Origin of the sequence: Bacillus sp. JJ1609 (assembly GCF_036967045.1) — a bacterium.
GTDB lineage: Bacteria > Bacillota > Bacilli > Bacillales > Cytobacillaceae > Mesobacillus.
Map to the genome: position 1 here is coordinate 327,458 of NZ_JBALSS010000006.1, position 55,063 is coordinate 382,520.

Genomic DNA, 55,063 nt, shown 5'->3' on the forward strand with positions numbered 1-55,063 from the left:
GTAAAGCGGTGAAGCGGTGGGGGTCAGACCCCCAATGAAGCAATGCGGTGAAGTAGTGAGGGTCAGACCCCCAGTAAGGCAGCGCGGTAATGCAATGGGGTTTCATCTGTATGGCATTGACATGAAGTGCTCCTATAAGGAGTATTGGAGCACGAAATTAGTTTCTTTCTCAGTATTTTTGGAACGCGAGAACCGTCCCCATGTTCACATGTTTCATTTGAAAAACTGTTACCATCTTTTAAACGTTTGTTAACCATTTCGTAACTTGTTATGGCAGCTATGGAACTAAAATAAGGTCATAAGGAACAGATTACAGAAATGAAAGGTGGAAGAAGGATGGTTTCAACAGTGAGGATTTCGAGATGGATGGTTATTGGCTTGAGTTTGTTGGCATTACTGGCGGCCATGTTCGCGCCGATGACAAACAAAGCGGAAGCAAGTGTTTCATGGGGGCAAGAGGTGACCGAGGTTGCTAAAAGGTATATGGGTGTGAAGTACAAAACAGCCGGCACAACACCTAAGGGCTTCGATGCATCAGGATTCACCCAGTTCGTGTTCGATCAATCAGCCGCTGACATCAAATTGCCTCGCACGTCAAAAGAACAATATAAAGCAGGTAAAGCAGTCAATAAAAAAGACATCAAAGAAGGCGACCTGGTTTTCTTCAACACAAACGGCAAAGGCGTTTCCTTTGTAGGAATCGCACTCAGCAAAGACAAATTCATCGCCGTCACCCTGTCAAAAGGAGTATCCATCAACTCCATGAACACAACATATTGGAAAGACCGCTACGTCGGCGCCAGAAGAGTATTGAAATAATAAGAAAGGAAACATGGGGACGGTTCTCATGTTTCCTTTTTGTTTTTAGTGAAACGCAAGAACCGTCCCCATGTTTCATAGGTTAGATAGGATAAGGTGAAAACGAGAAATGCGTCGATGATGTTCAGCAATAGGTTATGGGAGCTTTGGTCGAGTCCTAATTTTTTGAACATAATGTCGTTCAGATCGATGAAGAAAACATGGATTGCATAGATTCCGAGGGCGTTGCCGCCGATTTTCGTGATGAATAATCCTTTTCCAAGCCGCGGGCTGCTTAATGCGAATGAAAACAGAAAAATGGTCAGGAAAATCGTTGATAAAAAGTATTCTCCATGCTTAGCTTCTAACGTTTTTTCCAGTGTATACCCCTCAACGAATTGCAGGGCAGAGAAGCAGCAAAACAAATAGAAGTATGTCCGCTTTTTCATAGGCCGGATGTTTGGCTTAGCAAAGGCAAACCAGAATCCTGCTGTTGTATAAAACAAGCTTATATATAAGGCGGCCCGGGTCGTGCTTACTGGCAAAGGATCGAAGATGGAATAAGATTGTCCAAACAGTCCCAAAAGATTTAGGCAGAATCCAATAACCAGCAGAAGCTTTATTTTTTTCAGCCTGTAAAAGAAGTATAAAATGACGGTACTCCATACCAGCGAAATCACAAACCACAATTGATAGCCGCTTGTTCCTTGCCCGTAATAAAAGAGGTTGAGAGGCGTCAATCCCTCCATATATCTGGCCAGTTTTTCCGAAACATTCCCCGGACTGAACAAAATCTTTATGACATCATAAGCCATATAAAAAACAAGCCAGGTCACATATATTTTCAGGATTTTAATGATGTATTTTTTAAAATAAGCCAACGATTTTGGATTATTGATCACTTTAAGCCCGAACAAATAACCGGAAGCAGCAAAGAAAAAAGGCACGGCAAACCTGGCGAAATTATCGAGAATGAAGTATCCAAGCTGATTGTCGCTTGGGAATGTGTGGATGACCACGACAGCAAGGATGGCAAAGAATTTAATAAAATCGATTGCGTAATTTCTTTCCATATATGTTTCCTCTAATCCCATTCATAGTTAGTGCTGATATTATCTCCTAAATGGGCAGGCATTATTTTCAGCGTGGAATATCAAATAGGATATTAGTCTGTGCTATACATATTAGGAGGTCATAAGGTGAAGTCAAATAAGCAGAAGCAAGACAATGCGAAAAACAGCAAGGAACAAACTCAAATGATAAAGCCATATGATTTACAAAACAAAGATCATCAGGCAGACTATGACGATTCTACAGATTTAAAATAAAAAGAGGAGAAACGCGTAAAAGCCGTTTTTCCTCTTTTATAACTAAATTGTTTTCCGTAAAACAAGCGCCTCTTTCCGCTCTCTCCCCCGATAAACAAACAATCCGCCATAAAGCAGCAATGTCCCCATCATCAAGATGATTCCAATATACACACTCATCATGCTCGGAACCAGGAATGCGCCGACGATGATAGTGGAGCGGGCAATCAGGTCTGCTCCGTTAAAGCTGATACCGGAGAATGCGGAATAAGAACCGCGTTTATCATCCGGCATCATGTTCGCTTTTTCAGCATTGGCGATCGGAGAGTATACGAGCTCGCCGATGGTTGCGACCAGGTTGAATAATAGCAATGCGTACCAGACATTCGCAGAAGTAACGACTGTGTATCCGATGCTGTATAGGATCAGCCCCATCAGCAGCATTTTTTTCTTATCGAACTTGTCCGTGATTTTCGTGACGATAAAAGTGAACAAGACAACGAGGAGCATGTTTTGTATGTTCAATATACTGAGCATCCTCACACCTGATACTTCAAACCCGCCTAAAAAAAGAGGGCGAAACTCATCGGCTAATCGAACACCGATATAACTGTTCAGTGAAAATTCGGCTGCGTAAATGCACATTCCGCCAACGACCGCCATGACGAATGGCTTATCCTGAAGTGCCACCTTATAGTTCGCCAGCAAATCGATAAAGATATTTTGATGCTTTTGCTGTAATTGCGGGACAACTGAATCCTGAAGCCAGATCGCATAGGCAAATGGCAGACCAGCAGATGCAATCGTCAGCGCCGTAAATAATGCGAGCTGATGGTAGGTGTAGAATAAACCCCCGAGCGCAGCCCCGATTGCCAATGATAAATTCGTGAACCAATAATCCAATGCGTAGATGGCTTTGCGGTTCTCAGCTGTAGTTGAATCGACAATGATTGCCTGCATTGCAGGGCGGCCTAGGCTGCTGGTGGCCATGAAAACGATATAAGCGGCAGCGAACAACAGGATCAATTTTTGCTCAGGAATTAAGCTTACCGCCATCAATCCAAACATGAGCGCACTGCATGCGGATGTGATGAGCAAAATTCCTTTTCGGCGGAAACGATCAGACAGATAGCCCCCGATAAAATTCCCCAGGAATCCGACGAAGACGTTAAATCCCAGGAATAGCCCAGCCCAGACAGCGCCTTTATGCTGGGCGAAAAATAGTGCCATGAACGGCATTACTGCACTTGAAATCGCGCGATTAAAAAATGATGTAATTAAACGAACTTTTAGGTTTTGTGGGTAATCTTTCCACTTCATATTGCCAGCCCCTTTCTATATTTGTATATTAAAGGAGACGCATGCTGTTAAAAATGTCCTTTTTATATAAAAATGTCCACTTTTAAGGAGACTGGCGATGGATCATGATTTATTAACCTTATGGAACAGGGTAGAATCCGGAAATGTAAAAGTAGATGAGCTGGCTGAGCGATTGTTCCTCAGTTCGAAGCAAACACGAAGGAAGCTGAAGCAATGGGAGGAGACGGGATGGCTTACCTTTCAATCAGGGCGGGGAAGAGGCAATACTTCTTCGCTAAAATGGCTTCGGAATGTGGAACAGGAATTTGAGCAGGATTTTTTCAAAGCACTGGAAAAAGAACCAATTGAACACGTCAGCAAGCTGTTGTTGCAGGACTGGTCGGTGGAGACAAAGCAACGTCTGATGACGGCCTTTCAGTCGAAGCTGGGTTTTCACCAGGAAGGGCAGGACAGCCTGATCATTCCGAGGTTTTATCGATTCTTGACAGCCCATCCGCTAGAGGCAGCAGATGTTCATAGCGCGAATATCGTTGCCAATCTTTATAACCGGCTTTTAACCGTGAACGCTGATAACACTCTAACACCAGAGCTGGCTCATACATGGGAATTTTCGGAGACTTCCTTGCTGCTGTATTTGCGAAAGGATGTCGCTTTTCATGATGGATCCATCATGAAAGCAGAGGATGTCGTCCATTCATTGCAGAGGATGAAGGAAGATATTCACTATAAAAAGCTATGGGAACCGGTAACGAAGATTTCAACCCCCGGGCCGCTTATTGTCAAATTGGACTTCCCGGCGGGATGCACGTATATTCTCCAAATGCTGGGAGTGCTGGCGGCCAGTATTTTTAAAGATGTGAACGGGAAATTGCTGGGCACAGGCGGCTTTTATCTTGCTGAAAATAGCGTTGAGAAAACAGTGTTTTGTGCCTTTAAGCAATTTTTTGGCCACCGGCCGCTCCTTGATCGGGTTGAGTTTATCCAGATGCCGAAGGAATTCCAGGTCGTCTATCATGGCGGACAGGAAACTCACCAGGTAGAAACTTTTAAAGTAGAAAGTGATTCAGGCTTTGGGATTGTCATCATGAATCCATATCGCGAATCTGATATGGCGCGAAAAGAAGTCCGGGATTACGTGCATATGGTCATTGCCCGTCATCGCCATGAATTGAAGGATGTGAATCCGCGGATCAAGGGCAATAATGAAGGATGCTTAATTGGTCAATCCAGAACCTATACCATGCCTGAAATTCCAAAGCCATTCATCAGCAAACCGTTAAAAATCGGCTGGGTCAACTATTCGAATGACACCGCCCATTGGGTAAAAGAAAAACTTGAGCAGGCGGGTTTCACCGTCGAGATGGAGGAAGTCCCATTTAAGGATTCCATTTATGATCCCGAACGACGTTTGAATAACGACTTGTTCATCCATGGAGAAATGTTTGAACTGAACCAGTGCTTTTCCTATTTCTTCTTCCTGGTAAATCGTTTCTCGCCGCTTAATTTCCTGGCTGAAAGAGATGAGTATCTAAAGGAGCGGCTTGAGACTTACGAAAATCTTCCATTTAAAAATTGGAACGAAAATCATCTGAAGATAGAGCAATATTTGCGCGACGAATCATTATGCATACCGCTGTACTATGTAAAAAGGCAGATCCCCTTTTCAATCAACCTCATGAACGTAGAAATCAAGCACTTTGGTTACGTCGATTTAACCAGGCTTTGGGTGAAACACGGGGACGGTTCTCACGTTCTTGAAACGTGAGAACCGTCCCCATGATCCAGAAGGTATTTTCTGTCATTACCTCGAAATATAGAAATGCAGTAAATTTGTATTTGGGGGATATATATATGTACTTAGAAACAAATAGGTTATTGATTCGCAAATTTGAATTGGGTGATTTACGAGCTGTTTTGGAATATACATCAGATATTCATGTAATGAGATATATACCAGAAGGTGTTTTTGCTGAAGAGGATGCGACAAAATTTCTAAATGAAAATATGGGGGATCACGCACAGAAATTTGCTGTTGCTTTAAAAGATGAAAATATTCTTATTGGACACATCGCATTTCATAAATATTTTGGCGAACATACTTATGAGATTGGCTGGGTTTTTAATCCTAAATATTATAATCGGGGATACGCTTCTGAAGCGGCACACTCTACATTGAAATACGGCTTTGAGGAATTAAAGCTTCATAGAATTATGGCAACCTGCCAGCCGGAAAATACAGCTTCTTATCGTGTGATGGAGAAGATCGGAATGAGGAGAGAAGGTTATTTTAAAAAGTGTATACCGCAGGGGAATGATTGGTGGGATGAGTATTATTACGCCATTTTAGAAGAAGAGTGGAATTTCCAGGAATGATGCGATGCTTCCGTGACGAAGGATCGCTTTTTTCATATTAAACAAAGGAGGACCCATGGTGACAAAAAAGAAGCTGGTTTTATCATCACTATTCGTCATTTTCTTCATCATTCTTTTCACGATCATTTGGGTATACAATGCCAAAATGATAGATGGTCCTTTTACGAGATTAACGATTGCAAAAATGGGAGAAACAACGGATGTAATAACCGATATCGCCGAGATTAACAAAATCGTACACCGCATAAATAATAGCCCGAGAACACTCAACCCTAACAATGGATTTCGGTATGATTATATGTCTCGCGGTACTTTAACTTTTGAAAATGATGAGGAAAAAGTTGAGGTGGAGTTCGTACTTCCAAAAGGAAACATCCTGACAAAATATTGGGAGATTGAAACAGAATTTGAGTTTGAAAAATGACCAGCAGTCATTTTACATTACAAAGCTTCGCTCCGCCTTCTTCTTGATCATCTTCAACAGCTTCACGACCAGGAGTCATTAGGTTGAACTTGCGGATCGCGAAACGGAATCGGATGAGTAACCGCCATTCATTGCCTATTCGAGCAGGTTCAAATAGGCACTGGACGCTTCTTCCAGTGCCTCACTCAACCCCAGCCATTGAAAAGAGGTAATCCTTACACATACAATCCCTTCGTATAAAGCTCCGTGACATTTTCAGCAATCTCCTCGATTTCAAAAGGATAATCCTCATTCTCTACCAGTTCCCACAAATACATTTCATTGATCGAAAACCAGCTCCTGGCCACCAGCTCGATGTTTAGATTGCTTTTTGCCAGGCCCTTGTCCTGAACATGTGAAATATCTTTTGAGATTCGTTCGATGAATTTCTTTTGGATCAGTTTCCATTTTTGCTTGGCTGTTTCTGATCGGCCCATTGCTTCATGGAACACTCGTAAAATGGAGCGCTCTTGTTCTGCGAGGCGTAAAAATTCACTTACCTGGTATTGAATCCGTGTTTGGGCATCCAGCAAATTCGCCGGCTCATACTCTAGTTCAGCAATTGTGAAAAATCGGTCCATTACATCTTCCATCAAGGCAATCAAAATTTCATCTTTGCCTTTGAAATGGGTGTAGGCAGAACCATAGCCGATCTCAGCTCGGGTAATGATTTGCTTGATAGTTGTTTTTTCAAAACCGTTCTCGATAAAAATATCGATTGCAGAAGAGAGGATTTTTTCTTTTGTTTCGATGGATCGTAAAAGTCTGCCGTCCAATTGTTCTGACATTAAATCACCTATTTTCAGAAAATTTATAATACTTTTATGAGATAATATTGACATGATGTCAATATTCCGGTTACTATATTGAGTATCCTAGCGGAAAGGATTTGAAACAATTTATGAAAACGGATACATCAGTTCTTTTATCAAAAGAGTACGCACAGCAATTGGATCAGGAAAATCCTCTCCAAAGATTTCGAGATGAATTTTACTTACAAGAAGGGACCCTCTATATGGACGGGAATTCCCTTGGAGTGCTTTCAAAGCGTGCGGAAAAATCGCTATTAAACTCTTTAGAAGATTGGAAGAATCATGGCATTGATGGATGGATGTCCGGCAATCAGCCCTGGTTCGATTTTTCCGAAAAACTTGGGGCACTTAGTGCTCCGCTAGTCGGTGCCAAAGCAGAAGAAGTGATTGTGACTGGCTCGATCACGACGAATATCCATCAGGTTCTGGCTACTTTTTACAAACCAAAAGGTAACAGAACGAAGATTCTCGCCGATGAGCTTAACTTTCCATCCGATATTTATGCGATAAAAGCACAATTGGAGCTGCATGGGCTCGAACCGGATGGGCACTTGATCCAAGTAAAGAGCAGGGATGGACGCACGATTTCTGAAGATGACGTCATTGCGGCCATGACGGAAGAGGTGGCGCTTGTCTGGCTCCCATCTGTATTATACCGCAGCGGCCAGCTGCTGGATATGAAGCGTTTAGCAGAAGAGGCGCATAAAAGAGGGATATTAATAGGTTTTGACCTTGCACATTCGATTGGCGCCATCCCTCATTACTTGCATGATTGGGAAGTGGATTTTGCTGTCTGGTGCAACTATAAATACTTGAATAGCGGACCTGGCGGAGTCGGCGGAATGTTTGTCCATGAAAAGAATCTCGGGATGGCTCCAGGTCTGGCAGGCTGGTTCAGCTCTAAAAAAGAAAAGCAGTTTGATATGGAGCATACGTTAGAGCACGCAGACACGGCCGGTGCCTACCAGATTGGCACCCCACATGTGATGAGCATTGCCCCGCTTTTAGGCTCGCTGGAAATGTTTCAGGAAGCAGGTATTGCTAGGGTCAGAGAAACGTCTTTGAAAATGACGGAATACATGATGAAGCTGATTGATCATGAAATTGCCGAATTTGGTTTTGAGCTTGGTAATCCTAGAGAGGATGAAGCTCGCGGCGGTCATATTTGCCTGGAGCATGATGAGGCGGCACGTATTTCCAAGGCGCTTAAAGAAAACAAGATCATCCCTGATTTCCGTGCGCCAAATGTGATCCGCCTGGCACCAATCGCCCTGTACACAACCTATGAAGAGATTTGGAATACAGTTCAAATTCTAAAGAAAATCATGGTGAATGAAGAATACAAGAAATTTGAGAATACTAGAAACGTAGTGGCTTAGGTTGGTAAAAATGGAGCGGCATCCTTCATCAAGACTCACATCATCCATCAAATTCCCCCCAATAGGGTGAAGATAAAATACATAGGAGGATGTATATGAAGCAAAAAGGAAGCTTTCAACAAATTGTTGATCGTGAAAAAGGTCTTAACAAAGGTTTGACCACCGGGCAGATCTCGATGATTGCCATCGGCGGCGCAATTGGTACCGGACTGTTTTTAGGCAGCGGCTTTGCGATTGGCCAGGCTGGCCCAAGTGTCATTATCAGCTATGCAATTGGTGCACTCATTTCTCTTTTACTCATGGGCTGCCTTGCTGAAATGACGGTCGCCCATCCTACATCCGGCTCCTTTGGTGCGTTTGCTGAACACTATATCAGTCCTTGGGCGGGATATGTTGTTCGATTTACGTATTGGGCCTGTGTTGTGGCAGCTGTGGGGACGGAAGTAACTGCTGTTGCTGTGTATATGTCCTACTGGTTCCCAGATGTGTCAGGTCTTGTCTGGATCCTTGTTTTTTCAGCAATTTTGATTTATGTAAATGCAACGAGCGTTAACATGTTCGGAACAGTAGAATACTGGTTCTCCATGATTAAAATTGTGGCGATTGTTGGGTTCCTTCTCATCGGAAGCTATGTCGTTTTTGGCGGCAGCAATCCGGAAATCGGCTTCCAAAACTTCACGAACGACGGCGGCTTTTTGCCGAATGGCTGGTCTGGAATGTGGGTTGCGGTCGTCATCGCACTCTTTAGTTACTTAAGCATTGAAATGATTGCCTTAACGGCTGGTGAAGCGAAAGATCCGCAAACCGCTGTTCCGAAGGCTTTAAAAGCAACTGTGTACCGTTTGATCCTTTTCTATATTTTGACGTTAACATTGATGCTGGCGATTGTCCCTTGGGCAAGTGCCGGTATCGAGAAGAGTCCATTCGTCGTCGTCATGGAAATGATGAACATCCCTGGAGCAGCTGGAATCATGAACTTTATCGTCCTTGTTGCTGCGTTATCGGCAATGAACAGCCAACTGTACGGTACAACAAGGATGATGTTCTCGCTTTCAAGAGCGGGCTATGCACCAGAAAGCTTCGGAAAGCTGAATAAAAAGAATGTTCCTGTGAACTCATTGTTGCTCTCAACGCTTGGTATTGCGCTGGCAACGATCATTCACATCATCGCTCCAAAATCATCCTACCTTTTGATGATGGGAATCGCGATGTTCGGCGCCATGTTCACATGGTTCATGATTTTCGTGACACACCTGTACTTCCGCAAAAAATACGACGGACCAAAATTGTCAGTCCGCATGTGGGGCTACCCATACTTAACGATTTTAGGAGCAGTCCTAATGGTCAGCCTGATCATCACAACATGGTTCGTGTCCTTCTTCAAAACAACCATGATGGTCGGAATCCCATGGCTCATCCTCCTATCAATTGCTTATTATATGCATCAAAAGAAAAACAACAAAATACCAGTAGATATTATTGATAGTAAAGCGTGAACATGGGGACGGTTCTTGTGTATCGATTTTTAAGGGAAAATGATATAAGGTTTTATTGAGTCAGCTAAACAAATACGAAATTTTCATTGAAATCACTCTGTCCGGGTGGTTTTTTTTGTTTGAAACTTTTATAGTTTGCTAAACGTTAATATATTCATCCGAGTTTAAAAGGAGAAAATACATGAAGAATTTTTTAAAGGTGATTGTAGCCGTAATTTTAGGTTTGCTGTTTTCGGGTGGGATAGACCTGGATGATCTGAAATTCAAAAGGAATATTCGTAAGCTGAAAAAGGAAAAGTGGTTTAAGGAACTTTGTGCTGATGGACGATATTTTGAGAGTATTTATCAGAATGAAGAATTAAAAGACTATTTAACGGGAGAACGGATTGTAGAAAAAATCTTACATAATAAAGAAGAAAAAGAGAGTTTTATAAGCTTTATTTCGATGAAGTATTAATTTTCTGGGTGGCCGGAACTGAGAAAATTTTCCTTTTAGGAAAAATAAAAACGATTTTCGGTATGTTTGGAGATTTAAGTGAAAAGTTTTTTAGAGAAACCTATATGGAATCTGGCACGGCGATCATCCTTGATTGGGAAATTTTCAAATTAAACAATTCTTAACATTCCGTCAACATTTGTGTGCTAATTTAGTTAGGAATACACCAATAAGGAGTGAAAGCATGATTCGTCGAAGATTTTCTATTTTTGCATTAGTAGCTATGCTTGTAGCATCGTCTTTGGACTTTTTTACACCTTTTGCTTCAGCTGAAAATGCGCTGGATCCGGCACCGCAGCTGCAACCGGTCGGGACTGCGAATGGAAAAAGGATTTTGTTTGATAATACTCACGGACAAACGGCTGGAGCCGCGGACTGGGTATTGGATGGGGGATTCTCTGATTTTGCCAACGCTTTAGCGAATGAGGGCTATTATGCAAAAGAACTGAGGAAAACTACACCGATTACGTTTCAAGATTTGCAGGACTACGATGTATTTGTAATTGGAGAAGCGAATGTGCCTTATAAGGTGACTGAACAGAATGCGATGCTACAATATGTTCAAAATGGCGGAAGTATCTTTTTCATTGGCGACCATTACAATGCTGACCGCAATAAGAATCGCTGGGATGCTTCGGAGGTATTTAACGGCTACCGCCGTGGTGCCTATTCTGATCCTGCCAAAGGGATGGGAACGGAGGAAGCTTCATCTGCAGCGATGCAGGGGGTAACTGGATCGGACTGGCTTTCAACTAACTTCGGAATCCGTTTCCGCTACAATGCGATTGGCGATGTCACAGCGAATGATATTTTGGCGCCAAGCCAGGCGTTCGGAATTACGAGCGGAGTATCCACAGTGGCCATGCATGCAGGATCCACATTAGCCATTACTGATCCAAACAAGGCAAAGGGGATTGTTTACCTGCCTCCAACAACGGCAGCCTGGGGTAATGCGGTCGACCAGGGTGTGTATAATGGTGGCGGAAGAGCGGAAGGCCCTTACGTAGCTGTTTCCAAAGTCGGTGCAGGGAAGGCGGCGTTTATTGGCGATTCGTCTCCAGTTGAAGATGCCACTCCTAAATATCTCCGTGAGGAAACGGGCGGCAAGAAGACTACTTATGATGGTTTTAAAGAGCAAAATGATGGCACGCTGCTCGTGAATCTTGTGGATTGGCTGGCACAGCAGGAAAGCTATACATCCCTTGCACAAGTAAGTGGCTTGCAGCTCGACCAGCAAACGGCTTTACTGTCTATGGAGAATCCGCAAACCTCTACAGAACCCCAAGCAGAACCTTGGTCTGCTCCTGCTGCAGGTTATAAATGGTACGACCCTTCAACGTTTAAGGCTGGGTCATACGGCTATGGAGCAGATGGGTCTGGTGGCGGGGGGACTGCCACGTTGAATGAGAAATTCGAATCGGGCACCAAAACAGCCTATACATCAGGGAATGTTACATTATCAAGCGGATCCTGGTATTTTGATAATGCGCTGATCGGAAATTTAAGCACTGATAAGAAAAATGGCACCCAGTCCGCGCGTGTTCGAGCGAGCGGTGCCCTTACGATGAATTTCAACGTGAACGGGGCAACAAGCATCCAAATTTCACACGCCAATTTTGGCACAGACGCTGGAGCCAGATGGCAGCTGCAAATGTCAACGAATAGCGGTTCCACATGGACCAACGTAGGCAGCTTGAATGCAAGCACATCCAGCTTGCAGGTAAAAACGTTCACGTTGAGCCAGTCAACATCAGCCCGCTTCCGGATTGTTGTGTCCGGTACTTCAGGACACAGGCTTAACTTTGATGATATTGTGGTTAGCAATTAAAGAAATATATAATAGTAGATTAAAACAAAAAAGCTTGCAGAGGTGGCAGCCTCCTCTGCAAGCTTTTTGTTGTAACAAATGAGCCAGATCAAGCGAAGAATCATTTCACATTTTTTCAATATGATATCGAGCCAGAAAAAACCAGAAAGGGATTAATCACTTTTCTATGGGATTATTAGAACTCTTCAGAACATAAATGATAAATGCTGTTTAAGATGAGAAGGTGAGTCAGGCTATTTTCCCATGAACCCGTTACAGGCGAGCCAAATTCCGGATGAAACGAGAAAAGAATAAGTTTTCCTTCCCCCGCAGTTGCTTCGACTGCAGCTGCTTTGTCATTGAGGAACGAATTAAAACGCTCTTGTGATAATGGGTTGCTCCATTCAAGCGAATCAACAGCACATTGGTTTTCTGAAACTGACCAGTTTGGCTTATCGCTTCCAGATGCAAGGAATTCTTTGTAGGTAGCAAGGATTGTTATGTTGTCTGCGTCAATTGTTTCAATACCAGGTCCTTCCCAATAGATAACATCCATCGTGCTAGGGTCACCATAAGAAATTCCGTACAAGCTGGGGTGATCATGTACGTTTAGATTAATGCGCACAAACCCGGTTCCTGTTCTCCAATAATCGAGCCCTGTTGAGTCAGTGGCATTAATAATATTTAACCACATCCTAGATTGTGGTGTGCCGGGTTTTGCGGTTAAAGGAAGGTAGGCACCTGCGCAGGAAGCCAGGTATTTCCCGCCATTTAAAACATACCGGCGAATTTCTTCCATTCCTTTTTTTCCTAGTCCAGCATAATAGGATTCCCCGGCATCTGGACCACCCGGAACAATAAATAAATCAATGTTCTCCAATGCGCCTTGTCTAATTTGTTCATCAGATAGTTCTTCAAATTCAAGTTCGAATAAGTCCAAGACTGATTTGTATGGATCAAAGCAAAAAGCTGCGCTGTTCAAACCATTGTAAATTCCAATACGATTTGGAAGTGTTAATCTTTTAACTGAATGTAAATATTCTTCTTTCCAATCAGTAAAATCAACAGAGATATCTGTTGAAGGAGTAATATCAGTGTCCGCCAGAATGGTTCCGGCAGGGTAGATATGACCTTCAGGGAAATGGTTTGTTACTACTTCCAATTCATGTTTTGTTTGGTACACGTTGCAGCCATTTTTCAATAAACTATGAATCCATCTATAGGCTTTTATATGATTGGCTTGTCTGTTCGCGATTCCTAATCGTTCGAAGGAAAGTAGAAGCATATCCTAACCTCGTTTCTATGCAGAAATATCGTTTTGTGATTCTTCATCAGACATAAGGCGCTCTGCAATCCGTGAAACTAATGCAGGGTTTAAAGCGGTAATAATCACACCTAGAAGGATCCAGCCGATCACGATGTACGGGAAATAATTAAATGGAGCTGCTGGAATTGGGAAGACGTTGGAATACAAACTATAGCCTAAACCAATTACTGCTAGTGCAGGAAGAATAAGAATAGGGCCCTTCCAAATTTTATTCTTAACAAAATAACGCATGCCGCCTATTGTTGTGACTAAATAGGTTAACAAGAGAGATAGTACTCCGATGGTGCCTAAATATCCAAAAATCAATCCCCCATCAAGGCCAATACCTTTTAAAGGAAATAATGCGATTAGAGAAATGACCATGATCACACTTAATGCAATATAGGGGGAATGATATTTCTTATGGGTTGCCCCAACTTTTTGATGAATAAAACCGTCACGACCCATTGAAAAAAGCATTCTTGACCCTGCCGTGGCACTTGCCAACGCACAAGAGAAAGCAGATAAAAAAGCACCAAACATAATAGCAGCTGCGAATCCTCTCGACATATACATGTCAGCAAGATCAGCAAGTGGTGCAGATGATTTTGCGAAATTCCCGTTGCCTTCACTATCTAGACCAAATCCAATTGTAGTCGCGAAACTCACTACAATATAAAATAATCCTGTTAAAAATACAGCAGAGATAATGGCGATTGGGATGGCCTTTTTAGGATTTTTTGTTTCTTCACCTAAACTGGAAGCACCTTCAAACCCCGCGAAAGAAAGGAAGGCGAAGACAGTTGCTAATGCAATGGCAGGTATGGTGTTTTGGCCTGGTGAGAAAGGTTTTACAAAAGCTTCACTGCTGAAATCAGCCTTGCCAAAGATAACAAAAACAAGGATTAAAATAAATATGACTGAAATCCCTTCTAAAATTAAAAGTGCTCTTGTTCCGATTTTTACATCAGCAAATGCAAAGATCCAAATAAGGACTGAGCTGACAAGGGCGATAGGGAACCAGTCAATTTCTATATTTAAGAGAGAGAAAAAGCTTTCGGCGAATGCACCTACTTCAGCAATGGAAGCAATTGTAAACATAACGTAGGTTAGCAGCAGCGCCCAGCCTGATAAGAAACCCAATTTGGGTCCTAAGGATATTCCGGTAAAATAATATACAGAACCGCTATGTGAAAACTGTCTGTTAAATTGGATGAATGTGACTGCAACCAATCCGATCGTTATCATTGCTACCAGGAAAATAAGTGGGACCGATACTCCTGCTATACTTGCTGTCAGCGAGGTGTTCAAAGCCATCGCAGCCGTAGGAGCCATTATAGCAACTGATATTGCCATAGCTTCTACATAGGAGAGTTGATTTTTTTTGAGCTGACTCATAAAATTACACTTCCTTTCAATGTATTGAATTCGAAATTTTAAGAAAAATAAATCAGTCATAATAAAAAGCTTGCAGAAAGAAGGGGAGTCCTTCCTCTGCAGCTTTGTGTTTTTAAGCCATGGAGTCACCTTTAAAGACGATTGTTAATCCAAATCAAGCGAAGTATCTTTTCTAAATACTTTCAAGACAATCAGATAAACAATTCCAATTCCGAGCCATACGAATCCCAGCTGTTTTGATAGTGGGTCAAGAGAAATCCACACATAGCCGATGATGATGAACCCGATTAATGGGAGCACAAGGTGCTTGAAATAATCTTTACTCTTTTGCTTTTTAATAAAATAGATGACAACTGATGCATGCAGGAACAAAAATGCTGATAATGCACCGAAGTTTACGACGGATGCCAAGGCACCGATGTGTGAAGCAAATAATGCTGTTACAAGCAATGAGATTCCTGCAACTAGCAGGGTGCTCACATATGGCGTTTTAAATTTAGGGTGTACCTTTGACAGTACCTTTGGAAGCTTCCGATCGCGGGCCATACTGTAAAGAATGCGGGAGATCGCTGCCTGGGCTACTAAAGCATTTGCTATACCCCATGATATGGCAGTTGCTAATATCGTTGTCCATTTCAACCATGTACCACCAGCTATTTCGGCAATTTGATAGAAGGCAACATCAGCGTTTTCAAAGGATGTGAAATCAGGCCAGATCAATGCAGCTACCCAGGTTTGGATTATGAAGAGCAAGCCTACTACAAGCAATGAGAAGACAATTGCCTTACCAATTGCTTTGCTCCCGGCCTTTGATTCTTCTGCCAGTGTTGAAATGGCATCGAATCCTAAAAAGCTCAATACAGCAATCGAAACTGCACCCATTACCGTGCCCATACTAAATTGATCAGAATCATATAATGGCTTAAAAGTAAATTCTGCTCCGTTTACGCCTTTGGTGATCGCAAAAATTCCAACTGCTACAAATAAGACAAGTACAATGAGTTCCGCTACGACAATGATCTTATTTGCTTTAGCGGTAAACTCTATTCCCAGTACGTTTACTACTGTGTTGATTGCGATAAAAATTACAAGCCAAACGAAAAGGGGAATTTCAGGAACGATATCGTGCAATGCAGCAGCACTGACTAGGTAAAGAAGTGCAGGAACAAAAATATAATCCAAAAGAATGAGCCAGCCGGCGATAAACCCTACTGAATCATTGATACCGCGCTGAGCATACGCATATACCGAACCTGCAATTGGGAAAGCCTCCGACATCCTGGCATAGCTTAACGCGGTGAAAATCATACCAATCATCCCAATTAGGTAGGCTAATGCCACCATCCCATTCGATCCCTGAGCAACGGCCCCATAGATACCAAATGGAGCGATAGGAACCATAAAAATAAGCCCGTAAATGAGAAGATCCCAAAAGGTTAACGAACGCTTTAATTCTTGTTTATAACCCATATTGGTATGGGTTTGAGTTGCTTTTGAAAGTTCAGCCACAGATTATTCCACCCCTTTTCTAAAAAGTTCAATGTTGTAAGCTTCCAGGATAGATTTAGGAACAAAAAATCTTGCTGTCTTGAGTGGATCGACAATCTGGCTGATCTGGGCTTGGCCAGCTGCACTCATTAGCATCGTAAACTCTGCTAAAGATAAATCTGTCTGCGGCTGTAATAAATCGATCATCTCTTCTACAGCTACATTCGCTGCTTCATCCAATAATTCTTTCGAAACAAGAGTGGCCACGCCTTCTTCATTTTCTAAAACTGGATAATTCAAGCTGTATCCTTTGATCACTTCCAAAGTCACTTTTACTTTCGCGGGAATTTCAATACCAGAAACGCTGATTTCTCCGTCACCCATAGCCGCATGCAGGTCACCTAATGCGAAGAGTGCACCTTCCTGGAAGACAGGGAAATAGAGGGTAGCACCTGTTGTAATTAGTTTTGTGTCCATGTTCCCGCCGTGTGGCCCAGGGGTACCGTTGTTTACCGCGTCTCCTTTAGGAGCAACTCCGATTACACCAATCATTGGGTTAAGGGGCAAGGAGATTTTTTCATTAAAAACGGCTTTCCCATCTTTTACAGGTATGATCTTCACTTCGAAATCTTTCAAACGATGTCCCATAACGCCAAGCTCAGGACCTACTACCATGACACCTTGAGTTCCTAATTTGATGTCATCAATCGTCACTTTTAAAATATCTCCTGGTTGAGCACCCTCAACAAATACTGGCCCTGTTGCAGGATTGATTTGATTCCAGTCAATTGCATTAAAGGTCGTATCTTCAGATGTAATCTGATCCTGGAAACAATCAAACGTTTCGATTTCGACTTGAGTGCCAGACTTCACTGTAAGAGCAGGCTGATTGTTTTTATCCATAGCATAAATATATGTTTGGGTTGATAACTGTGCAGTCATAGATGTGCCTCCTTAATCTTTTGTATTTTCTGAATACTTAAAATTCTAACTGTTATTGATTCGATATGTTTGCATAATTTCAATCTCTTTTTACAGGATTTCAACTATTTCTGAAAGATTTTGAACCTCGTGATGATCATCTGCACGACAAAAGAAAGGAGGGCAGATATCGGTGCAATCACCCATATATTATGAATGATGGCACTTAGCCATAAGCCGGTGATCCCCATCAGCCCGACACTAAGATTGTATTGCTTTTGGTGAAAGCTCCCTTTGAAGTAAGCAAAAATAAAGGGGACGCCCGCAGACGAAAAGAAAGATACAAAGTAGGGGAGCCATCCTCCGATATTAGGAGATAGCCAGACTGCAGCGAATCCGGTGATGATAGATAAAATGATTCCAACTAAATAGGCTTGTTTTAATAATTGATGTGAACTCAGCTGTGTTTGTTGTGTTGATCTGGCATACAAAAACAGGCTTACAAGCGAATAGAGAGCATGACCGGTTCCTATAGCCAACATGGCAATCACAATATAGATGATAATATGGGACAATAAGCCGTTCATTTGCATCATTTGGGACAATGGCAATGCCTTGGTTTGCACAAGAATGTAAATCGTTAAAACGGCAAATGCCAACAATAAAGCGGCCCATGAAAATAAAGAAAATCTTAGTGCTGACAAACGATGATTTGTTTTTACATCATTAAAAGAAGACCAAAAGGAAAAACTCGTAATGGTATGACCAAGCATGATAAAAAGAAAAGTCAAAAAAGATAATCCATTCTCCGTAAAACTTCCGCTGAAGATCCCGTTAAAATAATAGTTGAATTGCTCATAAACCAGCCCGATACCTGTGCGTAAATAGATTGTAAGCGCAGTAAAAGAAACGACGAAAAATATCGCAAATGAAAGCAGGGTGCCAATTTTGCTGACTCCATAATTTCCACCTAAGCCAAATAAAATAAATCCAAAGCTGAGGAAAAGAAAAACGCCCAGAACGGGGGAATGATGAAACAAATCGCGAAAAATAATGGCAATCAGGGAGGTGTGAATCAAAATGCTTCCAATACTTGAAAAAGCGAAAATCAAAAGGTAAAAAGGTGTTGCTTTCATTGAAGTGTCTAGCTGAAACGGGAAGACTTGATTCATCCGTTCCTGGCTGGACGTCAATTTCACTAGCAAGAAATAAAGAAGGAAAGGGATTATGCTCAAAATAAAGAAGCTGGACAACCCTCCTTTTTCAGTCAGGATAAATGGAAATAGGAAGGTTGCTCCAGATATAAATTGATTGATCAATGAGTAGGTCCCTTCACTAAGCCCCATTTCTTTCCCTGGGTTCATGTAATCATAAATCCTTCGATGGCTGCCAATCTTTTCGAGAAAGAGAATAACGAGAGTAAAAGCAATGAATATCAGTAAGTACCAATCAATCATGAATGTTTCTCCTTAAATTGGCTTGGGGTGATTCCTTCGATTTTTTTAAATAAATTACTAAAGTGATGCTGGCTTGAAAACCCTACTTCTTCAGCAACCTGTAACAGACTCCATTCAGGTTTATCAGTCATAAGCTGCTTGGCCCTTTGTATTCTATAATTGGTAATATAATCGGTGAACTTGATTCCTGTCACTTCGGTGAATTTTTTACTCAAATAGGTTGGTGTGACGAACACCTTTCTCGCGAGGTCAGTCAGCTGAAGTTTTTGACCATAATCCTCATGCACAATGTCCAGTACCTTGTTGATCAGGACTGATTTTGTTTCCATATAAGCATTTTTCGCTAAAAAATCCTCCATCACCTTGAGCAATTCTTTTTCAATAACGGGTTTGACCAAGTAATCGAGCACGTCCAGACGAATAGCTTGCTTGGCATAGCTGAAATCCTGATAGGCTGTAATGAGTACGACCTCTGTATCGTAATCATTTGTCCTTAGATATTCACAAAAATCCAATCCAGTATCACCTGGCAGCTGAATATCGACAAAAGCAAGCGGGAAAGAGTGGGTTCTTAATAATTGCCTTGCTTCAAACGCATCCTCTGCTGTAAAGATGTCCCAGTTAGGGTATTGTTTTTTTACCAAATACGAAAGCTGTTCAAGCTCTAATGGTTCATCATCGATCATTAATAGTTTCATATTGTCATTCCCCCGGAGTATAAGGCCAGACTGCTTTTACTTCTGTCCAGTCCTGCTTGCGTTTCATTGAGACATCCGTATATAAATCAAAAAGCAATTCCATCCGTTTGCGGATATTTTCCATTCCTGTCCCATCCCCATGTGTGCTGATTCGTTCCAAATCATTCTCACCATTATCCGTTACCTTTAAAATGACCCAATTTCCATCCCGGCGGAGGTCTATAATCAAACGTTTTTCACCACGTTTGTTTTCCAGTCCGTGCTTGAAGGCATTTTCAACGAATGTCTGCAGAGTATAGGGAGGGAGTATGGCAGGAAGTGCGTTTTCATCAATCGAAAAGGTTATTTCAAGCTTCTGGCCAAAACGTAATTGCTGGATGGCTAGGTAGTTTTTCGTATGTTCCAATTCACTTTCAAAAGGAACAAGCGAGGTCTTGTCTTTATTTTGATATCTTAAAAATAATGAAAACTTCTCCATCGAATGAATGAGATCTTCATTGCGATTTAAACGGGCCAATGACATCATCGCATTCAAACTATTAAATAAAAAATGAGGACGAATCTGCTGGCTAAGCTGCAAGTATTCCATCTGGTGCAGTTGTGTTTCTAGCTGGATCTGCTTATTCTCCATCTGCAAATAATCGAACTCCTTTTCCAATAGCTTCAGAATGCTTAGCATGACTAATGCAATAATAGGAAGAAGTAAGCATAGGAAGATAATAACCGAGAATATAGATGCGGCGCTAATCATAATTGATTCATCCTTTTGGAATTGATTTTGAAGGTTCATAACAGCATGAATAAGGTTCAATTTGCGGCAGACTCGTTCATGATGTACTGCTTTTATTTTAATCTATATTACTCTTTTTTCTGGATGTGGTACAACCTATCATATAGGCGCAGATGTTTGATAAATTCTGAAACTATTTATAAATTTTTCCAGAATCATTGTATAATACAAACTATCCACGTTGTACATAGAAAGAGAAATGAAGATAGATAGGGGGAAAGCACATATGGAATTATGGAATGTCTATGATCAATACAGGCAGATCACGGATCGGATTCATGAACGCGGAGGAGAATTCCTCAGGTGAACATGGGGACGGTTCTCGTGTTTTAATTTTAAGGAGCAATAAGCTCGGGCTTGATGCTCTTTTTTATGTGTATGGTCCTTAAAAACCACCGACAATGAAAAGATGGTCCTAAAAGTTTTCTTCATTTGACAGTGGGGGTTTGGGCTTTCTTTAAGAAAATGGTCGGAGTTATGGATATATCGAACTGAGAAATTTATTATTTACGCAGGAAATCGCGAATTAAAAATGAATACATAAAGGAAAGAGAGGTTCTTCATATTTACAAACGGGGGTACGAAGAATGATTGGCGAAATGAAGGATAGTTATGTTTTTGTAGCTGGATTTGCGCAGCTTCCAAAGGGGACTCCGGTATTTGAAGAGCGGAAATCGATTGGCTGCTTGCTTATTGTCGACAAAGAGCTGGATATAATCGTAGAGTGTGATTTTACTTTTATAAAAGATATCACCAATAATTTTCTTTCATCATTGCTTAGAGGGCAATTTTTAGGAAATGGTGTTGATCATCTTACGAGATTGATTGAATCGAGATTCCTTGTTCCGCCTCAAAAAGCAATCGTGCAGGCAGTTGTTTCGGCATATAATCGTTATATTGAAAGTAAAGAGAATTAATAATTTTTTAAATAAAACGCTTGCAATATTCTGAATATTTATTTTATAATTCATTTATAACATAATCACATTGTTTAACTGGCTAGTCTATGAGGTGCGGGAGTTAAACCCAATCCTGGAAAAGTAGATTACAAACCAGTAGTGAAAAAAGGTCTGGAACCTGAACTTGTTCAGTTTCTTGATGCTTTCTTTGCTGCTGGTTTTTTGTTGCTCAATTTTGAAAAAATGGAGGAGATCTTAATGCAATTTGGATTGTTTACTGTATTTGATAACTACAAGGAAAAGTTTAATCGTTCTCATGAACAGTTAATGAAGGAAGTTTTGGAACAGACCATTCATGCAGACTGTTTAGGATATGATTCAGTATGGTTTGCTGAGCATCACTTCAGTGAATACGGGATTTTAACAACCCCACAGATGCTGCTGGCAGTTGCTGCACAACATACTAAAAACATCCGCTTGGGAGTATCGATAGTGACACTTCCTTTTAAAAACCCTATACAAGTCGCAGAGGATTACGCGTTACTCGATGTTTTAAGTAATGGCCGTTTAAACCTTGGTTTAGGAAGTGGCTATCTTCCGCATGAGTTTGCTGGGTTTAATGTAGATGGAAAAGATAAAGCCTTCCGGTTTAATGATGCACTTGCAGTGATTGAGAAAGCATGGACTGGCGAGAAGTTCTCGCATGAGGGTGATTACTATCAATTTACCGATATTCAATTAGAAGTGATCCCGAAACAAGAGAAAGTTCCAACTTGGATTGGGGCATTGAGTCCTGTAGGTTCTACCTTTGTTGGCAAAATGGGCTACAACATTATGGGAGTGCCATATGTTGCTAGCCGATCAATTGAAGAATTAAAGCAGATTCTTGATGATTATAAAAAAGCCTACCGGGAAGCAGGCCATGATGAAACAAAACTTAACATTCCTTTAGCTCTTCATACATTTGTTGCGGAAACTCGTGAAGAGGCTGAGCAAGTTGCTAAAGAACACTTGAACCTGTATTTGGATACTCGCCAATATGGAAGGAATGCACAATTTGAAGATTTGGAAGAGCGTGAGCAAGTGTTAATCGGAACTCCAGAGGATGTAATTGCACGGCTCCACAAGTATGAAGAAGCCGGCTGTGACCACGTGATGATGCTCATGAATTTTGGTGGGTTGCCGCATGAAAAGGTCCTTCGATCAATGGAGCTGGTGGCTGAAAAAGTAATGCCTGCCTTTACGAATAATGTAAAAGTATCTTCCTAAGGATTACTGTGATGTCAGATTAAGCAATGAAGTTCAGAAAAGGATGGTGAAAGACAGATGAAAGTATTAGGAATATCCGGTACGATCTTGGGTGCTAAGACAGCTATATTAGTTGAAGCTGTCCTGAATGAAATAAAGAAATTAACTCCTGATATCGAAATGAGGCTTTTGGATTTAAGAGACTATGATATGCAATTTTGCGATGGACGAAAGCCGGAATCTTACAATGAGGATACAAAGGAAATTATTAAAGCAGTATCAGAAGCAGATGTCTATTTAGTTGGTTTTCCAATCTTTAATGGTTCGATGCCTGCACCATTGAAAAATGTTTTCGATTTAGTCCCGCCAGATGTTTTTCGCCATAAGGTTATGGGGTTTGTTGCAAATGGCGGGACTTATCAACACTACCTTGTGATTGAGAATCAGTTAAAACCGATTGCTGGCTATTTCCGTTCCTATGTAGCCCCAAGTTATGTTTACGTTAATGTAAATCATTTCAATCCTTTAAATGAATTGGTCGATGAGGATGTGTTGAATCGTATTCAAGCACTGGCCAACGAATTAGTGATGATGCAGTCAGGGATAAAAAAAGGGTTCCTAAGTACAAATAAGTAGGTTGAAGGTGGAGGAGCAGGTGAAAGAGGAAATCATTAAGGTTGAGAATGAAAGTATTGAGTTTTTTTTAAAAAGCTTAATCGATTATGCCGGACTATTTCCACCAGCACGTTTACCGCTTGATGAGGCGATCAATAATTATATCTCATATAAAGAAAGTGCAGACTCTTGGATGCTTGGCACCTTTATTATTCCCGCAGGCTCATTAGAGGAGCTTGAGTTAGCGCTAACTAAATTACCTTCTGAAGTACCCCTGTTTTTATCCGTTACGGGAATGAAGCATGATCAATTTCATGATTGTGAAATTGGTTTTGATGCCGAACTAAAGAAGATTGCTTGTTTCCGTGATAGGTATGGACAAAAGGTACAAATAGAGGCATTTGAACTTCCAATGCCTCTTGCCGTACCAAAATTAGAGGAACTAGAGCTTCTATCGGATATGGCCAAAACTGAAAATCTAAAGCTTTTCACTGAAGTGACAATTCCGGATAGTCATGATTGGGAAGCAAAGCTTTTAGAAACCCTGGATGTATTTGCGGCTCACAATGCAGCCGCCGATCATCCGTTGGGAGTAAAGCTTAGAACAGGCGGGCTAGAGGCCAAGATGTTTCCATCACCTGAGAAGGTGGCTGTTTTTATTAAAGGCTGTGCAGAACGTAAGATGCCACTGAAGTTTACTGCTGGTTTGCACCACCCTATCAGGATGTATAGGGAGGAAGTGCAAACAAAAATGCATGGCTTTCTAAATGTATTTACAGCTGGCATATTAGCATATGCCCATAATCTAGAAAAGGCTACTTTAGTGGAAATTCTAGAAGATGAACAGCCTGTCCACTTCAAATTCAACAATCAAGAATTATCATGGAAAAATGTAAAAGTAAATGCAGCTGAAATTAGCCGATACAGAAGATTGCTATTCTCATATGGTTCCTGCAGCTTTGATGAACCTTGTGAAGAATTGAGAGAATTGAATTTTTTAAAGGAGGCATACCGTTGTTAACATCATTTATAAAAGTAGATCCCAACTCCCATTTCCCAATTCAGAATTTGCCGTATGGAGTTTTTCAGCCGAAAGGAACGCAGGAAGAACCTCGAGTGGGGGTGGCGATTGGTGAGTATGTTTTGGATCTTTCGATCATCGATGAGGCAGGTCATTTTAACAACACAGCCTTGAGCGGCCATAAGGTTTTCCATCAAGCTAACCTAAACCGATTCATGGAAATGGGACAGCAAGCCTGGAAGGACGTTCGTGGGATTATTCAACATCTTTTGACAGAGAATGTGCCGACTCTTAGGGATGATTCATCCTTAAGAATGAAGGCACTAAGGCTTCAAAGCGTGGTGGATATGCTGCTGCCTGTTAAAATCGGGGACTATACCGATTTTTATGCTTCAAAGGAGCATGCTGCTAACGTTGGGACGATGTTCCGTGGCAAGGAGAATGCATTAATGCCGAACTGGACGCACTTACCCGTTGGTTATCACGGACGTGCCAGTTCTGTTGTATTAAGTGGCACGGAAATTCTACGGCCACAAGGTCAAATTAAACTACCTGACTCAAACGAACCTATCTTCTCACCATGCCGGCAATTCGATTTTGAATTAGAGGTTGGCTGCTTCATTGGCTCAGGAAATAAGCTAGGTGACTCAATCCCAGTGGAGCAAGCAGAAGAGCACGTATTCGGCTTAGTATTGGTAAACGACTGGAGCGCCCGTGATATTCAAGCCTGGGAGTACCAGCCACTTGGACCTTTCTTAGCAAAAAACTTTGCAACATCCATCTCTCCATGGGTGATTCCGATGGAAGCCATTGAGCCATTCCGGACCTACGGACCAATACAGGAACCAGAGCCTCTACCTTATTTGAAAACGAATAGGGCTGGCTCTTTTGACATTGAATTAGAGGTTTACCTTAAAGGTGAAAACATGGAAACACCGCAAAGGCTGACAACAAGCAACTATCGCTATCTTTATTGGAGCATGGCTCAACAAATCGCCCATCACACGATTACTGGCTGTAATCTCAACCCTGGTGATTTGTTGGCATCTGGCACCATCAGCGGCCCTGAAAAAGAAACAAGGGGAAGTATGCTAGAGTTGGCATGGCGCGGGGCAGAACCGATTCAATTGGACAATGGGGAAAAGCGCGTATGGCTTGAGGATGGTGATGAATTAATCATGACCGGATGGTGCCAGGGAGACGGATTCCGGGTGGGATTCGGAGAAGTAACTGGACGTGTTTTGCCTGCTAAGGAGTTAGAAGGACAGTCTAGTGAATATACGACTATAAAAAGCTAATTTACTTTTACAATGAATGCAAAGGAGGAATCAACTCATGCCTTACTATAAAAGTATGGGGGAAATACCAAGGAAAAGGCATACCGTTTTTAAAAAGGAGGACGGGTCGCTTTTTAGGGAACAAGTAATGGGGACAAAAGGATTTTCCGGGCTTCAATCGATTTTGTACCATCATAACCCGCCTACACAAATGGTCGAAGCAACGCTATTAGGAAAAGTAAAACTGGAATACGAAGAACAGGAGGCCCTAAGTCACCGGCATTTTAAAACTAGTAAACTCACAAAGAAAAATGATGCTGTATCCGGTAGGGAGTACGTTCTTGGGAATGATGACCTTATCATTGGAATTGTCAGTCCCAATGAAGAAATGGATTATTTCTATCGGAATAGCGATGGTGATGAAGTACTGTTTGTTCATTATGGCACTGGTAATGTGGAAACGATGTTTGGGACGCTTCCGTATCGCCCTGGTGATTATATAGTCATTCCGGTAGGCACTATTTACAAGCTAACACCTGACTTAGGTGAAACGAAATTGTTAGTGATTGAAACTACCAGTTGGGTTACCACTCCGAAACGGTACCGTAATGGATTTGGACAGCTACTAGAGCACAGCCCTTTTTGTGAAAGAGACATTCATGGCCCTGAAGCATTAGCGACTTATACCGAAACAGGGGAATATGATGTCAGGACGAAATCAAGGGGTTACATGCATTCACATATCTACCATCATCATCCATTGGATGTCGTAGGCTGGGATGGGTATCTATTTCCTTATACCTTCAATGTGGAAGATTTTGAACCGATTACTGGCCGCATCCATCAGCCGCCACCCGTCCACCAGACATTTGAAGGACATAACTTTGTGATTTGCTCGTTTGTGCCTCGACTCTATGATTATCATCCAGAGGCAATTCCGGCACCATATTATCATAGCAATGTAGATAGTGATGAGGTACTTTACTATGTTGAAGGCAATTTCATGAGCCGAAAGGGCGTTGAAGAAGGTTCAATCACATTACATCCTTTAGGAATCCCGCATGGACCGCATCCGGGGAAAATCGAAGCTAGTATTGGCAAGAAAGAAACACTTGAATTAGCTGTAATGATTGATACCTTCAAGCCACTGAAAGTTTTAAAAACTGCCCATGAGATCGAGGATCGAGACTATAAATACAGCTGGAATATTAAGTAAAATTTTTATATCATTTAGAAATGTAAGCCTTTACAATAAAAGGGCGTATTGTTACAATTTTCTATAAATTCTAAAAAAGGTTGAAACCCAGAAGAATATTGGGGGGCATACAAAAAAAGCCGAGCACATAGGTAGTAACAAATATAAATTGGGGGAGAAAAAAATGAAAAAATGGTTGATCTTAATGATCAGTATGCTATTAGTATTTAGTCTTGCGGCCTGTAATGAAAAAACGAGTGGCAAAGGTGATGCCATAAAAATTGGTGTCAATCTTGAGTTATCTGGTGCTGCAGCTGTTTGGGGAGTGCCGCAAAAAGACGCGATTGAATTGCTAGTAAAAGAGATTAATGATGATGGCGGCATCAATGGCAAAAAAATCGAGCTTGTTGTATATGACAATGAATCTAGCGAAACGCAATCTCTAGTCGTTACGAAAAAGCTAGTGGAACAGGATAAAGTTGTCGCAATTATTGGAGGCGGTACAACGCCAACCACTATGCCTCTACTTCCTTATATTGAAAAAAGTAAGGTACCAGTTGTTTCTGTAGGTTCAGGAGATGCGATTTCTTCTCCGGCAGAGGAACGCCACTGGGTGTTTAAAACACCTGTTGATAATGAAGATATCTCAGTTAGTATTATCGAACTTTTAAAGAAAGAAAATAAAAAGAATATCGCATTCATGGCATTGAACAATGCTTATGGAGAGAGCGGATTAAAAACCTTTGAAAAAGTAGCAAAGGACAACGGAATCAACATCGTTGCTGTTGAAAAGTTTGGGATGGGCGATAAAGACATGAAGCCACAATTAACGAAAATTAAAGGCATGAACCCAGATGCGATTGTCGTATGGTCAATCCCGCCGGCTGCATCAATCGTCAACCGTAACTACTGGGAGTTGAAAATGGATAATATGCTTATCTATCCAGCAGGAGCCGGATCGAATGCATTTGTTGAACTTGCAGGAAAAGAGGCAGCAGAAGGAACATATGTAGCTGCAGGTAAGGTGTGGGTCTCTGATCAAATAGAAGCTGACGATGTTCAAAAAGACATCATCTCTAAATATGTTAAGGAATTTGAAGCGAATACTAAACATGGGGCAAGCCCAATTGATGGCATGGCATACGATGCAATGCTGCTAATCTCTAAAGCTATCGAAAAATCTGGAGATGAAGTGACAAGGAATTCTATCAGAGACAATTTAGAGAAATTAGAGAATGTTATTGGCGTTACAGGTGTGTTCAATCTTAGTAAAAAGGATCACCAGGGATTAAAAGCAGAAGATGCCATCATGGTTCAAGTTGAAAATGGCGAGTGGGTAATTCCTGAATAGAAGGGAATGAAGCTGGATTGGAAATTGTACAGTTATTGTTATCAGGTTTAGCGGTGGGTGGAATTTATGCCCTCATCGCTGTAGGCTTTGTCACAATTTATAACGTGAATGGGGTTATCAACTTTGCCCAGGGTGAATTTGTCATGGTTGGGGGGGTTACGGCAGCGGCTATGGTCTCTGGCGGTGCACCCCTTTGGGTAGCTGCAATTGCCGCAGTCATAGTTGCTACTGTTGTTGGAGCGCTGGTTCAGAGGCTGGCGCTTCAGCCAGCCCGTTTTAACAGCGAAGTTGTTTTAATCATTATTACAATAGGGGTATCCACAGTGCTTCGCGGCCTGGCATTAATGATATTCGGAAGCTCACCGAAGGTGCTTCCTCCATTTTTAGCAGGGGAACCAGTCAGTTTTCTTAATGCAGCGATTCCGAGACAGGATTTCTTCGTTATAGGCATTACTGTCATTACGATGTTAGCATTGTATATCTTTTTTGAAAAAACGATGCTTGGTTCTGCCCTAAGAGCCAGCATGATGAATCGAGAGGTTAGCCGTTTAATGGGAATCTCTCCTAAGTTGATGGGCTTGCTTTCTTTTATGCTTGGTGCGTGTTTAGCTGGAATTGTAGGGATAGCGGTGACTCCTATTTCACTGGCAACCTACGATATGGGCCTTATGATCGGATTAAAGGGATTCGTTGCAGCTGTGTTAGGTGGGCTTATCAGTATTCCAGGAGCAGTTGTTGGAGGTATTATTTTAGGGGTGCTGGAATCACTAGGGGCAGGCTTGATTTCATCAGGTTACAAGGATGCTATCGCCTTTTTCATCTTATTGATCGTATTGGTGTTTATGCCGCAGGGACTTATAAAAACAAAGAGCGGAAAGCGTGTATAGGGGAGGAGGTTGCGTATGGAAAAAACTATCGTAGGGAATGAAGCATCTGTAACGATGAACACCTTTTCTAAGAGAAGGATGATACTCATTCCTCTTATTCTTGCAGCTCTTGTTGCTTTCCCTTATGTAGCGGGAACCTATATTACAGGAATCTTTGTATTGATCGGTTTATATTTTATCTCCACAATTGGGATTTCACTGCTAATGGGGCATGCGGGCCTTGTATCGCTGGCGCAAGCTGCCTTCTGGGGAATCGGTGCCTATGGGTCAGGGATTTTGGCAATCAAATTTTCAATTTCTCCTTTGCTTGCAATCCCGATTGGCATGATATTGGCAGGGTTAATAGCGTATATTCTTGGCTACTTGACAAGGAATCTGCAGGGGCATTATTTTTCATTAGCAACACTAGGGTTCGGTATCGTCATTAACATTGTTCTAATTGAGGAATCACAGATGACTGGCGGACCATCTGGGTTGATCGGTGTCCCCTCACTGACAATTGGATCTTTTTCAATTGCCTCAGATATCGCGTGGTTTTATGTAATAGCGTTTATTGATCTTATCGTTTTTATATTAACCAAAAACCTTGTTCAGTCTTCCTGGGGAAGAAATCTCCGCTCTATACAAGATAGCGCTGTCGCTTCACAATCCATGGGAATTAATATCGGGCAGTACAAATTAACAGCCTTTGTTGTCAGTGCCGTCTTTGCTGGCCTGAGTGGAGGACTTTATGCTTCTTATATGAGTTTTATCAGTCCAGCCATCTTTAGCTTTGAAATGTCCATCAAGTTTGTGGTGATGGCGGTACTCGGCGGACTTTTCAGTATCTATGGTTCCCTTATTGGCGTTATTGTCGTAACTCTTCTGGTAGAGGTCCTTCGTGAAGTTGTTCCGTTCGTTTTTGGTGAAAGTGCTGGTGGAGCCGTTGAAGTGATCTTCTTTGGTTTTCTGCTAGTCGTTATGATGATTTATATGCCAAAAGGGATCATGGGAATCTTCGAGAAATTAAGTCAGCGGTTTAGGAGGGAGACATAAATGGCTTCAACACTGCTTGAGTTGAATCGAGTGACAAAGAGATTTGGCGGGGTCATTGCTGTTAATGAAAACACCTTCGATATTAAAGAAGGAGAAATAGTCTCCCTTATTGGTCCAAATGGAGCGGGTAAAACATCTACATTTAACTGCATTACTGGCATGTACTCACCTGAGGAAGGTGAAGTCAGGTTTGCAGGGAAGAAAATCAATTCATTAAAGCCAAACGAAATAGCCGAACTGGGAATTGCCCGTACTTTTCAAAACCTCCAAATCTTTGACAATATGACCTTATTAGAAAATGTAATGGTCTCGGTTAAGGATACGAGAAAAACAAATATCATCAGCTCGATGCTCCGGCTGCCGCATTTAAAGCACAAGGAAAATCGGGCAGTAGAATTAGGACAAGAAAGCTTAAATTTAGTAGGTTTAGGTGAGAAGAATTCATTATTAGCCGGTGATTTATCTTTTGGCGAACAGCGATTACTGGAAATCGCCCGCGCGCTTGCCCTAGAACCAAAGCTTCTTTTATTGGATGAACCAATGTCCGGATTGAGTGCAGAAGAAAGAAGAACAATGATTCAATTAATTAAGAAGCTGAAGCAGCAGGGATTGACCATTTTTCTGATTGAACATGATTTATCAACAGTCATGGAAATCTCTGATCGCATTATTGTTCTCGACTTCGGCAGCAAGATCGCTGAAGGAATCCCATCGGAAATTCAAGAGAATGAAAAAGTAATTGAAGCCTATCTCGGAAGGGATATGGAAAAATCCTATAAGGAACGTGAATTTTCTGAAGAGGCAAAGCTAATCCTTAAGATCAAAGACCTGCATGTATATCGGGAAAGCATACATGCATTAAAGGGTATTGATCTTGAAATTAGAGAAGGTCAATTAAGTACGATTATTGGCGCTAATGGCGCTGGTAAGACAACATTATTAAATACGATTGCTGGCTTATTGGAACCCGAATCTGGGCAAATAATATTGGAAGAAAAAGATATTACAGGTGTTCCTGCAGAAAAGCTTGCTTACATAGGAGTTAATCTTGTCCCTGAGCGCAGAGGCATGTTTTCTGAGTTAATGGTTGAAGAAAGTCTGAGACTGGGGGCCTACAACCGTTACCGGGGTTATGGAGCATCTAAGACCATACGGCAGGGGATCGAAGAGGATATGGAGAAGTTGTATCAGCTCTTCCCGAGATTGAAAGAAAGACGAAAGCAGCTTTCTGGAACACTCAGTGGGGGAGAACAGCAAATGCTGGCAATAGCGAGAGGCCTGATGGCTCGCCCTAAAGTGCTGATGCTTGATGAACCATCATTAGGCCTAGCGCCATTAATCGTAGAAGAGATCTTTGAAACCTTATTCCAGCTCAAACAAACCGAAACAACAATCATATTGGTAGAGCAAAACGCAAAAGCAGCACTGCAAATTGCCGATTGGGGTTACTTGCTGGAAAATGGGAAAATAAAAGTCGAAGGCAAGCCAAGTGAACTGGCCGACAATCCGCTGGTTCAGGAAGCTTACTTGAGCATTCATTAACATTAATAATGATGAGAAATAGCCGGATTCCATATGGGGTTCGGCTATTTTATTTGTTACGGCCTAGTCCATAGAGAATGGGATTTTAATACCTTACTCACTCCCAGGAATATTAATGATTAGACCAGCGTACATCATATTCGGATTAACAATCTGAGGGTTTATTTGAAGAATCTTTCCACGGTCACACCAAACCAAGCAGCGATGAGAGTGGTTTGGATTCTGCTAACTGCAGCCGCGATCACCAAGCTATACGATATAATTCATCCCAGCCACCTTCCAAATTGTTAATAAATACTATAGGTTCGGTGGTGGAGGGCGGTTCGAGTGAATGACTGGGGAGAAAAATGGACAATCACTTGGTATGTGAAATGAGAAGGTTATAGAAAAGAAAGGGGAAAAACTTTATCAAATTTTCCCATTATCATTGTATAATACTTACTATCCACTTTTTTACATAGACAGAAAAGTAAAGAACGATTGGGGGCAGGAGCACGTGGAATTATGGAATGTATACGATCAGTACCGGCAAATAACAGACCGCATCCATGAACGTGGACAGGAGATGAAGGATGGGGATTATCACATCGTTGTCCATGTCTGGATCATGAATGACAAAGGAGAATTCCTGATCCAGAAGCGGCAGCCTTGGAAAAAGGGCTGGTCGAATATGTGGGATTGCTCGGCAGCAGGCTCCGCAATTCTAGGGGACAACAGTGAGATGGCAGCGGTCCGGGAAGCAAAGGAAGAGCTCGGAATTGATTTGGACATCGCTAGCGGGGAAAGGCTGTTTACCGTAAAATTCTCTTGCGGCTTCGATGATATCTGGCTGGTAAGACAAAATATCGCGATTGAAGATTTGAGCCTCCAGGAAGAGGAAGTTGCGGACGCGAAATGGGCAAGTGAAGTAGAAATAAAGGAAATGTTCAACAATGGCGAATTCATTCCATTTGCCTACCTGGATTTATTTTTCGAAATGGCTAAATCACCAATATCACTTTGGAAAGCTTCGATAGATGATGCAGAAGAATTGCTGGAGCTGCAAAAAGAAGTGTTCAAGCCGCTTTATCAAAAGTACAATGACCACGAAACAAGTCCTGTGACGCAAACCATGGAGAGGTTTTTAACAAGGTTTGAGCGCGGGGATTATTACAAAATCACCTATGAGGGCCAATTGGCAGGAAGTGTGAATGTCTATCAGAAAACTCCAGGTCTAATGAGGCTCCATATCATCAATATCCGCGAAGAATATCATAACAGAGGAATCGCTCAGAAGGTCATGGCGCGCCTTGAACTCATGTATCCTGAGGCAGAAGCATGGGAGCTCGGCACCATTCTATCCGAAGAACGGAACTGCTATCTCTATGAAAAAATGGGTTACGAACAACAAGGAGATCGGAAGGTTATTAACGATAAAATGACACTCGTCAGCTACCGAAAAGAGAAAAATATTGGAAGACTAAAGAGTCTTTAACACATTAAAACGCNNGCGTTTTAATGTGTTAAAGTGATGTTTCTTATTATTTTACGCCTCTCATGTAGCCCTGAATTTTTGGAGCTAGGATGAAGAGGATGATACCTAGTACGATGGATGCTCCACCGATTGTTCCGAAGTAAGTCATTTCGGTTTCAGGTGTGTAGAACTTAACGATTTGCGCGTTGATTGCTTGTGCTGCGGCACTTGCAAGGAACCAAAGGCTCATTGTTTGTGCTGAGAATGCTGCAGGCGCAAGTTTTGTTGTTGCTGATAGACCAACAGGGGAGATCAGCAACTCACCGAATACAACGATCAGATAGCTCAGGACTAGCCAGATTGGGCTAACCAATGCATCTGTGCCTGTTAAATAACCAGGGATTAAGATGACTAGGAATGATAGACCAGCGAAAATCAATGAGAATGAGAATTTCTTCGGAATTGATGGCTGGCGATCGCCTAGCTTCACCCAGAATCCTGCGAAAATCGGTGCAAAGATAATGATGAATAATGGGTTCAATGATTGGAAGAATGCAGGTGAAATAGTAAAGCCTGCGAATTCCAATTGCGTACGCTTGTCCGCATAGTTAGCAAGGATAGTTGAACCTTGCTCCTGGATTGCCCAGAACATTACAGCCGCAAGGAATAGCGGAATGTAAGCAAGTACCCTTGAACGCTCCACTTCAGTTGTCTTAGGGCTGCGGTACATAACGATAAAGTACAAAGTAGGAATAACAATACCAAGAATCGTAACAATGTTGATAAAGCTTTCGAATGTTAAAAGTCCAGCTGGAACTAATACTGCTACAAGGATTGCTAGAACAACTATTCCAATACCAATCCAAGTGAATGTTTTCTTCTTTTCTTCTGGTGACAATGGATTTGCAACCATTGTACCTGCAAGGCCAAGGTTCTTTTTCTTTGTCATCATGAAGACAACAAGTCCCAAGAACATACCGATTGCAGCGATTGCGAAACCAAAGTGGAAGTTATACTTATCAGATACTGCTCCGACGATTAGCGGCGCAAGGAATGCACCAGCGTTGATACCCATGTAGAAAATCGTGAAACCAGCATCGCGGCGTTCGTCTTTTTCGCTGTACATTTCACCAACAACGGTAGAAACGTTCGGCTTCAGCATACCTGTACCGATGACAATCAAGACCATCGAAACAAAGAACATTGAAACACTGCCAGGGATTGCTAGCGCAATATGACCAAGCATGATCAATATTCCACCGTAGAATACGGCTCTGGATGTACCAAAAATCCGGTCAGCAAGCCATCCGCCAATAATACCGGACATATAAACAAGGGATCCATAGATAGACATGATAGAAAGCGCTAACGTTTCATCAATCCCTAATCCACCCTTAGATACTTCATAGTACATGTAATAAACGAGGATCGCTCTCATTCCATAATAAGAAAAGCGCTCCCAGAACTCTGTGAAGAAAAGTGTGAATAATCCCTTTGGATGTCCAAAGAAACCTTTTTGAGGAACACTATCCACAATTTTCTGTTTATTAAGGTTTGACATGTTTTTCCCTCCCTATTTTCTTATACTAGAATACTGATTATAGTATGAATTGTCAAAAACAATATTAGGAAATCCCTCATATAACCTTTGATAAATCTAGATTTATCATACATTTTCAAATTAAAGAAAGTTTATTTGAAATTATTCAATTAATAAGAAAAGAATGAAAAGTCAGTAAAATCATGGTATGTATTTCCATACGGCCGGCCCAATAGTGTTTACCCAATTATTAAGAAAGCAAACCATGATTATTCATTAGTGGGTGGGGTATACAAAGAATATAGGTTAAATTAACTATTTAGGAGGTAAGTCAAGTAAAGAACAATTATGGAAGATTCGGGCTGATGGTTTTGACCTCGACGATCATTATGCTGATTCTAATGTATTTTAATACGTATAGTATTGATCATGTTTTCTTTAGTGAAACGAATTTTTACATGGCCCTTCTCATGGGAGCTGTAATGGCAATCGTCATGCTTGCTTTTATGCAAAAAATGTATACCAATAAGAAGGTGAACCTGGGCATTTATTTGGGCAGTGCATTAGTCATTGTCGTTTCCTTATTCCTTGTTCGCAGCCAGACGACCGTTGATGACGAGTCATGGATGAAGGCGATGATTCCGCACCATTCGATTGCCATCCTGACTAGTGAACGAGCGAATATCGAGGATCCGCGTGTCAGAAAGCTAGCTGACGGGATAATCAAAACACAGCGAAAAGAAATTGCAGAAATGAAGGCATTGATTAAAGAACTTGAAGAGAAGGAAGATTAATTGTTTATGAAAAGAGCCTGATCCTTTGGTGGATTGGGCTCTTTTTGCGGCTAGGAAGGAAATCTTGAGCATGATGAAGAATATCGATAGGGAGAAAAATTATTGGAGAGAAATAGATGAATACAAAATTAATTTTAGTAGAGGGTCTTCCTGGTTCAGGGAAGTCCACAACAGCCAAACTGATTCAGGAAATTCTTATTGAGCAGAATGTGAAGGCTGAATTATATATGGAAGGAAATCTTGATCATCCAGCAGACTATGAGGGCGTAGCTTATTTTACCGAAGAGGAATTCGCGAATCTTCTTGAAGTGAACGAGAGTCTCGGTCAGATTTTGCAGGATAAAGTGATGGTTAAAAGAGGGCGCAGGCTACTTCCATATATGAAAATAAAAACGGAACTAGGTGACGAGTTTCCTGACAAACTTCTGGAGGAGATTTCTAAAAAGGATGTGTACGAGCTTCCGTTGGAGGAGAACATCGCTGTGATTGCGGAAAGCTGGGAGGAGTTTGCGAAACAAGCCGAGGCTAATGACTTGGTCTATGTTTTCGAGTGCTGTTTCATTCAGAACCCGGTTACGATCGGGATGATCAAATATGGAGCTCCGGATGATACGTCAATTCATTATGTAAAAAAGCTGGCTGACGCCGTGGGAAATCTCAATCCATTGCTTGTGTATGTCAAACAGGAGGACATTGATAAGTCATTCCGCAAGGCAGTCATCGAACGATCTGAGGATTGGTTCAGCGGGTTTGTCCACTATTACACTACTCAAGGCTACGGTTTGGAAAATGAACTGAATGGGCTTGATGGCACAATCGAAGTGCTAAAGGCGAGACAGGAATTGGAGTTCGAAATCCTAAAGCATTTGAATCTGCCGAAGGTGATCGTTGATAACTCTAGATTCGAGCTGGATCAGCATAGGGAGAAGCTTAAGCAAATATTGAAAAACGAATGTTAATTTGAAAGACCTTGATTTTGGTGGAAGGTCTTTCTTGGTTTTTATCGCTGATGTACACAGAACTGGAAAAAATGAACCGAATTTCCAGTTCGCTCATATATTCTTTTTTCGCTTATAGGTGATGGCTTTTTGCTTATATATTCGTTTATTCGCTTATAAGTCACCGGTTTTCGCTGATATCAGTTCTCCGGGGATCTATCTTTAACATTTTTGACTCTTAAAGGAAGGGCTACTCTTTTAATAGAAGGAAATTAACGATCTTTAGAGAACAATAGATAGTAAAAAGAGACGGTGGTGAGGCGGATGAAGGGGTTTGATTATAAAGCTTATGATGGGCTGGGGCTAGCGGAGCTAGTAAAGAAGAAAGAAGTGCAGCCGAAGGAATTGGTGGAAGAGGCAATCAAGTTGACGGATTCACTTAATCCGAAACTGAATGCAGTCATTAACAAGATGTATGACAAGGCGCACAAGGCGGCGGATGCTCAGCTATCTGGCGCTTTTGCCGGTGTGCCAATGCTGCTGAAGGATATCTCGCAGGAGATTGAAGGGGAACCCATCACACTTGGATCGAAGGCGTTTTTAAATTACCGGGCAAAAACGGATTCTGAATATGCACGTAGATTGAGAAAGGCAGGAGTAGTGTTTCTTGGCCAGACGAACGTCCCTGAATTTGCGCTGGTGGCTTACACCGAGCCTGCCCATTATGGCCCGACCCGAAATCCGTGGAATCTTGATCATACACCAGGTGGCTCAAGTGGCGGATCGGCTGCTGCGGTGGCATCGGGAATGGTCCCAATTGCAGGTGCCAATGATGGCGGAGGCTCGATTCGGATTCCTGCGGCCTATTGCGGCTTGTTCGGTTTAAAGCCAACGCGGGGAAGGACGCCGGTTGGCCCTAATTATGGACGAGCGTGGCAAGGTGCATCTGCTGAACATGTGTTAACCCGAACTGTCCGTGATAGCGCGGCGATGCTGGACCAGCTGCATGGCCATGAAAAAGCAGGTGCTTTCCATGCCACACCATTTGAAGGGAGCTATCTCGAGACTCTCAGCACTCCTCTGGGTAAAAAGCTAAGGATCGCTTACTCGGTGACTTCACCGATCGGGACGGAGGTTGATCCTGATTGCCGGGAAGCCGTCTTAAAGACTGCCAGATTGCTAGAATCGATGGGACACCAGGTTGAGGAGAAGGATGCGCCGGTCGATGGCAAAAAAATCGCGCAGAGCTATTTGACGATGTACTTTGGTGAAACGGCTGCCCTTTTAGCATCATTGGAGGAAGTGCTCGGAAGGAAAGCCACTCCCGCTGATGTTGAGCCAACAACCTGGCTGTTAGGGCTGCTTGGTAAAGCAACATCAGCGGAGGAATTTGTACTGAGCATCAGGGAATGGGACAGGGCGGCACATCAGATGGAAACCTTCCATGAAACGTATGATTTTTACCTGACACCGACTACTGCCTTTCCACCAGCTCGAATAGGTGAACTGCAGCCATCTGCATCGGAGAAATTCCTCATAAATACGGTCGGTAAAATGGGGCTCGGCGGAATGCTGAAGAAGGCAGGTATCGTTGACCAGATTGCCCAGAAGAACCTTGCCAGAACGCCATTCACTCAGCTTGCCAACCTGACAGGACAGCCTGCCATGTCCATGCCGCTGCACCATACAGCAGATGGCCTGCCGGTCGGAGTTCAGGTCATGGCCGCAAGAGGACGGGAGGACTTGCTGCTGCAATTAGCTGGTGAGCTAGAACAGTCCGAACACTGGGTGGATGTGCGGAAGAATCCTTTGTTTTAGAAGTGATACTTATTTAGCTAAAGGGGAGTTTAAGAGAGATTTTTGTACAAAAGAGCGTAATAAAAAGGAGGCAGCTTGGATACGCTGCCTCCTTTTGTAATTGGGAGAAAGGGGTTACCTTTGTAATTCTTATAGTTTGAAATAGCTGATCGCGTTCTTTAAGTCGGTAATTTCATCATTTAATGCTGTAGCTGACTGTGTGACGACTTGGATTGCGTTTTGTTGTTCTTCCACTGATGCTGTAACCTCTTCTGTAGAAGCTGCAGTTTCTTCGCTGATGGCTGCAATGTGCTCAATGGAAGTGGTGAATTGCTCTTTAACTGCAGTAAGGCCCTGCATTTCTTCATTGACTTCCTCGATTGCTTCATAAATTTTATCAATCGAGCGTGCAATCATGTTAAATGCAGCTTCGGTACCTGCTACGGCATCGCTTTGTTCTCTGACCGTCTCAGCTGTCTTTTCCATCTCTTTGTTAACGATACTTGTTTCATTTTCTATTCCTGTCAGTGTTGATCGGACTTTGTCTGTTGCGGAAGATGTTTGTTCAGCCAGCTTTCTCACTTCTTCGGCTACGACGGCAAACCCTTTTCCATGTTCACCAGCTCTAGCAGCTTCGATACTTGCATTTAATGCAAGTAAATTGGTCTGGGATGAAATTTCATTGATCGTTCCAAGGATGGTTTCGATTTCCTTCACTTTATTTAAAAGCCCGGTGATAACTTCCTGAACCCCATTGATCAATAGTTGACTGTGCTCGGAAGTCGTTTTAAGCTGTTCAACAGAATCAAGGCCAGTTGTATTTGAATTCTGCACATCTTTCGAAGCATACAACATATTCTTGTTTTTTGATTGTAAGCTTTCAATTTGTGAAGCTAATAAAAGGGTGACTTGGTGTGTTTCTTCTGTTTCGGTTGCTTGTTGAATGGAACCTCTGGATATTTCTTCGATCGCCCGGCTGATTTCTTCACCGGATGCGGTTGTTTCTTCGGAAATGGCGCTTAGGTTCTCAGAGGTGAGGCCGATTTCGGATATGGATCCATCTACCTTACCGATTAACTGCTTTAAACTGTTCACCATCAGAGAAAATCCGGTTACTAAGTGGCCAATCTCATCGCTGCGTTTTAACTCTTTTAATTCGATAGCGAGATTACCATGTGCTACTTCTTTCACCTGATTTGTAATCGCAATGATCGGGTCTGCAAGGTGCTTTGAAAATAGATACGTGATAATGCTGCCAATCAATAGTGCCCCGCCAAGTGTTATGGCCAGCAAAGTCAGCAAATGGGTAGCGGCAGCGTTGAAATCATTCTTATAGGTTCCAGCACTGACGATCCAGCCCCAATTTGGTTCTAGCTCATTATAGGTTATCTTCTCAGCGACTTTATTCGGATCATCAGGTAGAGCCCATTTATATGAATAGAATCCACCACCGGATTTTCCAATTTTGATTTGTTCTTGGACGATAAGGTTTCCATCAATATCCTTTGTTTCCCAAACATTTTTCCCTTCAATCGTCGGGTGGGCGACTTCAAGTCCTTGTTCATCGTACACAAGGAAATACCCGTTTTCACCCAAGTCTACAGGACTGTCAATCTTCCGTTTCCCATCTCCGGTTTTTTTGCCGATCAGATACGTTTTGACTCTTTCCTGTGCTTCTTCTAATGATAAATTTCCTGCTTTTACTTCCTGATCAAGTGAATCGATCATTTGAATTGCCATCTCTACACCGTTTTTGAGATTGGTCTGGCCTAATTCATTAAGACTGTCTTTGGCCGTGACGTATCCAACGATCCCAATAATAAGACTAGGAACGGCGAGCAATAACAACGACATACTAATTAACTTGAGTTTAAGCGATTGCATCTTGTTGATTCTCCTTTGAGGCTGAAATATACCGATCATACTTACGTAAAGTCGATGGTAAATATATCGACAGGTTTCTGGGAATTGTTATAGCCACCACTAGAAAGTAACAAATATAAATAGATATACTCAAGTCTGCATTCGCGACGTTGAGGCTCACCGGACGCCCCGCGGAAAGCGAGTACCTAGAGCGGAAATCAACAGTCTAATTTAACTCAGACATCCATGCTAATGAAAATTCGTAAACAAATCATATGTATAGTAGTGTGGGTGACAATCCAGGATAGGAGGATTTTTAATGGTGAACTCAATAGGCCATCGTAAAACTAAGCAAGGGAAGAATCCCTTGCTTAGTTTTTTAATCAAACGTTTGATTGAATTGCGATGAACCCTTGGTGTTAATGCATTTTCTTGGAATTCCGCTGAACGTTTGCCTTTCGTCTCAGCACCAGATAATCACCCGATAAGGAGTCGTTTGCGCCGGAATGCTGAATGTCGATGGACCGTAAATCACGATAAGATTGCGGTTTGCGGGATTGCCGGTGAACTGCTGGCCATTTTTTAATCTTAATCTTGTCGTTGGTGCCAGGTTCAGCTTTAGCATGCCATCACTGCTGACCAGCTGGCGGTTGAAAAAATCGACTTTTACATTTTGATTTTGGGTTTCTTTTACCATGACAAGCGCTCGATATTGCGGCGGATAAATGAGAGGGACCGGAGCATTCGCATCATAGTATCCGGTCACCCGGTCGCCAACTCTCACCATCGCTTGATCGACAAAGTAAGTATCTGGTTCTATCACGAAATTTACGCTGCTGCCCGTACCGTTATCTACAGACATCAGCTTGTAACAGCCCGATTGATCATTGGCCGTTGTAAAAAAATCATCGATATTGGTCACGATTCCGCTGAAAAACTGAAACTTTACCATTCTTGTACCACCTTCACCATTAGACTCATGCCTATACAGCTTATTCATTTGAGGTTTTCATTGTGACACATCGGCTTGTTAGAATTTCTTTCAGTCGGGTAAAACAATGGAAAAAGGACTGGTAGTATGGCATTTGATTATGACCTTAATTTTGAAAAAATTGATTTTCGGAAGCAGCCGGAACTGTACAGGGTCGGCCGCGGCGAACAGGGTGTGTTGCTTGTTGAGCCATATAAAAGCGAGATTCTGCCACACTGGCGTTTCAAGTCTCCGGATATCGCCACGGTGTCATCTGAAAAAATCTATCAGATGTTTCTCGATTATAAAGATAAGGAGGATTTCGTCGGCATGGATATGGCGCGGAAGTTCCTGCAAATGGGCTATACACGAGCCCGGCGTTACACGAATTATAAGGGCGGCAGGAAGTATGCTGAAGACGGCAAGGTGAAGGAACGCCAAATTGACCCGGTGAAAGCGAAGTCCGCAGCGATTTTCATGGATAAATGGAAGCTGGCTAGGACGGATGAAGAGTATCTTAGGATGAAAAAAGAACACCAGAAAAACTTTGGATAAAAAATAGCCAAATCCGCAGAAGGGATTAGGCTATTTTTCTTTTAGGGATGGAGTCGCAAAAATGAAGCGGATCAGGCTCCTTTTCCAGGGTTAATCTGCAGCCACTTAGTAGCGGTAATGACTGTACCTTCTTCCGGAGAGGATTGGACGGTGAAATCATCCATCAGCCTTTTCGCACCCGGGAGGCCGGACCCTAAACCGCCCGAAGTCGTGTATCCATCGATCATAACTTTTGAAATGTCCATGCCTGGTCCTTGATCGGCTGCGGTAATCTGCAAGCCTATTTTGTCACCAGTGTGGATAGAGGAGATGTAGATCTGGCCTTTTCCGGCATATTTGTATATATTCCTGGCCAATTCACTTATTGTAACGGCTATTTTAGCCTGGTTTGATGAATTGAAACCGAGTTCCTTTGCTGCGTTTTTTCCCTGGGAGCGCGCTTCGATAATGTCCCATTCATTCAGGATCCAGACGCAGTCCTGTCTATTCATGTATCCACATCACATCCTCCTGATATGTTCATTATAGTTTAATCTGGAAGGATAAGAGCAGTTTTCTAGAAGTTTTGGATTATTATTTAAAATATCCATAGTTGTAAATGTGTAATCTTTTATAAAAAAAGCCTGACCATGCTGCTGGATCAGGCTTACTTTTGATGACTAAAATAGGATTTAATGATGGGTTTATTGATCATGATGACAATAAGGATTACAGCTGCTAAAGAATAGGCAAAATAGCTGACCGAATGATGGCTTTCGGCGTTTTTAACACCAATCCCCACCAGCGCCCAAATGAAAACGAGCGGGTAAATAGGGTCTTCATTTTTTCGTAAAAATGCAGTCGCCAGAATGGCTGCAACAATCAGCATAATAATGGTCCAGACTATATCTGATATGCCCAACCCATCCCAGCCAATAGATTTTAGGTAGTAGCTGATGTTAGCAATGATTGCGACGCTAATCCAGCCAAGGTAAACGGAAAAAGGCACAATCTCCCAAAACGAGGGCTGTTCCTTTTTAATCGTATGGTAAAGGGCAATCAGGGTGAGGAGCAAGCCAAGCATCACCATCACGGTTAATAGGAAGTATTCATAATGCCATAAAAGTATCCATGAGATGTTAAGGACAGAACTCAATACATATAATGGTGTGGCCTTTTTATAAATCGGCAAATCACGTCTGGAAGCGGGAAACTGCATGAAAGTCCAGATGAACAACAGAAAATAAATCAAGCCCCAGATGCCAAACACGTATCCAGCAGGAGTGAACAGCACTTCCAGCTTGTTCGAAATCTCTCCGGTCGTCTGCCCATTGATCGGTAAAATGTTGGCAAGCACGTTGACGGCTACCACTACAGTGGTGGCGATTAAATTTAAAATGAAACGTCCCAACTTTCATGCACCTTCTCTCTAAAAATCCCTTTTAAATAGTTATTCCATAAAAGGGAAATCGATAACATCTATAGGTCCTATTTAGCCTTTAGAATTGGCTGGTAAACAATTCAATGTGCAGGATTAAAGAAGAGGATGTTCAATAGAAGGCGGGTGCGGAAAACGGTTTTTCTTTTTGAAAGGGAATAGGAGGTTGGTTCAATATGAAAAAGTGAGGCTGCCTTATTTTGGTCAGCCTCATCGCAATTTAAAAGTGTTTTAGTATATGGTTTACAAGTTCTTCAGCTGATTCTATAACCTGATCTTCGTTAAGCATCCGTACTCCTTGAATTGTGAAGGATGGAAGAAAACGCATGCCTGTTAGATTGGACATCGCCTGGAACGGCTTTGTCAGTTCACTCATGCTGTATTGGTTATAGCCGCCGGCCTGGTAGGCTGCTTCTGGACCGCCTGTGGAAATGGCCAGCATAAACTCTTTCCCATGTAAGTTTGTTCCTTGTGAACCATATGCCCAGCCATACGCGAGGACAACATCCTGCCATTCTTTTAATAATGAAGGGCTGCTGTACCAGTAGAACGGAAATTGGAAGACAATCCGGTCATGTTGAAGAAGCAGCTGTTGTTCACGTTCTGCGTCAATCTTGCCATCTGGATATGCTGCGTACAATTCATGTACCGTTATTTCGCCTTCTTCTTTGCGAAGCCTTTTTACCCAGGTACTATTGATTGTTGAACCTTCTATGTTTGGATGTGCTGCGATTACTAAAGTTTTCATTTGTGATTACTCCTTTTTGTTTTATTATTTGTACATACAAATGATAGGGTAAAAAAATAACGAATCAATTGTACATATAAATGGGTGAATGGAAAAACAGTTGTACATGCAAATGAGAGGTTAAAAAAAAGAACTATAGTTCTTTTTCCAATTTGACACTCGCTTCGTGAAGCATTTTACTTAAATCCAGGCTGAATTCTCGTCCTAATATCTCTGAATAACTATGGAAAAGCTCTTTTAATGAGAGACGGAACTGTGTGTACACTTTTTCCCCATCTTCAGTCAAAGAGATAAACGTTTGTTTGCCATGGACCTTCCGATTGACAAGCTTTAACTTTTCAAGCTTATCAATGAATCTCGTGCTTGTGGAAGGTGCGATCGATAGTTTGTGGCACAGCTCTTTTTGTGTGATTTCCGGATGGAATTTCACGACCATGATCATATAGAGATATGAAGGCGCAAGATCACCAAAATCGAAGCTCTGTTCAGCCATTTTTGTCATATTTCGCGCAAATCGGCTGGCCGTAAAGTATAAACAATGAATGAGAACTTCTTCTTCTTGGTTCATGATCTTCAATCCCTCGCCTTTTATCATTTGCATATACAAATTAACACAGGTTAAAATGAAATGCAACTATCATTCATAATGATCCTCAATAAAATCATAATGGAACTCGGAATCATCGTGAATAACGCTATTGGTAACGTGTATATTCAATAAAAAGGAGGGCACTTAGGATTTCATAAAATCGATGGAGGTCCAGCATTTGTTCATGCTGATTCCATTCTGTTGAGCATATTGGTCGCCCCATTTGCACATCTCAAATAAGGTGGTCTGTAATTTTTTTCCGAGGTCAATCGTGGCGTATTCCACGCGATGATCTTCATATGAAGTCCATTCGACTAGACCGTGATATTCCAGTTCTCTCAGCTGCTGGGTCAGCATTTTTTGTGTAATGCCAGGCAGTGAGGTTTTAAACTCATTGAAGCGTTTGGTTCCTTCATTCAAGTTCCATAAGATAAGAACCTTCCATTTGCCGCCGATCAGGTCGATGACCAGATCAATCGCGCAATCGTATTGTTCGTATAACAGTTTCATGATTGAATCTTCCAGGTTTCCATATGGTGCCTTGTTATGATGTGGTTCAGTATATATTATAAACCTTGTTAGGTAGAACTAGTTTTCGAAGGAGATGACAAATAGATGAAAGCATTGCTTTTACATGAAAAAGGCCTTTGGAAAGAAATGAAGGTCGAAGAAATTCAAACACCACAGCCAGGTAAAGGTGAATTATTGATTGAGGTTCATGCAGTCGGCTTGAACCCTGTTGATTATAAAACTGCCACCAACGGCAATCCGAATTGGACGTACCCTCATGTCCTTGGGCTTGATGTAGCAGGCGTGGTCGCTGAAACAGGTGATGGTGTCACTCAATGGAAGAAAGGTGACAGAGTAGTATACCATGGCAACCTTACTAAAAAAGGCGGATACGCTGAGTACACAATCGCAATGGCTCATGCTGTCTCCCGCATTCCTGAGGAAATCAGCTTTGAAGATGCCGCCGCAATCCCTACAGCAGGATATACGGCATACCAGGCACTCTACAGAAAGCTTCCTTTAGATCAAATTGAGTCAATCGTCATCCATGGCGGTGCCGGCGGGGTAGGAGGCTTCGGCGTCCAATTGGCCAAGCTTGCTGGTAAAACGGTTATTTCCACAGCGTCCAGTTCCAATCATGAATATGTTAAGTCATTAGGAGCCGACTATGTCATTGATTACACAAATGAAGATGTTGTTGCGCAGGTCATGGAGATTACAGAAGACGTTGGTGTCGACGCAGTGGTTGATGCTGTAAGCAGACAAAGCTCGACAGCTTCACTGGACATGCTTGGCTATATGGGACACATTGTTTATATCTCTGGTCCACCTGAATTCACAAAAATTCCTGGGTTTACAAAAGTACCTTCTTATCATGAAATCGCACTGGGTGCTGCTTATCAACACGGCGGCTTCAAAGCTGAGAAAGACCTTGCAGTTATGGGAGATGCCATGCTCAGCCTGATGGCAGAAGGCAAACTAACCTCCATGCTAAAAGAAGTAATTCAACTCGAGGAGGTTCCTGCAGCATTAGAACGTTTAGCAGAACGCCATGTTAAAGGGAAGATCGTAGCGAAGGTAAAATAAGTACTATATATCAAACAATCCTACTTAATAAATGGGTGGCTTATTTTTTAAATTTAGCTAGGTTCCATGACATCTGAAGTGCTGCCAGCCAGTTAGATTAGCAGGCGAGGACGTTTAGGAATATTTATAAAAAATGACTTGTGGGAACGACTATCACGCCTAAAATTACTTTAATATGGAAACCTTACTTAACGTAGTAAGGTTTTTTTATGCAACAAGTGACAAATATTGAAATTTGTCACTTGTCATTATTCGGTCGATTTGTTAAACTGAATCCATATTGAACTGGAGGTAATGAACCATATGAAATATAGAAAACTTGGACAAACAGATTCAACTATTTCTGCTCTGGGACTTGGCTGCATGGGTATGTCAGACTTATATGGCGCTGCTGATCGAAAAGAAAGCGTCGCTACGATCCATGAAGCAATGGAAAAAGGAGTTACTTTGTTTGATACAGGAGACTTCTATGGTGTCGGGCACAACGAATTATTGCTCCGTGAGGCATTCGAGGGACGTAAGCGCGACCAGGCATTCATCGCTGTCAAATTCGGTGTATTGCGTTCTCCTGATGGCAGCTGGCTTGGCGTGGATAATCGTCCGCAGGCTGTTAAGAATTCACTTGCGTATACATTAAAGCGTTTAGGGGTGGATTACATCGATCTTTACCAGCCAGCACGTGTGGATCCTAATGTGCCGATTGAAGAAACTGTAGGTGCCATTGCTGATATGGTGAAGGCAGGTTACGTAAAAAATATTGGCTTATCTGAGGCAAATGCCGAAACAGTCAGACGTGCACATGCTGTTCATCCAATCAGCTGGCTGCAAATCGAATACTCCCTGTTCAGCCGCGGAATAGAAGCAGAAATCCTGCCAACCTTACGGGAACTGGGTATCTCCCTTTCAGCATATGGAGTCCTTTCACGCGGTCTGTTGAGTGGGAAATGGTCAAAGGATCGCCAGGGCGCACCTGAATTCCGTTCATTCGCTCCACGCTTCATGGGCGAAAATCTGGATAAAAACTTGGCATTAGTAGAATCTTTAAGGGAAGTGGCTGAAAAGAAAGGTACTACTGTGGCAGAGCTTGCTATTGCTTGGGTTCTTTCACGCGGGGAGGATGTCATCCCGTTAATCGGTGCAAGGAAACGCTCGCAGCTGCAGGATGCATTAAGTGCGGTTGACCTTGAATTGAGCCCAGCTGACCTTGAGGAAATCGAAGCTGCTGTTCCCGCTGAAGCAGTAGCTGGAACCCGCTATGCAGCCGAACAAATGGGTATGCTGGGGGTAGAGTAAAGAAGATGTCAGATCAGGCTTTAACAAAGGACGCCATTTTAGATGCAGCGGAACAAGTACTGCGCAGATTTGGCCCTGAAAAAACAAGTGTCGTTGATGTTGCCAGATCCCTGAGTGTCAGTCACGGCACAATCTACCGACATTATCCGAGTAAAGCATCATTGCGCGAGGCTGTAGCGAAAAGATGGCTGCACAGAATTATTACACCATTGGAGACTGTTTTTGAAAAGCAATGCTCTTCGACGGAACGCCTGCATTTTTGGGTGGAAACGCTGATTAGCATTAAACACAATTTAGTAAAAGAAGATCCAGAGCTGTTTTCCATGTACACAACACTTGCAGAAGAATCAGTTGAAGTGATTTCAGCACATATAGAAGACTTAATCGGACAAATCGTACCAATTATTGAAGAAGGCATTGAAAATAAAGAGTTCAAGACAAAGGATGCCAAAGACATGGCAGCTGCGGTTTTTTACGCAACAGCTAAATTCCATCATCCCGCACATGCGAAAGAATGGGCATCACCCACGATCAGTCAGGAATTCGATGTGGTGTGGGACTTGATTCTTACTGGAATATCAAATTAATACTTGAACAGGAAACACCGAATCGAATCAGTTTATTCGGTGTTTTTTTCGTTTGAAATTAAAGAAATCTGCTTAGCGATAAATCACCCCTTGAATACCAATCTCCCGCAACAAGTAAAAAAATAACCTCAACTGGTGAAAAAACGATTCCAACTGGTGAAAAAACCAATTCAACTGGTGAAAAAACGATTCTAACTGGTGAATAATTCAATTCAACTGTTGAAATCATCAATTCGGCTATATAGAAAGCTGAAAATCTGAAAATCACCTTGAAAAATCAAACTGTAACTTACTCAACGGGGAGAAAAATGATTTAAAGAAGGAGAAAAGCTCTCCAACAACCGTTTCAAACAAAGCAAGTTCATGTGCTCTGCTAAAAATTACCTAAAATTCAGCAACTTTTCCCCATTAAAAAACGTCGCATCTACAAACGGTATATCATTATTTGTTGAATTGCCCAAATTGTGATATATTTTAAGGACTTAAACCCCTATTTTCTCCATTAAATTTCCTCACTATTCTTCATTAAAAAGATTCCAGTGGGAATTGATGATACAGGCATAAATATAAACAGGAGCTGAATTATGGAAACGAAACTAAAAAAGGATCTTAAGATTTTCGCCTTGGGCGGACTTGGTGAGATCGGTAAGAACACGTATGTAATTGAATATAAAAATGAAATGGTACTCGTCGATTGCGGAATTAAGTTCCCGGACAATGATTTGCTCGGGATTGATTATGTGCTCGCGGATTACACGTATTTAAAACAGAACCAGGACAAGCTTGTCGGAATTTTTGTTACACATGGACATGAAGACCATATTGGCGGATTGCCATTTTTGCTGCAGGAAGTGAAGGCACCGATTTACGGTGGTGATTTTGCAGTAGAACTAATTAAATCAAAGCTTACAGAGCATAAAATAAAAGGCGTTACGTTCCATCAAATCAACAACGATACCGTGGTGGAGTTCCAGAATATTAAAGTCCGCTTTTTCCGTACGACCCACAGTATCGCGGATTCATTTGGTGTGGTTGTTACTACTCCAGAGGGAAATGTCGTCCACACAGGTGATTTCAAGTTTGATTTGACTCCAGTTGGACAGGGAACTGATTTTCAAAAAATCGCGGAAGTCAGCAGTGAAGGCGTGCTGTGCTTATTATCCGACAGCACAAACGCTGAAGTTCCTGGTTTCTCCGTTTCGGAAAAAAGAGTCGGAGAGGCGATTGAGGATATTTTTCAGACTGTGGATGGCAGGGTTATTTTTGCCACATTTGCGTCGAACATCGACCGCATCCAGCAGGTTGTTAAGTCTTCATTAAAGCATAACCGTAAAATGGCCGTTGTCGGCCGCAGCATGGAAAAAACGATTGAGATTGGCAGACGCCTTGGTTATATCACGGCGCCGGACGAGGCTTTCATCAGCATCAATGAAATCGGACAGGCTCAAAGCAATGAGCTTACCATTATTTGTACGGGAAGCCAGGGGGAACCGATGGCGGCACTTGCAAGAATCGCCAATGGAACACATCGCCAAATTTCAGTCATTCCGGGAGATACGATTGTGTTCTCATCTTCACCGATTCCAGGCAATACGATTAGTGTTAACCGCGTAATAGATAAGCTTCACCGCATCGGTGCTGAAATCATTCACCATAAAATCAGTGAAGTCCATACTTCAGGTCACGGGAAGCAAGAAGAGCAGAAGCTGATGATCAAGTTGTTGAATCCGAAGTATTTCATCCCGATTCACGGAGAGTATCGCATGCTTGATCAGCATGTGAAATTGGCTGAACAATGCGGCATCCCTCGTGAAAATTGCTTTATTTTAGACAATGGAGATGTTCTTGAACTGTCTGCTGACGGCGGCCAGGTCGGCGGAAAAGTCCCTGCTCAGCCTGTTTATGTTGATGGAAGCGGCATCGGAGACATCGGAAACATTGTTTTAAAGGATAGAAGAGTGCTTTCACAGGATGGACTCGTCATTGTCACGATGATGATCGACCGTGAGAAAAACCAGCTTGTCAACAAGCCAACCGTCGTAACAAGAGGGTTCGTCTATGTAAGAGAATCAGGCAACCTTATGAAAAATGTTGAAGAGGTCATTACGGATAAAATCGTTACTGAACTGGCCAGCGGCACGAAAGATTGGTCAAGTCTTAAAAAAGCAGTAATCGACGTAGTTAATCCGTTCTTATATAGCAAGACTGGCAGAAGACCGATGATTTTACCGATTATTATGGAACTAAAATAAAATTTTGGAACACACTAAACATAACTTGTTTGGTGTGTTTTTTGTTTTGTTAACGGTCATGTTGATTTTCTGTTGAATGGAGCGGAAATCAGACAAGTAAAACAGAGTATTGTTTTAAGCTTCTCATTGTTTCCTAAAGGAAACAATTTTGCGCAACTATCACGAACATGGATGAAGGTAAAAAGGTTGCTGTAGACCCACACATATATCGATTGTTAAAATGTTTTAGCAGTTGATTGGAGGATTTAAGCATGGATGAACAACGTTATCAAAATTTGAAATTAGGCGAGCGGGGAGCAATCATCAGCATTGCTGCATACATAATTTTGTCCGCGTTAAAATTGTTTGTCGGATATATCAGTGACTCAGAAGCATTGATGGCCGATGGATTGAATAATACAACAGATATTTTGGCGTCCGTTTCCGTATTAATCGGATTGCGGCTGTCGCAAAAGCCGGCAGATGAAGACCATTTATACGGGCATTGGAAATCAGAAATGGTCGCTTCGATGGTCGCGTCCTTTATTATGATTCTTGTTGGGCTACAGGTGTTATACAGCGCGGTCACTTCGATTTTTGAAGGAGGAAATGAAGCGCCAGATCTCATTTCTGCCTGGACAGGTTTATTTGCTGCACTGGTTATGTACCTTGTCTATCGATACAATCGCAAGCTTGCTCTTAAAATAAAGAGCCATTCCGTTATGGCCGCTGCTAAAGATAATTTGTCTGATTCTTGGGTGAGTATCGGAACCGCAGTCGGTATTATCGGATCACAATTTGGGTTACCTTGGCTGGATCCTGTTACAGCTTTTGTTGTAGGCGTTCTTATTTTAAAAACAGGCTGGGACATTTTCCGTGAAGCTTCGCACCAGCTTACAGACGGATTTGATGTTGCCTTGATCAAGGAATATAAAGAAACTATATGCGATGTTGTTGGCGTAAAAGGAATAAAGGATTTAAAGGCGAGGAGCTATGGCAATAATATCGTCGTCGACATTGTCATCACCGTGAACCCCACCCTGGATATTAGCAGTGCGCATGATATTTCCACGAGAGTTGAGAAAAAATTAGTAGACGAATTTGAAATCTATGATGTTCATGTGCATGTCGAGCCGGATTGAACGGACTAGGAAAAATTATTAATTATTCATGAATGGTTAATGCTATACTTAGGTCTATTCGATTTTGAAGGGTAAGGTAGCTATTCATGAAATTTATCAAATCGCAAATGAAACAATTAATCAAAGAAAATCCAGAACTACAAACCCGCTTAACTAGCTTGATTAAAGAGCATGAACTAGAGAAAAACTTGGCCCTTAAGGCCTTATATCATTCTGAGGTTGCTGAGGGCGGAAAGTATCAGCTCGCGTACCAAGCACTTGACTTGCCCAAGGGGTGAGTCTTTTTTTATGAAAGATTGTTTTCGCAGTGATTGTAATCAGTTCTACTTTTAAAAAAAGAAGGCAACGAACTCTCGTAAGGGCGTTGCCTTTTTGCATAGTAAAAAAACAAATTTTTATATGAAAATTGAATGTTTATTCTGAAAATTACCCTATAATAAAGAGGGACCATCATTGTAACAGAAACTAAAAAGATGTGTTCGCCGTTCAATAAAAAAAGGCCTCATGATATACATAAGTACCAATTTAAACTGAAGCAAAAAAATTAAATTTAATTTAGGAGGTTATCATGGGAAGATTAGTTCATTTCGAAATTCATGTGAGTGATATGGAACGGGCAAAGAAGTTTTATGGTGAGGTATTCGGGTGGTCCTTTCAGGATTGGAGTGACTATGCGGGAATGCCGTACTATGGAGCAGTGACTGGCGATGAGAAAGAACCTGGGATCAATGGTGCTTTGATGCAGCGGAAAGGTAACCCTCCGGAAGCAAATCAAGCTATGAATGGATTTGCATGTACAATGGGAGTGGAAAATTACGATCAAACAGAAGCTAAAATTCTTGAGCATGGAGGCAAGGTCGCACTGCCAAAGCATGCTCTGCCTGGAATGGCGTGGCAAGGTTACTACCTCGACCCGGAAGGCAATATATTCGGAGTTCACCAACCCGATGAGAATGCTAAATAGAATTGCAGTTAGGTGAATAAAATCATGAACTCAAAAGAAACGGCAGGCATGCTTGAAAATGTGCGCAATACCTGTCTTGCTCTGCCTGAAGCTGTAGAAATCATCGACGGTTTCGGTCACAATACATTTAAAATCAATGGAAAATCGTTCGTGATTTCAGGTGAAAGTGCGAAAGGATTCAGCTTGTCTTTCAAGTCAGACCGGGAAACTCAAGCGTTATTGCTACAGAAAGAGTATTTTTTCAAAACCCCATATATAGGTCATCATGGCTGGGTTTCGATTGAAAATCCGGAGTCAGAGAACTGGGATGAGCTGAGTGATCTCATTCAAGAAGCCTATTTGCGTGCTGCACCGAAGCGTTTGGTCAAAAATTGGATTGAGAAGAATAAGTAGTGAAGAAAGGCGGGTAATCTGCCTTTCTTTATTTTTACTATTTTCTTCAACTTCACTATTTTCCTTCCCAGCTGTATCCAGATACTTTTATCATGTAAACTAGTATAGTTATGGAATGGATACAGGAAGGAATGGACCAGTTTGAATTACAATCACCTAGAGCCGCGCTCTTATATATATAATTACGCGTTACCAGATGAAGAAAGAGAGTTATGTGCCCTGGAAATGCGCTCGTTTTTCGGCGTGGATACGGATTCAAGCATTCTTGAAAGTAGGATTAAAATAGACTCGAGCAGAAGCCCGTTCATGAGAGGTCGCCTGGACGTCTGGTTTGAAGGCGAAAAACTAGAGGACCTTATTGAGCAGGTAAAGCAGTTAGAGTTAAATGGCTCTACTTTTAAAGTGATATATGTAAAAGTCACCGGCCCAGATAAAGTTAGTTTTAAAGAGAGACGCCGAATAGAACGTGAAGTTGGCCTGCACATTCCCGGGGAACCGGATTTGAATAATCCTGAGCTTGTGTTTGCCCTGATGAATGCAGGAGGACGCTGGGTATTCGGTGAATATCACAGCAGTGAAGCAGTGTGGCTGCATCACCAGCAGAAGCCTCATAGCTATTCAACGTCACTAAGTACTCGAGTTGCCAGGGCAGTCGCGAATATTGCCGTTCCCGACCCGACAGGAAAAAAGGCGATCGATCCTTGCTGCGGAATTGGAACGGTTGTCGTTGAAGCCCTGTCAATGGGAATAGATATGGTCGCCAGTGATATCAATCCGCTTATCCTCCCAGGGACTCGGGAAAATATCGCTCATTTCGGCTATTCGACGGAAGTGAAATTCAGGGACATCCGTGAAGTGACGGGCCTTTATGATGTGGCGATTATTGATATGCCATATAATCTGTGCTCCGTTATTACGCCAGAAGAGCAGCTCGAGATGCTGCAAAGCACCCGCGAATTCGCGGATAAAGTCGTGATCGTTACGATTGAACCGATTGATTCCATCATCGAAAATGCAGGCTTCAAAATAGCGGACCGTTGTATTGTGAGAAAAGGCACCTTCGAACGCGAAATTATTGTCTGTCAAAAATAGATAAATGAAAAGGACGATTATGGCTGGCATAATCGTCCTTTCTTATGGTTCCTATTAAGTGTGTTTTCACATTGATCTTCAATTCGAGCCCTATTTAATCGCCTTGCTCACTCTAAGCTTCTTTCCTTTAATGGTTGCATCCTCCATCGCCTGGATAACCAACGAGCCTTTTCCATTCAGGATATCCACATATGTCATCGTATCGTGGATGGTGATGATGCCGATATCATCTGCGGTTACTCCAGGGATCTTTGCGATCGTTCCCACGAAGTCTACTGCGCGAAGCTTCTTCTTTTTCCCGCCGCTAAAATGAAGCTTCGTGATTCCCTGGTTGATTCGGGCAGTTTTGTTATTTTTGACGACACGGCGGCCGCCGATTTTTTCTTCGAAAGCAGCCTGGTTGCTGGCAACCTCTTGTTTGCTCGGCGCATCTGCCACAGGAATTTCAAAGCCGATGTATCGTTCGATTGCCTTGATGAATTTCCCTTCATAAGGTGTAGCGAACGTAATCGCTTTTCCTTTGTTGCCAGCGCGACCCGTCCGGCCTGTGCGGTGGACATAGCTTTCTTTTTCCATCGGAACGTCATAGTTGATGACGATCGATACATTATCGACGTCAATTCCCCTTGCGGCAACATCAGTGGCGACAAGATAGCGGAAATTGCCCATTTTAAAACCATTCATCACTGCAAACCGATCTTCCTGCTCTAACCCGCCATGAAGCCTTTCAATCGAATAATTGGCTGCGTCAAGCTGAGCGTAGACGGTGTCGACATTCTCCTTCGTCCTGCAAAAAATAATGCAGCTGTCAGGGTTTTCAACAACTGTAATGTCCTTAAGCAGCGCAATTTTCTCTTCTTCCTTTACTTCAATCAATGAATGTTCAATCGTACTCGTTGTCACACCAGTAGAGGCAATTTGGATTTGAACAGGTTCCTTCATATATTGATGGCAAAGATTTTCGACATCCTTAGGCAGGGTAGCAGAGAATACCATCGTCACTCTGTCCTGTGGAAGTTGTTCGATGATCCATTCAACTTGTTCAATAAACCCCATGTTCAGCATTTCATCTGCTTCATCGATGATTAGATATTTAATTTTGTCCAGAAGGAGCGTTTCTCTTTCGATATGATCAATCACACGGCCAGGGGTGCCAACAACGACATGCGTTTTTTGCTTCAACTCTTCTTTTTGTTTAGAAAACGGTTCTTTCCCATAAACAGCCGCCGCTTTGATCCTTTTAAATCTTCCGATATTCGTGATGTCTTCGCGGACTTGAGCAGCAAGCTCCCTGGTAGGGGTAAGAATCAAAGCCTGCGGCAACTTTTCTTCCCACTCAATCATGTCGCAGATCGGAATCCCGAATGAAGCCGTCTTTCCGCTTCCTGTCTGGGATTTCACGACAAGGTCCTGATTTTGTAATGCTAATGGAATTACTTCTGTTTGAACCTCAGTGGGGTTTTCATATTTAAGCACACTGAGTGCCCGTTTAATTTCATCGCTTAAATTGTAATCCTCAAAACTTTTTTCGCTCATGTATTAACCTCTTTTATTTTTTATTATTCCACTTATATATAGGATTCTCGCAATGAATCATCATATGCATAAACTGAATAGTATTCATTATACTTGAAATGCCGGACTAATGAATTTTAATTTTAAATGTAAGGCTCTGTTAAACAAGGCTGTTGATTTTCGTTCCAGGCGCTTCGCTTTCCGCGG

Annotated in this window: 53 protein-coding genes; 33 read left to right on the top strand and 20 right to left on the bottom strand. The window is 42.1% G+C overall.

All coding sequences use genetic code 11. The annotated features are described in order from the left end of the window. Window positions 1-336: 336 nt before the first annotated feature. Window positions 337-819 carry a C40 family peptidase gene (locus tag V7654_RS06225; RefSeq protein WP_335429319.1) on the top strand — a complete coding sequence of 161 codons (483 nt, stop codon included), beginning with the start codon at window positions 337-339 and terminating at the stop codon, window positions 817-819. A 26-nt stretch (window positions 820-845) separates the two neighbouring features. Here V7654_RS06225 and V7654_RS06230 read toward each other — a convergent pair whose 3' ends face one another. After that, window positions 846-1,871: an acyltransferase gene (locus tag V7654_RS06230; RefSeq protein ID WP_335429321.1), complete on the bottom strand. Its 1,026-nt coding sequence runs from the start codon at window positions 1,869-1,871 to the stop codon at window positions 846-848. Window positions 1,872-1,997: 126 nt separating this feature from the next. On the opposite strand from V7654_RS06230, the gene V7654_RS06235 reads away from it, so the two are divergent. Continuing rightward, entirely contained in the window at window positions 1,998-2,126 is a 129-nt protein-coding gene (locus tag V7654_RS06235) for a hypothetical protein (RefSeq protein WP_335429323.1), read from the top strand. Between the two features lie 42 nt (window positions 2,127-2,168). Here the strand turns inward: V7654_RS06235 and V7654_RS06240 are convergent, their stop codons facing one another. After that, entirely contained in the window at window positions 2,169-3,425 is a 1,257-nt protein-coding gene (locus V7654_RS06240; RefSeq protein ID WP_335429324.1) for an MDR family MFS transporter, read from the bottom strand. A 97-nt stretch (window positions 3,426-3,522) separates the two neighbouring features. On the opposite strand from V7654_RS06240, the gene V7654_RS06245 reads away from it, so the two are divergent. From V7654_RS06245 to V7654_RS06255, 3 genes are all read left to right on the top strand, one after another. Continuing rightward, window positions 3,523-5,190, top strand: coding sequence for an ABC transporter substrate-binding protein (locus tag V7654_RS06245; protein WP_335429325.1), 1,668 nt, complete (start codon window positions 3,523-3,525; stop codon window positions 5,188-5,190). An 86-nt stretch (window positions 5,191-5,276) separates the two neighbouring features. Further along, entirely contained in the window at window positions 5,277-5,798 is a 522-nt protein-coding gene (locus V7654_RS06250) for a GNAT family N-acetyltransferase (RefSeq protein ID WP_335429327.1), read from the top strand. 58 nt (window positions 5,799-5,856) lie between these two features. Continuing rightward, window positions 5,857-6,222 carry a hypothetical protein gene (locus V7654_RS06255; RefSeq protein ID WP_335429328.1) on the top strand — a complete coding sequence of 122 codons (366 nt, stop codon included), beginning with the start codon at window positions 5,857-5,859 and terminating at the stop codon, window positions 6,220-6,222. Between the two features lie 215 nt (window positions 6,223-6,437). On the opposite strand, the gene V7654_RS06260 is transcribed toward V7654_RS06255, so the two are convergent. After that, window positions 6,438-7,049 carry a TetR/AcrR family transcriptional regulator gene (locus V7654_RS06260; RefSeq protein ID WP_335429329.1) on the bottom strand — a complete coding sequence of 204 codons (612 nt, stop codon included), beginning with the start codon at window positions 7,047-7,049 and terminating at the stop codon, window positions 6,438-6,440. A gap of 113 nt (window positions 7,050-7,162) precedes the next feature. On the opposite strand from V7654_RS06260, the gene kynU reads away from it, so the two are divergent. The 4 genes from kynU to V7654_RS06280 all read left to right on the top strand — a co-directional run bounded on the left by kynU (window position 7,163) and on the right by V7654_RS06280 (window position 12,272). After that, on the top strand, window positions 7,163-8,452 hold the full coding sequence (gene kynU / locus V7654_RS06265) for a kynureninase (RefSeq protein ID WP_335429330.1): 1,290 nt from the start codon (window positions 7,163-7,165) through the stop codon (window positions 8,450-8,452). Between the two features lie 95 nt (window positions 8,453-8,547). Further along, window positions 8,548-9,948, top strand: a complete 1,401-nt coding sequence (locus tag V7654_RS06270) for an amino acid permease (protein ID WP_335429331.1) — start codon at window positions 8,548-8,550, stop codon at window positions 9,946-9,948. 181 nt (window positions 9,949-10,129) lie between these two features. Beyond that, a complete protein-coding gene (locus V7654_RS06275; protein ID WP_335429332.1) occupies window positions 10,130-10,405 on the top strand; it encodes a hypothetical protein in 276 nt (91 codons plus the stop codon). A 223-nt stretch (window positions 10,406-10,628) separates the two neighbouring features. Then, window positions 10,629-12,272, top strand: a complete 1,644-nt coding sequence (locus tag V7654_RS06280) for an Ig domain protein group 2 domain protein (protein WP_438825252.1) — start codon at window positions 10,629-10,631, stop codon at window positions 12,270-12,272. A gap of 175 nt (window positions 12,273-12,447) precedes the next feature. Here V7654_RS06280 and V7654_RS06285 read toward each other — a convergent pair whose 3' ends face one another. The 7 genes from V7654_RS06285 to V7654_RS06315 form a co-directional block, all read right to left on the bottom strand. Further along, on the bottom strand, window positions 12,448-13,536 hold the full coding sequence (locus V7654_RS06285) for a BPL-N domain-containing protein (protein WP_335429333.1): 1,089 nt from the start codon (window positions 13,534-13,536) through the stop codon (window positions 12,448-12,450). Between the two features lie 15 nt (window positions 13,537-13,551). Continuing rightward, complete coding sequence (locus V7654_RS06290; protein WP_335429334.1) at window positions 13,552-15,015, bottom strand: APC family permease; 1,464 nt, start codon at window positions 15,013-15,015, stop codon at window positions 13,552-13,554. Between the two features lie 84 nt (window positions 15,016-15,099). Further along, window positions 15,100-16,425 carry an APC family permease gene (locus tag V7654_RS06295; protein ID WP_335429676.1) on the bottom strand — a complete coding sequence of 442 codons (1,326 nt, stop codon included), beginning with the start codon at window positions 16,423-16,425 and terminating at the stop codon, window positions 15,100-15,102. A 42-nt stretch (window positions 16,426-16,467) separates the two neighbouring features. Further along, window positions 16,468-17,385 (bottom strand): acetamidase/formamidase family protein, encoded by a 918-nt coding sequence (locus V7654_RS06300; protein WP_335429336.1) that lies wholly within the window; start codon window positions 17,383-17,385, stop codon window positions 16,468-16,470. Window positions 17,386-17,489: 104 nt separating this feature from the next. Continuing rightward, on the bottom strand, window positions 17,490-18,821 hold the full coding sequence (locus tag V7654_RS06305; RefSeq protein WP_335429338.1) for a hypothetical protein: 1,332 nt from the start codon (window positions 18,819-18,821) through the stop codon (window positions 17,490-17,492). Then, window positions 18,818-19,519 carry a response regulator transcription factor gene (locus V7654_RS06310; protein WP_335429340.1) on the bottom strand — a complete coding sequence of 234 codons (702 nt, stop codon included), beginning with the start codon at window positions 19,517-19,519 and terminating at the stop codon, window positions 18,818-18,820. Before V7654_RS06310 ends, V7654_RS06305 begins: the two co-directional genes overlap by 4 nt. A gap of 4 nt (window positions 19,520-19,523) precedes the next feature. Beyond that, window positions 19,524-20,330, bottom strand: coding sequence for a sensor histidine kinase (locus V7654_RS06315; protein WP_335429342.1), 807 nt, complete (start codon window positions 20,328-20,330; stop codon window positions 19,524-19,526). A gap of 566 nt (window positions 20,331-20,896) precedes the next feature. On the opposite strand from V7654_RS06315, the gene V7654_RS06320 reads away from it, so the two are divergent. From V7654_RS06320 to V7654_RS06370, 11 genes are all read left to right on the top strand, one after another. Beyond that, complete coding sequence (locus V7654_RS06320; protein WP_335429343.1) at window positions 20,897-21,226, top strand: DUF3870 domain-containing protein; 330 nt, start codon at window positions 20,897-20,899, stop codon at window positions 21,224-21,226. Between the two features lie 240 nt (window positions 21,227-21,466). Next, window positions 21,467-22,477, top strand: a complete 1,011-nt coding sequence (locus V7654_RS06325; RefSeq protein WP_335429344.1) for an LLM class flavin-dependent oxidoreductase — start codon at window positions 21,467-21,469, stop codon at window positions 22,475-22,477. 57 nt (window positions 22,478-22,534) lie between these two features. After that, complete coding sequence (locus V7654_RS06330) at window positions 22,535-23,092, top strand: NADPH-dependent FMN reductase (RefSeq protein WP_335429345.1); 558 nt, start codon at window positions 22,535-22,537, stop codon at window positions 23,090-23,092. A 19-nt stretch (window positions 23,093-23,111) separates the two neighbouring features. Further along, window positions 23,112-24,092: a hypothetical protein gene (locus V7654_RS06335; RefSeq protein ID WP_335429346.1), complete on the top strand. Its 981-nt coding sequence runs from the start codon at window positions 23,112-23,114 to the stop codon at window positions 24,090-24,092. Then, complete coding sequence (gene fahA / locus V7654_RS06340; protein WP_335429347.1) at window positions 24,086-25,390, top strand: fumarylacetoacetase; 1,305 nt, start codon at window positions 24,086-24,088, stop codon at window positions 25,388-25,390. The genes V7654_RS06335 and fahA overlap by 7 nt, the downstream gene beginning before the upstream one ends. A gap of 37 nt (window positions 25,391-25,427) precedes the next feature. After that, complete coding sequence (locus V7654_RS06345; RefSeq protein ID WP_335429348.1) at window positions 25,428-26,585, top strand: homogentisate 1,2-dioxygenase; 1,158 nt, start codon at window positions 25,428-25,430, stop codon at window positions 26,583-26,585. A gap of 163 nt (window positions 26,586-26,748) precedes the next feature. Further along, window positions 26,749-27,915, top strand: coding sequence for an ABC transporter substrate-binding protein (locus tag V7654_RS06350; protein WP_335429349.1), 1,167 nt, complete (start codon window positions 26,749-26,751; stop codon window positions 27,913-27,915). Between the two features lie 35 nt (window positions 27,916-27,950). Next, window positions 27,951-28,802: a branched-chain amino acid ABC transporter permease gene (locus tag V7654_RS06355; RefSeq protein WP_335429350.1), complete on the top strand. Its 852-nt coding sequence runs from the start codon at window positions 27,951-27,953 to the stop codon at window positions 28,800-28,802. A gap of 15 nt (window positions 28,803-28,817) precedes the next feature. Next, window positions 28,818-29,837, top strand: a complete 1,020-nt coding sequence (locus V7654_RS06360) for a branched-chain amino acid ABC transporter permease (RefSeq protein ID WP_335429352.1) — start codon at window positions 28,818-28,820, stop codon at window positions 29,835-29,837. Further along, window positions 29,838-31,379, top strand: a complete 1,542-nt coding sequence (locus tag V7654_RS06365; protein ID WP_335429353.1) for an ATP-binding cassette domain-containing protein — start codon at window positions 29,838-29,840, stop codon at window positions 31,377-31,379. It abuts the gene before it with no gap. A gap of 496 nt (window positions 31,380-31,875) precedes the next feature. Beyond that, entirely contained in the window at window positions 31,876-32,853 is a 978-nt protein-coding gene (locus tag V7654_RS06370) for a GNAT family N-acetyltransferase (RefSeq protein ID WP_335429355.1), read from the top strand. Between the two features lie 46 nt (window positions 32,854-32,899). Here V7654_RS06370 and V7654_RS06375 read toward each other — a convergent pair whose 3' ends face one another. Continuing rightward, on the bottom strand, window positions 32,900-34,393 hold the full coding sequence (locus V7654_RS06375) for a peptide MFS transporter (RefSeq protein ID WP_335429356.1): 1,494 nt from the start codon (window positions 34,391-34,393) through the stop codon (window positions 32,900-32,902). A gap of 344 nt (window positions 34,394-34,737) precedes the next feature. Between V7654_RS06375 and V7654_RS06380 the strand changes: the two genes are divergently transcribed. The 3 genes from V7654_RS06380 to V7654_RS06390 all read left to right on the top strand — a co-directional run bounded on the left by V7654_RS06380 (window position 34,738) and on the right by V7654_RS06390 (window position 37,922). Beyond that, window positions 34,738-35,166: a DUF305 domain-containing protein gene (locus V7654_RS06380; RefSeq protein ID WP_335429357.1), complete on the top strand. Its 429-nt coding sequence runs from the start codon at window positions 34,738-34,740 to the stop codon at window positions 35,164-35,166. Between the two features lie 116 nt (window positions 35,167-35,282). Beyond that, window positions 35,283-36,125, top strand: a complete 843-nt coding sequence (locus V7654_RS06385; protein ID WP_335429358.1) for a hypothetical protein — start codon at window positions 35,283-35,285, stop codon at window positions 36,123-36,125. A 303-nt stretch (window positions 36,126-36,428) separates the two neighbouring features. Then, complete coding sequence (locus tag V7654_RS06390; protein WP_335429359.1) at window positions 36,429-37,922, top strand: amidase; 1,494 nt, start codon at window positions 36,429-36,431, stop codon at window positions 37,920-37,922. Window positions 37,923-38,051: 129 nt separating this feature from the next. On the opposite strand, the gene V7654_RS06395 is transcribed toward V7654_RS06390, so the two are convergent. Both V7654_RS06395 and V7654_RS06400 read right to left on the bottom strand, forming a co-directional pair. After that, on the bottom strand, window positions 38,052-39,824 hold the full coding sequence (locus tag V7654_RS06395) for a methyl-accepting chemotaxis protein (protein ID WP_438825253.1): 1,773 nt from the start codon (window positions 39,822-39,824) through the stop codon (window positions 38,052-38,054). Window positions 39,825-40,227: 403 nt separating this feature from the next. After that, the gene (locus V7654_RS06400) at window positions 40,228-40,716 is read right to left on the bottom strand and encodes a hypothetical protein (RefSeq protein WP_335429677.1); all 489 of its coding nucleotides are present in this window, start codon (window positions 40,714-40,716) and stop codon (window positions 40,228-40,230) included. Window positions 40,717-40,842: 126 nt separating this feature from the next. Between V7654_RS06400 and V7654_RS06405 the strand changes: the two genes are divergently transcribed. Beyond that, window positions 40,843-41,289: a DUF4385 domain-containing protein gene (locus tag V7654_RS06405; RefSeq protein WP_335429361.1), complete on the top strand. Its 447-nt coding sequence runs from the start codon at window positions 40,843-40,845 to the stop codon at window positions 41,287-41,289. A gap of 71 nt (window positions 41,290-41,360) precedes the next feature. On the opposite strand, the gene V7654_RS06410 is transcribed toward V7654_RS06405, so the two are convergent. From V7654_RS06410 to V7654_RS06430, 5 genes are all read right to left on the bottom strand, one after another. Then, on the bottom strand, window positions 41,361-41,780 hold the full coding sequence (locus tag V7654_RS06410; RefSeq protein WP_335429362.1) for an anti-sigma regulatory factor: 420 nt from the start codon (window positions 41,778-41,780) through the stop codon (window positions 41,361-41,363). Window positions 41,781-41,935: 155 nt separating this feature from the next. Further along, window positions 41,936-42,679, bottom strand: a complete 744-nt coding sequence (locus V7654_RS06415) for a tryptophan-rich sensory protein (RefSeq protein WP_335429363.1) — start codon at window positions 42,677-42,679, stop codon at window positions 41,936-41,938. 247 nt (window positions 42,680-42,926) lie between these two features. Then, window positions 42,927-43,454, bottom strand: a complete 528-nt coding sequence (locus V7654_RS06420; protein WP_335429365.1) for an NAD(P)H-dependent oxidoreductase — start codon at window positions 43,452-43,454, stop codon at window positions 42,927-42,929. A 133-nt stretch (window positions 43,455-43,587) separates the two neighbouring features. Next, entirely contained in the window at window positions 43,588-44,022 is a 435-nt protein-coding gene (locus tag V7654_RS06425) for a MarR family winged helix-turn-helix transcriptional regulator (protein ID WP_335429366.1), read from the bottom strand. 165 nt (window positions 44,023-44,187) lie between these two features. Then, the gene (locus V7654_RS06430; protein ID WP_335429367.1) at window positions 44,188-44,553 is read right to left on the bottom strand and encodes a winged helix-turn-helix transcriptional regulator; all 366 of its coding nucleotides are present in this window, start codon (window positions 44,551-44,553) and stop codon (window positions 44,188-44,190) included. 105 nt (window positions 44,554-44,658) lie between these two features. Here V7654_RS06430 and V7654_RS06435 point away from each other — a divergent pair, with 105 nt between their 5' ends. From V7654_RS06435 to V7654_RS06445, 3 genes are all read left to right on the top strand, one after another. Next, window positions 44,659-45,639, top strand: coding sequence for a zinc-binding dehydrogenase (locus V7654_RS06435; RefSeq protein WP_335429368.1), 981 nt, complete (start codon window positions 44,659-44,661; stop codon window positions 45,637-45,639). A gap of 303 nt (window positions 45,640-45,942) precedes the next feature. Beyond that, window positions 45,943-46,932, top strand: a complete 990-nt coding sequence (locus V7654_RS06440; protein ID WP_335429369.1) for an aldo/keto reductase — start codon at window positions 45,943-45,945, stop codon at window positions 46,930-46,932. 5 nt (window positions 46,933-46,937) lie between these two features. After that, window positions 46,938-47,519, top strand: coding sequence for a TetR family transcriptional regulator (locus V7654_RS06445; protein WP_335429370.1), 582 nt, complete (start codon window positions 46,938-46,940; stop codon window positions 47,517-47,519). Window positions 47,520-47,577: 58 nt separating this feature from the next. On the opposite strand, the gene V7654_RS06450 is transcribed toward V7654_RS06445, so the two are convergent. Further along, complete coding sequence (locus tag V7654_RS06450; protein WP_335429371.1) at window positions 47,578-47,787, bottom strand: hypothetical protein; 210 nt, start codon at window positions 47,785-47,787, stop codon at window positions 47,578-47,580. 316 nt (window positions 47,788-48,103) lie between these two features. On the opposite strand from V7654_RS06450, the gene rnjA reads away from it, so the two are divergent. The 6 genes from rnjA to V7654_RS06480 all read left to right on the top strand — a co-directional run bounded on the left by rnjA (window position 48,104) and on the right by V7654_RS06480 (window position 53,341). Further along, window positions 48,104-49,771: a ribonuclease J1 gene (rnjA, locus tag V7654_RS06455; protein WP_335429372.1), complete on the top strand. Its 1,668-nt coding sequence runs from the start codon at window positions 48,104-48,106 to the stop codon at window positions 49,769-49,771. A 251-nt stretch (window positions 49,772-50,022) separates the two neighbouring features. Continuing rightward, window positions 50,023-50,892, top strand: coding sequence for a cation diffusion facilitator family transporter (locus V7654_RS06460; protein ID WP_335429373.1), 870 nt, complete (start codon window positions 50,023-50,025; stop codon window positions 50,890-50,892). 86 nt (window positions 50,893-50,978) lie between these two features. Next, window positions 50,979-51,170, top strand: coding sequence for a hypothetical protein (locus tag V7654_RS06465; protein WP_335429374.1), 192 nt, complete (start codon window positions 50,979-50,981; stop codon window positions 51,168-51,170). Window positions 51,171-51,460: 290 nt separating this feature from the next. Next, window positions 51,461-51,856: a VOC family protein gene (locus V7654_RS06470; RefSeq protein ID WP_335429375.1), complete on the top strand. Its 396-nt coding sequence runs from the start codon at window positions 51,461-51,463 to the stop codon at window positions 51,854-51,856. 24 nt (window positions 51,857-51,880) lie between these two features. Further along, window positions 51,881-52,249, top strand: a complete 369-nt coding sequence (locus V7654_RS06475) for an MmcQ/YjbR family DNA-binding protein (RefSeq protein WP_335429376.1) — start codon at window positions 51,881-51,883, stop codon at window positions 52,247-52,249. Window positions 52,250-52,390: 141 nt separating this feature from the next. Beyond that, complete coding sequence (locus tag V7654_RS06480) at window positions 52,391-53,341, top strand: TRM11 family SAM-dependent methyltransferase (RefSeq protein WP_438825254.1); 951 nt, start codon at window positions 52,391-52,393, stop codon at window positions 53,339-53,341. A 90-nt stretch (window positions 53,342-53,431) separates the two neighbouring features. Here the strand turns inward: V7654_RS06480 and V7654_RS06485 are convergent, their stop codons facing one another. Continuing rightward, entirely contained in the window at window positions 53,432-54,877 is a 1,446-nt protein-coding gene (locus V7654_RS06485) for a DEAD/DEAH box helicase (protein WP_335429377.1), read from the bottom strand. Window positions 54,878-55,063: the final 186 nt, after the last annotated feature.

Excerpts from the sequence above, each read along its gene's own strand:
- V7654_RS06225 (WP_335429319.1), top strand. The coding sequence starts at position 337 with ATGGTTTCAACAGTGAGGATTTCGAGATGGATGGTTATTGGCTTGAGT.
- V7654_RS06230 (WP_335429321.1), bottom strand. The coding sequence starts at position 1,871 with ATGGAAAGAAATTACGCAATCGATTTTATTAAATTCTTTGCCATCCTT.
- V7654_RS06240 (WP_335429324.1), bottom strand. The coding sequence starts at position 3,425 with ATGAAGTGGAAAGATTACCCACAAAACCTAAAAGTTCGTTTAATTACA.
- V7654_RS06245 (WP_335429325.1), top strand. The coding sequence starts at position 3,523 with ATGGATCATGATTTATTAACCTTATGGAACAGGGTAGAATCCGGAAAT.
- V7654_RS06250 (WP_335429327.1), top strand. The coding sequence starts at position 5,277 with ATGTACTTAGAAACAAATAGGTTATTGATTCGCAAATTTGAATTGGGT.
- V7654_RS06260 (WP_335429329.1), bottom strand. The coding sequence starts at position 7,049 with ATGTCAGAACAATTGGACGGCAGACTTTTACGATCCATCGAAACAAAA.
- kynU (WP_335429330.1), top strand. The coding sequence starts at position 7,163 with ATGAAAACGGATACATCAGTTCTTTTATCAAAAGAGTACGCACAGCAA.
- V7654_RS06270 (WP_335429331.1), top strand. The coding sequence starts at position 8,548 with ATGAAGCAAAAAGGAAGCTTTCAACAAATTGTTGATCGTGAAAAAGGT.
- V7654_RS06275 (WP_335429332.1), top strand. The coding sequence starts at position 10,130 with ATGAAGAATTTTTTAAAGGTGATTGTAGCCGTAATTTTAGGTTTGCTG.
- V7654_RS06280 (WP_438825252.1), top strand. The coding sequence starts at position 10,629 with ATGATTCGTCGAAGATTTTCTATTTTTGCATTAGTAGCTATGCTTGTA.
- V7654_RS06285 (WP_335429333.1), bottom strand. The coding sequence starts at position 13,536 with ATGCTTCTACTTTCCTTCGAACGATTAGGAATCGCGAACAGACAAGCC.
- V7654_RS06290 (WP_335429334.1), bottom strand. The coding sequence starts at position 15,015 with ATGACTGATTTATTTTTCTTAAAATTTCGAATTCAATACATTGAAAGG.
- V7654_RS06295 (WP_335429676.1), bottom strand. The coding sequence starts at position 16,425 with ATGGGTTATAAACAAGAATTAAAGCGTTCGTTAACCTTTTGGGATCTT.
- V7654_RS06300 (WP_335429336.1), bottom strand. The coding sequence starts at position 17,385 with ATGACTGCACAGTTATCAACCCAAACATATATTTATGCTATGGATAAA.
- V7654_RS06305 (WP_335429338.1), bottom strand. The coding sequence starts at position 18,821 with ATGATTGATTGGTACTTACTGATATTCATTGCTTTTACTCTCGTTATT.
- V7654_RS06310 (WP_335429340.1), bottom strand. The coding sequence starts at position 19,519 with ATGAAACTATTAATGATCGATGATGAACCATTAGAGCTTGAACAGCTT.
- V7654_RS06320 (WP_335429343.1), top strand. The coding sequence starts at position 20,897 with ATGATTGGCGAAATGAAGGATAGTTATGTTTTTGTAGCTGGATTTGCG.
- V7654_RS06325 (WP_335429344.1), top strand. The coding sequence starts at position 21,467 with ATGCAATTTGGATTGTTTACTGTATTTGATAACTACAAGGAAAAGTTT.
- V7654_RS06330 (WP_335429345.1), top strand. The coding sequence starts at position 22,535 with ATGAAAGTATTAGGAATATCCGGTACGATCTTGGGTGCTAAGACAGCT.
- V7654_RS06345 (WP_335429348.1), top strand. The coding sequence starts at position 25,428 with ATGCCTTACTATAAAAGTATGGGGGAAATACCAAGGAAAAGGCATACC.
- V7654_RS06350 (WP_335429349.1), top strand. The coding sequence starts at position 26,749 with ATGAAAAAATGGTTGATCTTAATGATCAGTATGCTATTAGTATTTAGT.
- V7654_RS06360 (WP_335429352.1), top strand. The coding sequence starts at position 28,818 with ATGGAAAAAACTATCGTAGGGAATGAAGCATCTGTAACGATGAACACC.
- V7654_RS06365 (WP_335429353.1), top strand. The coding sequence starts at position 29,838 with ATGGCTTCAACACTGCTTGAGTTGAATCGAGTGACAAAGAGATTTGGC.
- V7654_RS06375 (WP_335429356.1), bottom strand. The coding sequence starts at position 34,393 with ATGTCAAACCTTAATAAACAGAAAATTGTGGATAGTGTTCCTCAAAAA.
- V7654_RS06380 (WP_335429357.1), top strand. The coding sequence starts at position 34,738 with ATGGTTTTGACCTCGACGATCATTATGCTGATTCTAATGTATTTTAAT.
- V7654_RS06385 (WP_335429358.1), top strand. The coding sequence starts at position 35,283 with ATGAATACAAAATTAATTTTAGTAGAGGGTCTTCCTGGTTCAGGGAAG.
- V7654_RS06390 (WP_335429359.1), top strand. The coding sequence starts at position 36,429 with ATGAAGGGGTTTGATTATAAAGCTTATGATGGGCTGGGGCTAGCGGAG.
- V7654_RS06395 (WP_438825253.1), bottom strand. The coding sequence starts at position 39,824 with ATGATCGGTATATTTCAGCCTCAAAGGAGAATCAACAAGATGCAATCG.
- V7654_RS06400 (WP_335429677.1), bottom strand. The coding sequence starts at position 40,716 with ATGGTAAAGTTTCAGTTTTTCAGCGGAATCGTGACCAATATCGATGAT.
- V7654_RS06405 (WP_335429361.1), top strand. The coding sequence starts at position 40,843 with ATGGCATTTGATTATGACCTTAATTTTGAAAAAATTGATTTTCGGAAG.
- V7654_RS06410 (WP_335429362.1), bottom strand. The coding sequence starts at position 41,780 with ATGAATAGACAGGACTGCGTCTGGATCCTGAATGAATGGGACATTATC.
- V7654_RS06420 (WP_335429365.1), bottom strand. The coding sequence starts at position 43,454 with ATGAAAACTTTAGTAATCGCAGCACATCCAAACATAGAAGGTTCAACA.
- V7654_RS06425 (WP_335429366.1), bottom strand. The coding sequence starts at position 44,022 with ATGAACCAAGAAGAAGAAGTTCTCATTCATTGTTTATACTTTACGGCC.
- V7654_RS06430 (WP_335429367.1), bottom strand. The coding sequence starts at position 44,553 with ATGAAACTGTTATACGAACAATACGATTGCGCGATTGATCTGGTCATC.
- V7654_RS06435 (WP_335429368.1), top strand. The coding sequence starts at position 44,659 with ATGAAAGCATTGCTTTTACATGAAAAAGGCCTTTGGAAAGAAATGAAG.
- V7654_RS06440 (WP_335429369.1), top strand. The coding sequence starts at position 45,943 with ATGAAATATAGAAAACTTGGACAAACAGATTCAACTATTTCTGCTCTG.
- V7654_RS06445 (WP_335429370.1), top strand. The coding sequence starts at position 46,938 with ATGTCAGATCAGGCTTTAACAAAGGACGCCATTTTAGATGCAGCGGAA.
- rnjA (WP_335429372.1), top strand. The coding sequence starts at position 48,104 with ATGGAAACGAAACTAAAAAAGGATCTTAAGATTTTCGCCTTGGGCGGA.
- V7654_RS06460 (WP_335429373.1), top strand. The coding sequence starts at position 50,023 with ATGGATGAACAACGTTATCAAAATTTGAAATTAGGCGAGCGGGGAGCA.
- V7654_RS06465 (WP_335429374.1), top strand. The coding sequence starts at position 50,979 with ATGAAATTTATCAAATCGCAAATGAAACAATTAATCAAAGAAAATCCA.
- V7654_RS06470 (WP_335429375.1), top strand. The coding sequence starts at position 51,461 with ATGGGAAGATTAGTTCATTTCGAAATTCATGTGAGTGATATGGAACGG.
- V7654_RS06475 (WP_335429376.1), top strand. The coding sequence starts at position 51,881 with ATGAACTCAAAAGAAACGGCAGGCATGCTTGAAAATGTGCGCAATACC.
- V7654_RS06485 (WP_335429377.1), bottom strand. The coding sequence starts at position 54,877 with ATGAGCGAAAAAAGTTTTGAGGATTACAATTTAAGCGATGAAATTAAA.